The organism is Micromonospora sp. LOL_024 (assembly GCF_048060415.1).
Lineage (GTDB): Bacteria > Actinomycetota > Actinomycetes > Mycobacteriales > Micromonosporaceae > Micromonospora.
Window position 1 is genome coordinate 1 of record NZ_JBHMIS010000002.1, and the last position, 57,013, is coordinate 57,013.

General features: G+C 71.0%; 54 protein-coding genes. 24 read left to right on the plus strand and 30 right to left on the minus strand.

What is annotated here, in order from left to right; translation table 11 throughout:
* Positions 1 to 433 precede the first annotated feature (433 nt).
* The 3 genes from ACFHWY_RS03835 to ACFHWY_RS03845 all read right to left on the minus strand — a co-directional run bounded on the left by ACFHWY_RS03835 (position 434) and on the right by ACFHWY_RS03845 (position 3,706).
* Complete coding sequence (locus ACFHWY_RS03835) at positions 434 to 745, minus strand: hypothetical protein (protein WP_416578688.1); 312 nt, start codon at positions 743 to 745, stop codon at positions 434 to 436.
* Positions 746 to 1,841: 1,096 nt separating this feature from the next.
* Entirely contained in the window at positions 1,842 to 2,327 is a 486-nt protein-coding gene (locus ACFHWY_RS03840; RefSeq protein ID WP_416579007.1) for a polymorphic toxin-type HINT domain-containing protein, read from the minus strand.
* A gap of 230 nt (positions 2,328 to 2,557) precedes the next feature.
* Positions 2,558 to 3,706, minus strand: coding sequence for an RHS repeat-associated core domain-containing protein (locus tag ACFHWY_RS03845; RefSeq protein ID WP_416578689.1), 1,149 nt, complete (start codon positions 3,704 to 3,706; stop codon positions 2,558 to 2,560).
* A gap of 85 nt (positions 3,707 to 3,791) precedes the next feature.
* Here ACFHWY_RS03845 and ACFHWY_RS03850 point away from each other — a divergent pair, with 85 nt between their 5' ends.
* On the plus strand, positions 3,792 to 4,244 hold the full coding sequence (locus tag ACFHWY_RS03850) for a GNAT family N-acetyltransferase (RefSeq protein WP_416578690.1): 453 nt from the start codon (positions 3,792 to 3,794) through the stop codon (positions 4,242 to 4,244).
* 53 nt (positions 4,245 to 4,297) lie between these two features.
* Here ACFHWY_RS03850 and ligD read toward each other — a convergent pair whose 3' ends face one another.
* The gene (gene ligD, locus ACFHWY_RS03855; protein ID WP_416578691.1) at positions 4,298 to 5,323 is read right to left on the minus strand and encodes a non-homologous end-joining DNA ligase; all 1,026 of its coding nucleotides are present in this window, start codon (positions 5,321 to 5,323) and stop codon (positions 4,298 to 4,300) included.
* A gap of 47 nt (positions 5,324 to 5,370) precedes the next feature.
* Between ligD and msrB the strand changes: the two genes are divergently transcribed.
* Positions 5,371 to 5,781, plus strand: coding sequence for a peptide-methionine (R)-S-oxide reductase MsrB (gene msrB, locus ACFHWY_RS03860; RefSeq protein WP_416578692.1), 411 nt, complete (start codon positions 5,371 to 5,373; stop codon positions 5,779 to 5,781).
* Between the two features lie 236 nt (positions 5,782 to 6,017).
* On the opposite strand, the gene ACFHWY_RS03865 is transcribed toward msrB, so the two are convergent.
* On the minus strand, positions 6,018 to 6,767 hold the full coding sequence (locus tag ACFHWY_RS03865) for a lytic polysaccharide monooxygenase (RefSeq protein WP_416578693.1): 750 nt from the start codon (positions 6,765 to 6,767) through the stop codon (positions 6,018 to 6,020).
* A gap of 197 nt (positions 6,768 to 6,964) precedes the next feature.
* Between ACFHWY_RS03865 and ACFHWY_RS03870 the strand changes: the two genes are divergently transcribed.
* The 4 genes from ACFHWY_RS03870 (at position 6,965) to ACFHWY_RS03885 (ending at position 10,403) form a co-directional block, all read left to right on the plus strand.
* Positions 6,965 to 7,225: a Prokaryotic metallothionein gene (locus ACFHWY_RS03870; RefSeq protein ID WP_416578694.1), complete on the plus strand. Its 261-nt coding sequence runs from the start codon at positions 6,965 to 6,967 to the stop codon at positions 7,223 to 7,225.
* Positions 7,226 to 7,270: 45 nt separating this feature from the next.
* On the plus strand, positions 7,271 to 7,711 hold the full coding sequence (locus ACFHWY_RS03875; protein ID WP_416578695.1) for a GNAT family N-acetyltransferase: 441 nt from the start codon (positions 7,271 to 7,273) through the stop codon (positions 7,709 to 7,711).
* Between the two features lie 204 nt (positions 7,712 to 7,915).
* Positions 7,916 to 9,016 carry a lytic polysaccharide monooxygenase auxiliary activity family 9 protein gene (locus ACFHWY_RS03880; protein ID WP_416578696.1) on the plus strand — a complete coding sequence of 367 codons (1,101 nt, stop codon included), beginning with the start codon at positions 7,916 to 7,918 and terminating at the stop codon, positions 9,014 to 9,016.
* Positions 9,017 to 9,308: 292 nt separating this feature from the next.
* Positions 9,309 to 10,403, plus strand: coding sequence for a lytic polysaccharide monooxygenase auxiliary activity family 9 protein (locus ACFHWY_RS03885; protein ID WP_416578697.1), 1,095 nt, complete (start codon positions 9,309 to 9,311; stop codon positions 10,401 to 10,403).
* A 125-nt stretch (positions 10,404 to 10,528) separates the two neighbouring features.
* Here the strand turns inward: ACFHWY_RS03885 and hemQ are convergent, their stop codons facing one another.
* The 3 genes from hemQ to hemE are packed head-to-tail and all read right to left on the minus strand — an operon-like array spanning position 10,529 to position 13,736.
* Entirely contained in the window at positions 10,529 to 11,230 is a 702-nt protein-coding gene (gene hemQ / locus ACFHWY_RS03890) for a hydrogen peroxide-dependent heme synthase (RefSeq protein ID WP_416578698.1), read from the minus strand.
* Positions 11,227 to 12,633, minus strand: a complete 1,407-nt coding sequence (gene hemG / locus ACFHWY_RS03895) for a protoporphyrinogen oxidase (RefSeq protein WP_416578699.1) — start codon at positions 12,631 to 12,633, stop codon at positions 11,227 to 11,229. Before hemG ends, hemQ begins: the two co-directional genes overlap by 4 nt.
* Before the next feature lie 5 nt (positions 12,634 to 12,638).
* Positions 12,639 to 13,736, minus strand: a complete 1,098-nt coding sequence (gene hemE, locus ACFHWY_RS03900; RefSeq protein WP_416578700.1) for a uroporphyrinogen decarboxylase — start codon at positions 13,734 to 13,736, stop codon at positions 12,639 to 12,641.
* A 214-nt stretch (positions 13,737 to 13,950) separates the two neighbouring features.
* Here hemE and ACFHWY_RS03905 point away from each other — a divergent pair, with 214 nt between their 5' ends.
* The 5 genes from ACFHWY_RS03905 (at position 13,951) to ACFHWY_RS03925 (ending at position 20,256) form a co-directional block, all read left to right on the plus strand.
* Positions 13,951 to 14,523, plus strand: coding sequence for a DUF3000 domain-containing protein (locus tag ACFHWY_RS03905; protein ID WP_416578701.1), 573 nt, complete (start codon positions 13,951 to 13,953; stop codon positions 14,521 to 14,523).
* Positions 14,524 to 14,627: 104 nt separating this feature from the next.
* Entirely contained in the window at positions 14,628 to 15,950 is a 1,323-nt protein-coding gene (locus tag ACFHWY_RS03910; RefSeq protein ID WP_416578702.1) for a ribonuclease D, read from the plus strand.
* A gap of 180 nt (positions 15,951 to 16,130) precedes the next feature.
* Entirely contained in the window at positions 16,131 to 17,342 is a 1,212-nt protein-coding gene (locus tag ACFHWY_RS03915) for a thiolase family protein (RefSeq protein ID WP_416578703.1), read from the plus strand.
* Complete coding sequence (locus ACFHWY_RS03920) at positions 17,339 to 19,405, plus strand: 3-hydroxyacyl-CoA dehydrogenase NAD-binding domain-containing protein (RefSeq protein ID WP_416578704.1); 2,067 nt, start codon at positions 17,339 to 17,341, stop codon at positions 19,403 to 19,405. The genes ACFHWY_RS03915 and ACFHWY_RS03920 overlap by 4 nt, the downstream gene beginning before the upstream one ends.
* 86 nt (positions 19,406 to 19,491) lie before the next feature.
* Positions 19,492 to 20,256, plus strand: a complete 765-nt coding sequence (locus ACFHWY_RS03925; RefSeq protein WP_416578705.1) for a hypothetical protein — start codon at positions 19,492 to 19,494, stop codon at positions 20,254 to 20,256.
* A 58-nt stretch (positions 20,257 to 20,314) separates the two neighbouring features.
* Here the strand turns inward: ACFHWY_RS03925 and ACFHWY_RS03930 are convergent, their stop codons facing one another.
* The 4 genes from ACFHWY_RS03930 to ACFHWY_RS03945 all read right to left on the minus strand — a co-directional run bounded on the left by ACFHWY_RS03930 (position 20,315) and on the right by ACFHWY_RS03945 (position 24,331).
* Positions 20,315 to 20,776 (minus strand): VOC family protein, encoded by a 462-nt coding sequence (locus ACFHWY_RS03930; RefSeq protein ID WP_416578706.1) that lies wholly within the window; start codon positions 20,774 to 20,776, stop codon positions 20,315 to 20,317.
* 304 nt (positions 20,777 to 21,080) lie between these two features.
* Positions 21,081 to 22,250, minus strand: a complete 1,170-nt coding sequence (locus tag ACFHWY_RS03935; protein WP_416579008.1) for a sensor histidine kinase — start codon at positions 22,248 to 22,250, stop codon at positions 21,081 to 21,083.
* 41 nt (positions 22,251 to 22,291) lie between these two features.
* Entirely contained in the window at positions 22,292 to 22,960 is a 669-nt protein-coding gene (locus ACFHWY_RS03940; RefSeq protein ID WP_416578707.1) for a response regulator transcription factor, read from the minus strand.
* Positions 22,961 to 23,038: 78 nt separating this feature from the next.
* Complete coding sequence (locus ACFHWY_RS03945) at positions 23,039 to 24,331, minus strand: PQQ-binding-like beta-propeller repeat protein (RefSeq protein WP_416578708.1); 1,293 nt, start codon at positions 24,329 to 24,331, stop codon at positions 23,039 to 23,041.
* Positions 24,332 to 24,424: 93 nt separating this feature from the next.
* On the opposite strand from ACFHWY_RS03945, the gene ACFHWY_RS03950 reads away from it, so the two are divergent.
* Complete coding sequence (locus ACFHWY_RS03950) at positions 24,425 to 26,263, plus strand: hypothetical protein (protein WP_416579009.1); 1,839 nt, start codon at positions 24,425 to 24,427, stop codon at positions 26,261 to 26,263.
* Positions 26,264 to 26,292: 29 nt separating this feature from the next.
* Here the strand turns inward: ACFHWY_RS03950 and ACFHWY_RS03955 are convergent, their stop codons facing one another.
* Positions 26,293 to 28,125, minus strand: coding sequence for a hypothetical protein (locus tag ACFHWY_RS03955; protein ID WP_416578709.1), 1,833 nt, complete (start codon positions 28,123 to 28,125; stop codon positions 26,293 to 26,295).
* Positions 28,125 to 30,071 carry a hypothetical protein gene (locus ACFHWY_RS03960; RefSeq protein WP_416578710.1) on the minus strand — a complete coding sequence of 649 codons (1,947 nt, stop codon included), beginning with the start codon at positions 30,069 to 30,071 and terminating at the stop codon, positions 28,125 to 28,127. Before ACFHWY_RS03960 ends, ACFHWY_RS03955 begins: the two co-directional genes overlap by 1 nt.
* Before the next feature lie 169 nt (positions 30,072 to 30,240).
* On the opposite strand from ACFHWY_RS03960, the gene ACFHWY_RS03965 reads away from it, so the two are divergent.
* Entirely contained in the window at positions 30,241 to 31,440 is a 1,200-nt protein-coding gene (locus ACFHWY_RS03965) for a hypothetical protein (RefSeq protein WP_416578711.1), read from the plus strand.
* A gap of 124 nt (positions 31,441 to 31,564) precedes the next feature.
* Here the strand turns inward: ACFHWY_RS03965 and dxs are convergent, their stop codons facing one another.
* The 3 genes from dxs to ACFHWY_RS03980 form a co-directional block, all read right to left on the minus strand.
* The gene (gene dxs, locus ACFHWY_RS03970; RefSeq protein ID WP_416578712.1) at positions 31,565 to 33,514 is read right to left on the minus strand and encodes a 1-deoxy-D-xylulose-5-phosphate synthase; all 1,950 of its coding nucleotides are present in this window, start codon (positions 33,512 to 33,514) and stop codon (positions 31,565 to 31,567) included.
* 70 nt (positions 33,515 to 33,584) lie between these two features.
* Positions 33,585 to 34,844, minus strand: coding sequence for a class I SAM-dependent RNA methyltransferase (locus ACFHWY_RS03975; protein ID WP_416578713.1), 1,260 nt, complete (start codon positions 34,842 to 34,844; stop codon positions 33,585 to 33,587).
* The gene (locus tag ACFHWY_RS03980; protein ID WP_416578714.1) at positions 34,841 to 36,916 is read right to left on the minus strand and encodes an APC family permease; all 2,076 of its coding nucleotides are present in this window, start codon (positions 36,914 to 36,916) and stop codon (positions 34,841 to 34,843) included. The genes ACFHWY_RS03975 and ACFHWY_RS03980 overlap by 4 nt, the downstream gene beginning before the upstream one ends.
* Positions 36,917 to 37,068: 152 nt before the next feature.
* On the opposite strand from ACFHWY_RS03980, the gene ACFHWY_RS03985 reads away from it, so the two are divergent.
* Complete coding sequence (locus ACFHWY_RS03985) at positions 37,069 to 37,731, plus strand: potassium channel family protein (RefSeq protein WP_416578715.1); 663 nt, start codon at positions 37,069 to 37,071, stop codon at positions 37,729 to 37,731.
* The gene (locus tag ACFHWY_RS03990) at positions 37,728 to 38,423 is read left to right on the plus strand and encodes a potassium channel family protein (protein ID WP_416578716.1); all 696 of its coding nucleotides are present in this window, start codon (positions 37,728 to 37,730) and stop codon (positions 38,421 to 38,423) included. The genes ACFHWY_RS03985 and ACFHWY_RS03990 overlap by 4 nt, the downstream gene beginning before the upstream one ends.
* Positions 38,424 to 38,536: 113 nt before the next feature.
* On the opposite strand, the gene ACFHWY_RS03995 is transcribed toward ACFHWY_RS03990, so the two are convergent.
* The 4 genes from ACFHWY_RS03995 to dut all read right to left on the minus strand — a co-directional run bounded on the left by ACFHWY_RS03995 (position 38,537) and on the right by dut (position 40,993).
* A complete protein-coding gene (locus ACFHWY_RS03995; protein ID WP_416578717.1) occupies positions 38,537 to 39,259 on the minus strand; it encodes a DUF3159 domain-containing protein in 723 nt (240 codons plus the stop codon).
* Between the two features lie 34 nt (positions 39,260 to 39,293).
* Positions 39,294 to 39,674 carry an OB-fold nucleic acid binding domain-containing protein gene (locus ACFHWY_RS04000; protein ID WP_092373916.1) on the minus strand — a complete coding sequence of 127 codons (381 nt, stop codon included), beginning with the start codon at positions 39,672 to 39,674 and terminating at the stop codon, positions 39,294 to 39,296.
* Positions 39,675 to 39,800: 126 nt separating this feature from the next.
* Complete coding sequence (locus ACFHWY_RS04005; protein ID WP_416578718.1) at positions 39,801 to 40,466, minus strand: DUF3710 domain-containing protein; 666 nt, start codon at positions 40,464 to 40,466, stop codon at positions 39,801 to 39,803.
* A complete protein-coding gene (gene dut, locus ACFHWY_RS04010) occupies positions 40,463 to 40,993 on the minus strand; it encodes a dUTP diphosphatase (protein ID WP_416578719.1) in 531 nt (176 codons plus the stop codon). The genes ACFHWY_RS04005 and dut overlap by 4 nt, the downstream gene beginning before the upstream one ends.
* 143 nt (positions 40,994 to 41,136) lie before the next feature.
* Between dut and ACFHWY_RS04015 the strand changes: the two genes are divergently transcribed.
* Positions 41,137 to 41,571 carry a DUF3093 domain-containing protein gene (locus ACFHWY_RS04015; RefSeq protein ID WP_416579010.1) on the plus strand — a complete coding sequence of 145 codons (435 nt, stop codon included), beginning with the start codon at positions 41,137 to 41,139 and terminating at the stop codon, positions 41,569 to 41,571.
* 52 nt (positions 41,572 to 41,623) lie between these two features.
* Here the strand turns inward: ACFHWY_RS04015 and ACFHWY_RS04020 are convergent, their stop codons facing one another.
* The gene (locus ACFHWY_RS04020) at positions 41,624 to 42,400 is read right to left on the minus strand and encodes a hypothetical protein (RefSeq protein WP_416578720.1); all 777 of its coding nucleotides are present in this window, start codon (positions 42,398 to 42,400) and stop codon (positions 41,624 to 41,626) included.
* 119 nt (positions 42,401 to 42,519) lie between these two features.
* Complete coding sequence (locus ACFHWY_RS04025; protein ID WP_007075406.1) at positions 42,520 to 42,816, minus strand: DUF4193 domain-containing protein; 297 nt, start codon at positions 42,814 to 42,816, stop codon at positions 42,520 to 42,522.
* 426 nt (positions 42,817 to 43,242) lie between these two features.
* On the opposite strand from ACFHWY_RS04025, the gene ACFHWY_RS04030 reads away from it, so the two are divergent.
* Positions 43,243 to 43,758 (plus strand): LytR C-terminal domain-containing protein, encoded by a 516-nt coding sequence (locus ACFHWY_RS04030; RefSeq protein ID WP_416579011.1) that lies wholly within the window; start codon positions 43,243 to 43,245, stop codon positions 43,756 to 43,758.
* Positions 43,759 to 43,775: 17 nt separating this feature from the next.
* On the opposite strand, the gene ACFHWY_RS04035 is transcribed toward ACFHWY_RS04030, so the two are convergent.
* Positions 43,776 to 44,594: an inositol monophosphatase family protein gene (locus ACFHWY_RS04035; RefSeq protein ID WP_416579012.1), complete on the minus strand. Its 819-nt coding sequence runs from the start codon at positions 44,592 to 44,594 to the stop codon at positions 43,776 to 43,778.
* 286 nt (positions 44,595 to 44,880) lie between these two features.
* On the opposite strand from ACFHWY_RS04035, the gene ACFHWY_RS04040 reads away from it, so the two are divergent.
* Positions 44,881 to 46,476 (plus strand): RNA polymerase sigma factor, encoded by a 1,596-nt coding sequence (locus ACFHWY_RS04040; RefSeq protein ID WP_416578721.1) that lies wholly within the window; start codon positions 44,881 to 44,883, stop codon positions 46,474 to 46,476.
* A gap of 244 nt (positions 46,477 to 46,720) precedes the next feature.
* Positions 46,721 to 46,954 (plus strand): hypothetical protein, encoded by a 234-nt coding sequence (locus ACFHWY_RS04045; RefSeq protein ID WP_416578722.1) that lies wholly within the window; start codon positions 46,721 to 46,723, stop codon positions 46,952 to 46,954.
* A gap of 275 nt (positions 46,955 to 47,229) precedes the next feature.
* Here ACFHWY_RS04045 and ACFHWY_RS04050 read toward each other — a convergent pair whose 3' ends face one another.
* The 3 genes from ACFHWY_RS04050 to ACFHWY_RS04060 all read right to left on the minus strand — a co-directional run bounded on the left by ACFHWY_RS04050 (position 47,230) and on the right by ACFHWY_RS04060 (position 50,082).
* Entirely contained in the window at positions 47,230 to 48,963 is a 1,734-nt protein-coding gene (locus ACFHWY_RS04050; RefSeq protein ID WP_416578723.1) for a DEAD/DEAH box helicase, read from the minus strand.
* Between the two features lie 210 nt (positions 48,964 to 49,173).
* Positions 49,174 to 49,824 (minus strand): trimeric intracellular cation channel family protein, encoded by a 651-nt coding sequence (locus tag ACFHWY_RS04055; protein WP_416578724.1) that lies wholly within the window; start codon positions 49,822 to 49,824, stop codon positions 49,174 to 49,176.
* A gap of 39 nt (positions 49,825 to 49,863) precedes the next feature.
* Positions 49,864 to 50,082: a DUF3039 domain-containing protein gene (locus ACFHWY_RS04060; RefSeq protein ID WP_416578725.1), complete on the minus strand. Its 219-nt coding sequence runs from the start codon at positions 50,080 to 50,082 to the stop codon at positions 49,864 to 49,866.
* An 88-nt stretch (positions 50,083 to 50,170) separates the two neighbouring features.
* Here ACFHWY_RS04060 and ACFHWY_RS04065 point away from each other — a divergent pair, with 88 nt between their 5' ends.
* Together ACFHWY_RS04065 and ACFHWY_RS04070 are read left to right on the plus strand one after the other, a co-directional pair.
* Positions 50,171 to 51,106: a pseudouridine-5'-phosphate glycosidase gene (locus ACFHWY_RS04065; RefSeq protein ID WP_416578726.1), complete on the plus strand. Its 936-nt coding sequence runs from the start codon at positions 50,171 to 50,173 to the stop codon at positions 51,104 to 51,106.
* Positions 51,103 to 52,002 (plus strand): carbohydrate kinase family protein, encoded by a 900-nt coding sequence (locus ACFHWY_RS04070; protein WP_416578727.1) that lies wholly within the window; start codon positions 51,103 to 51,105, stop codon positions 52,000 to 52,002. The genes ACFHWY_RS04065 and ACFHWY_RS04070 overlap by 4 nt, the downstream gene beginning before the upstream one ends.
* A gap of 102 nt (positions 52,003 to 52,104) precedes the next feature.
* Here the strand turns inward: ACFHWY_RS04070 and ACFHWY_RS04075 are convergent, their stop codons facing one another.
* On the minus strand, positions 52,105 to 52,467 hold the full coding sequence (locus tag ACFHWY_RS04075) for a DUF3099 domain-containing protein (RefSeq protein WP_416578728.1): 363 nt from the start codon (positions 52,465 to 52,467) through the stop codon (positions 52,105 to 52,107).
* 271 nt (positions 52,468 to 52,738) lie between these two features.
* Between ACFHWY_RS04075 and ACFHWY_RS04080 the strand changes: the two genes are divergently transcribed.
* Positions 52,739 to 52,861, plus strand: coding sequence for a hypothetical protein (locus ACFHWY_RS04080; protein ID WP_416578729.1), 123 nt, complete (start codon positions 52,739 to 52,741; stop codon positions 52,859 to 52,861).
* A 54-nt stretch (positions 52,862 to 52,915) separates the two neighbouring features.
* Here the strand turns inward: ACFHWY_RS04080 and ACFHWY_RS04085 are convergent, their stop codons facing one another.
* Together ACFHWY_RS04085 and ACFHWY_RS04090 are read right to left on the minus strand one after the other, a co-directional pair.
* Positions 52,916 to 53,497: an HhH-GPD-type base excision DNA repair protein gene (locus ACFHWY_RS04085; RefSeq protein WP_416578730.1), complete on the minus strand. Its 582-nt coding sequence runs from the start codon at positions 53,495 to 53,497 to the stop codon at positions 52,916 to 52,918.
* A 136-nt stretch (positions 53,498 to 53,633) separates the two neighbouring features.
* Positions 53,634 to 54,854 (minus strand): S8 family peptidase, encoded by a 1,221-nt coding sequence (locus ACFHWY_RS04090; protein ID WP_416578731.1) that lies wholly within the window; start codon positions 54,852 to 54,854, stop codon positions 53,634 to 53,636.
* Between the two features lie 179 nt (positions 54,855 to 55,033).
* Here ACFHWY_RS04090 and ACFHWY_RS04095 point away from each other — a divergent pair, with 179 nt between their 5' ends.
* The gene (locus ACFHWY_RS04095) at positions 55,034 to 56,518 is read left to right on the plus strand and encodes a methyltransferase (RefSeq protein ID WP_416578732.1); all 1,485 of its coding nucleotides are present in this window, start codon (positions 55,034 to 55,036) and stop codon (positions 56,516 to 56,518) included.
* A complete protein-coding gene (gene dtd, locus ACFHWY_RS04100) occupies positions 56,518 to 56,940 on the plus strand; it encodes a D-aminoacyl-tRNA deacylase (RefSeq protein WP_416578733.1) in 423 nt (140 codons plus the stop codon). The genes ACFHWY_RS04095 and dtd overlap by 1 nt, the downstream gene beginning before the upstream one ends.
* Positions 56,941 to 57,013 lie beyond the last annotated feature (73 nt).

A 57,013-nucleotide genomic window follows, 5' to 3' on the forward strand; every position in this document is an offset into this window, starting at 1 on the left:
CAAGCCACGCTCAGCAGCACTGCGCAACGAGTAGCAGCGCCCCGGCCAGGATCATTGGTCCGGTCGGGGCGCCGCTGGTGGGGACCCAAGGGACTGGGCCAAGATCCGACTGGCTCAAAACTGCTCTACAGGATCAAGAAGCGGCCCGGCCGAAGCCGGGCCGCGCGCACGCGCTATAGACCTACGGCCCCGCGCGCACGCCACCACCGCCGAGTAAAGATCGATTTGGTGACCGGTTCCGGAGACGGCACTGCCGACCGTGCTGCATGTCGGGCAGCCCTCAGAATCCAGCACCTCGGCCAGAGTATCGACATTCACGCATGCCAGGTGGTCGTTGACGGCAACCGTGACGGCAACCCGGGCCGACACCTGCCACCGCCAACGCACACCGACGCATGCATCAGCGCAGACGGCGCGTCACCGTCACCCTGCGTCAATCACCTTCTATCTCTACAAACAAGTGCACTTCCTGAGCGCATCGTTCCGCCATAGCAGCCAGACGATCCAACACGCCTGCTAGCGAAGCAAATTGCGACTCACTTCTTACGCGATCGATCTCAGCGAGAAGGATTCTCGCCTGGAGGCGGTTGAAAACCGTAATCCCATACTGATCAATGCATGACAGATAGGGGTAACGGTCATCTAGATCCGTTAACGCCTGAGCTAACCTTCCTGATTCGTCTGCCATTACATCGAGAATGTCGTCAACACCGTCGCCTCGCAGGCGAATTATCAAGGTCGCCACGACTCTCACATCAATCCTGGATACGCACTGACCAGATGACCATTGCGGTTTGTAACGAGTGTGAAGAAGTCCGTAGGTAGACCGCTGGAGCGATCAACCCCGACCGGGCTTCCGTAGTTTACTTGATACACCCAGTCCCCCTTTGCATTTTGGGTAGGGGTAGAACTACTCGCGCGCGAAATTAGATCATCGGTCTTAACCTGGTCAAAGAATTGACTTCGTCCACCAAGCCGCTCACCGAACGCCCGATGTGCCTCATTGAGTTTGCGTTCCCCCTTAGCGGTCGCCTGGATCGCGGGAGGACATGGACCCGTGTTGTGGACGAGGACCGGGGTTTTGCCGGCGAGCACATAGTACGTGTGGGATTTTCACCCCGTCACGCAGTGTGACTTAGGTTCTCATGGCGTTTCACCTGGCCTTTTGCGTGTGGCACCAACTTGCCGCATCGAAGCTTATCGGTGTTGACGGCGACGGTGACGGCAACCTGGGGAGACGTCCGCGCTCACCGGCAGCCGATGCATCGATGAGCGACGCTATCCGAGATAAGGGGTGTCGCGGTGCTCGGCTCCGCGGGGGGGCGGGGGGGGATCGACGCCGCACCGCTACGCGGCATGCCACCGGTCCCGCTTCCGTCGCCATGCCGGCCGGGCGGCACGACATCGATACATCGACAATGATGGTGAACCTTTGACGGCAACCGCGACGGCAACCCGAGCAGCCAACCAAGGCCGCGGACGGACGGCCGTTACGCTCTGCTATCCACAACTAATCCGCAGCCCTCCGCGCAGCCCGGTCACCTTCAGGAGTATTCGCCAACCAGCAGCCTGCGCCAAGCGGCTCCCATCCCACTTCATCGCACTGCCGAATCACCTGATTCGTCAACTGCTCATTACTTCCCTTCCATGACCCAAAACCGTCCTCAGTAATATCTCCGGGGGTCATTAATCCGCCGCCGACTAAGGCGCAGACTAGACCCACGGCCGCATCGCGAAATGTGACGCCCTCGCTTGAGGCGGAGTCTCGCGCCTCGCCGATGACCCGGTCAATGGGCACCCAATCATCCAAACCCTCGGCCAATATCTCCTGAATGACCGATTCACGGCTCCTCGACATGCACTTTCAGACCCTTCGAGTTTGGCGGGAAGATATCGATCGTGGCACCGCCTGATCGAGAGGCTCCACGCCATTGGATTACGGTCCCGTCGGCCTGTCGGTAAACCTCAGAAATCTTCGGCCCGCGAGCCGGAAGCTGCTCGGCACCATTAGTCATCCGACCGAATAGGTCGCGTAGTTCATCTTCGCTACCGACAGTTCTGACATGTGATTGCTTGCCGGTCGGCAGGTTATCAAAACTGCCCCTCCAGCAGCCGTCGGTGTTGTGGACCAGCACCGGGGTTTTGCCGGCGATCACATAGTACGTGTGGATGTCGCCGACGGTCAGGTTGTAGACCGTGGCGACGGCATCGTAGACAGCGAGGGCAATGACAGCGACACGAGCACCATCCGGAGTCAGCAGCTCATCGCCAGGGCTCAGGTGCTTCGCACCTGAGCCCTTGGCGCTGGTTGCCGAGCCAGAAGGGATGCTTGTCCGTTGCGGTGACTACGCCGTCAGCTGCACCATACCCATCCGAGTCGATGTTGACCTCGACAAGCTGCTTTTTCCCGTCGCCTTTGATCAAAGCCGTGACTGGACGGGCACCTCCTCGCCGGTTTCCGGGTCCGTCGCCCAGACAACATCGTAAACTTCAATCTTCTCGATAGCCTTGTAGCTACCGTCGGCCATCAAGACCGCGGTCCCCGGCAGGGTAACTGTTAGGTACTCGGCAGGTGCCGGGATGATCGGGCATGTTCTTGACCGCACCGGCACCACGAGCGGCGGTCTTGGCCTGTCGGACGCCGGGGACCATGCCGGCCACGCCCACCGCACAGTCCAGACCGGCACCGCCCGCACACGTCTTGATCGTGTCGATCGCGCCGGCCACCACGGCCACCGCCCCCGGCGGCAGCCGCGACCACCTGCGCCGGCGGCGGTAGCACAGCAGCCACCATCGCCACCGTGCCAGCCACCGCGGAAATCATGCCGGCGTTGTCGACGACTGCTTTGACCACCGACGTGGCGACACCGGCCACCGCGTTGCCGGCCTGACTGGCCGCGTTCTTGACCTTGCCCCAGAAGAGCCCGTCAGGGTCGGCGAAGGTGATCGGGTTGTTGTTCGCGTACGCGAACGGATGCATGCGTTGCGGGTCGTACTCGTCGGTCTGCGGGTCGACGGAGATGAACGCACCCAGCGCCGCGTCGTGGAACCGGGCACCCAGCAGCGACAGGCCCGTCGGGTCCTCGATGCCGCCGACGAAGCCACGCTGCCCCGAGGGCCAGGTGCCGCCGCTGCCGCCGGTGCGCTTGTTGCCGAACGGATCCGAGTAGCGGACCGTGTCGACCCGGGTCACCGAGTTGACGGCCCAGTGCGCCGAGTCGTGCTGATGCGACGCCAGCCAGACCAGGTCCTTCGCCCCGGTGGCGGTGGACGCGGTGCGCGAGGCGACGACATCGCCGGCGTGTTCGTAGTAGCGGGTCGCCGTCTTGTCCTGACCGGAGACGGTCAGCTCGTGCCCGGCCACGAAGACCGTAGCGTCGCCGTTCGGGTCGATCCGGGCGATCCGGTTGCCGTCGACGTCGTAGTGCATCCGGGTGACGCCGTCGGGCCCACTGATCTCGGCGAGTTTGCCCTGGACGTTCCAGTCCAGCGTCTCGGTGACCCCACCGACCCGGCGGTAGGTGAGGTTGCCGGTGGCTTCCCAGTCGTAGTGGTCGACCCGCTCGCCGGTGGTGACCGTCCACACCGCGTGCGGCTGACCACCGGCCGAGGCGTACCCGTAGGTGGAGGTTACGCCGGTGCGCCGGTCGGTCACCGACTCGCGGGAGCCGGACCGGTCATGGGCGTACGCCTTCCAGTAGGGCAAATCCCGCCCACGTCGCCCGACTGCGGGCAGGCGACGCGGGTGATCTGCCGCGCATCGGTTCGCGCCGCTGTGGGACGCTCACGGGATGAGTGAGGTGATCTTCCGCGAGGCGGTCCAGGCGGACCTGCCGGCCGTGCTCGACCTGCTCGCCGACGACGTGCTGGGGCGTACCCGCGACGTCGGGGAGGTCGACGCCACGTACGAGAGGGCATTCGCCGACATCACCTCCGATCCGCGCAACCACCTCGTCGTCACCGAGTTCGGCGGCGAACTGGTGGGATGCATGCAGCTCACCTACATTCCGGGGCTCGCCCGGCACGGCAGCGAGCGGCTGCTGGTCGAGTCGATCCGGGTCCGCTCCGACCAGCGTGGTCGGGGCCTGGGGCGGCAGATGATGGCATGGGCGATCGATCAGGCCCGGCAGCACGGCTGCGGCCTGGTGCAGCTCACCACCGACAAGCGCCGTTCCGACGCGCAGCGTTTCTATCTCGGCCTCGGCTTCGTCGCCAGCCACGAGGGCATGAAGCTCAGCCTCTGACGCCGTCACCCGCCGGCGGGCCGCAGCACTTGATCGTGCCAGGGGTGGGGCGGTCAGCGAGGGCGGTCGCGGTCCTTGGACGGCTGGACCCGTTTCGGCTCGCCCGGCATCTTCGGATGGTCCGGCGGGTAGGGCAGGTCACCCTCGCCTGCGGCGGCGTCCCGCTCGGCCCACTCCAGCAGCGGGGTCAGGTCCCAACCGGTGTCGTCGATGCCGGCGTGCGGGTCGCCCCGCTGCGCGAGCCGCTGCGGCACGGTACGCAGGTCGAAGTCGTCCGGGTCGACGTCGGGCAGCTCGTCCCAGGTGACCGGGGTGGAGACGGTGGCCCGCGCGGTGGCCCGCAGCGAGTACGCGCAGGCGATTGTGCGGTCCCGGGCCGTCTGGTTGTAGTCGACGAAGACCCGCTCGCCGCGTTCCTCCTTCCACCAGGCGGTGGTGACCAACTCGGGGCGGCGGCGCGCCAGCTCCCGGGCCAGCGCGATGGTGGCCCGGCGGACCTCCACGAAGGTCCAGCGCGGCTGGATCCGCAGGTAGACGTGCACGCCCCGGCCTCCGGAGGTCTTCGGCCAGCCGGTCACTCCCAGCTCGTCGAGGATCGCGCGCAGCTCGGCGGCGGCGTGCGCGGCGTGCGCGAAGTCGGTGCCGGGCTGCGGGTCCAGGTCGACGCGGAGCTCGTCGGGATGGTCGACGTGGGCGGCGCGCACCGGCCACGGGTGGAACACCACCGTGCCCATCTGCACGGCCCAGGCGACGTGGGCCAGGTCCGCCGGGCATAGCTCCGCGGCCCTGCGCCCGCTGGGGAAGCGGATTTCCGCGGTACGCACCCAGGGCGGCACGCCCCGGGTGGGCACCCGCTTCTGGAAGAACATCTCCCCCTCGATGCCGTCGGGGAAGCGTTGCAGGGTCGTCGGCCGCTCCCGCAGGGCGCGCATGATGCCGTCGCCGACGCTGACGTAGTAGTGGAAGACGTCGGCCTTGGTGAAGCCGCGCTTCGGGAAGATCACGCGATCCGGGCTGGACAGCCGTACGGTCTGCCCGGCCACCTCGATCTCCTCGGCCGCCGCTCTCGTTCCACCCATTGCGCGACCCTATGCGATGGGTCCGACCTTCGACGTACCGTTGAGGCGTGAGTCTTCCCGACAGTGAACTGCCCCGCACCGAGGACGAGTGGCGGGTTCGCCTGAGCCCCGACGAGTTCCGGGTGCTGCGCGAGCACGGCACCGAGCCCGCCTGGACCGGCGAGTACGTCGAGACCAAGACGCCCGGCATGTACCGGTGTCGGGCCTGCGGCGCCGAGTTGTACCCCAGCGACACCAAGTTCGACTCGCACTGCGGCTGGCCGAGCTTTGACGACGCCATCCCCGGCGCGATCCGGGAGATTCAGGACAACTCCCTCGGCATGGCGCGCACGGAGATCCGCTGCGCCCGCTGCGACAGTCACCTCGGGCACGTCTTCCGCGGCGAGCACTTCACCCCGAAGGACACCCGCCACTGCGTGAACTCGCTCTCCGTCCGCCTGGACCCCAGCACCGCCTGACTTCGTCGATCTAGGGCTAGTCGTCGCGACTTGATCTCCGGCGGCGACGATAAGCCCTAGATCGACGAGGGGCGGGCCGCCATCAGGGCGACCTGGGCGGTGCGGGACTGCTCGACGCGGCGAGCCAGGTCGCGTACCCGTTCGTCGGTGCCGGCAGCCGGCGGCGGCGAGCAGCACGGCGAGCAGGGCCGGCCGGAGGTGCGGTGCGGGCCGGGCCCGACCGCACCTCCGGCTGGTCAGACCTGGCTCCACAGCGCCGGTACGTGCGGCGGCTCCCAACCGGCGATGGCGGTGTGCGCCTGCCGGCAGCGGTAGGCGCGTCCACCGTAGGTGACCTGGTCGCCCACTGCGTACGCTCGGTCTGCCGTCCACGTGCCGCCGGCCGGCGGGCTGGTGGTCGAGGTGGCCGTGGGGGTGGGTGACGGTGCCGGCGGGTTGGTGGTCGGGCTCGGGCTGGGCGTGGGGTTGCCGCCACCACCGCCGATCTGGAGGTCGACGCAGGAGTAGAACGCGTTGGCGGTGTCCGAGATGTTCCACACGGCCAGCAGCTTCTGCCGGCCGGAGTAGTTGAACAGGTTCACGGTGTGCGAGACGGTCGGGCCGGGCTGACGCCCGCCGCCGCTGAACACCGCGACCCGGGTGTCGCCGATGAAGTACTCCCAGTTGCGGGTGGCGTGCATGGCCGTGTTGACCCAGGTGAACGTGACGGTGCTGCCGACCGAGGTGGCCGGCCAGCCGCGGTTGTCGTCGTTGAGGACGGCGAAGTGCGAGATGTTGGCGTGGCAGTTACGCAGCCCCTTGGGGCCCTCGACGCTCTGCGGCTCCCACCTGATCTGCCCGCAGTCAGGGACGCGGTTCTGGGCGCAGAGCGCCTGGCGGCTGGGCGGCGACGAGACGTAGCCATGGGCCTGGGCCGGGGTGGCGACGGCCAGGGTGGAGACCATGGCACCCGCCGCGACGAGCGGAAGGGTGATTCTTCGGCGCATGACGGCAACTCCTTAGCGGCGTGTTACCTGGTGAGGTGCCACCAACATACTTTAAACCTTATTAACAGTAAAGACTCTGATCGATAGAGGTGCGGGCTGCCCGGGCCGGAGGATCGGCCACCCTGGCCGGTTTCCGCCACATCAGCCCTCAGCGCACGGCAAAATAAGACGAATCATCACCATTGGAGGTGCTTTTCGTGGCGACGTGCGAGGTATGCGGCAACGACTACTGGATGGCGTTCGAGGTGCGTACGGTCAGCGGTGACGTGCACACCTTCGACTCCATCGAGTGCGCCGCGCACAGGTTGGCGCCCATCTGCGAGCACTGCCAGGTCAGGATCATCGGGCACGGCGTGGAGGTGTCCGGGCGCTTCTTCTGCTGCGGCCACTGCGCCCGTGCGGTGGAGACCGAGCAGGGCGCCCAGATCCGCGACGCAGTCGGCGCGCGCCCCGCCTGACGACCCCATCCGGCCCGCTCCCCCCGCGCGCCATAATCTGACGGGATGCCGAGCACCGCACTGCGGGTCGCCAGCTTCGCCGACCTCGACGCCCGAACCTTCCACGACCTGGTACGCCTACGCGTCGACGTGTTCGTGGTCGAGCAGGAGTGCGCGTACCCGGAGATCGACGGGCGGGACGTCGAACCCGGCACCCGACACCTCTGGCTGGCCCACGACGGCGCGCCGGTCGCGTACCTGCGGATCCTGGCCGAGCCCGACGGGTCGGCCAGGATCGGGCGGGTGGTGGTGGCACCCGCGGCCCGCGGCGCCGGGCACGCGGGGCGACTCATGGTGGCGGCCCTGACCGAGGTCGGCGACCGGCCGTGCGTGCTGGACGCCCAGTCACACCTGGTCGGCTTCTACGCCCCGCACGGCTTCACGGTCTGCGGCCCGGAGTACGTCGAGGACGGCATCCCGCACACGCCGATGCGCCGGGCGCGGTGACCGACCGCGAAACCAGTGCTGGAAGCGCTTCGACGACTGTGTGCACCCGGTGCCGGAAATCGCTTTCCTCATTGACTCCTGACGATTGAACGTGCCATCCTTCCGGTCGAGTCAGCACACGAGGGCCACGCTGACAGCGCGGGAGAGGGCAACTCCCGAGCGTCCGGGCGATGTCGAGATCCGACGACTCCCCCTGGGGGCTCCATGTCCAATTCACTCAGGTCATCGCGGGCGCTCTGGCTGCTGGCCGTCGCGGCCGTCGCCAGCCTGCTGCTCAGCACGGCATTTGTGCGATCCGCCTCCGCGCACGGCTCGGTGGCCAATCCCGTCTCCCGCAACTACGGCTGTTGGCAGCGCTGGGGTGGTGACTTCCAGAACCCACGGATGGCCACCGAGGACCCGATGTGCTGGCAGGCGTGGCAGACCGACACCAACGCCATGTGGAATTGGAACGGCCTCTACCGCGAGGGCGTGGCCGGCAACCATCAGGGCGCCATCCCGAACGGCCAGCTCTGCTCCGGCGGACGCACGGAGAACGGGCGCTACCGGGCGATGGACATGCCGGGTGCCTGGCGGACCACCTCGGTCGGCAACAACTTCCGGCTGAAGTTCTACGACCAGGCCAGCCACGGTGCCGATTACATCCGCGTGTACGCGACCCGGCAGGGCTACGACGCACTGACCACTCCGCTGGCCTGGTCGCACCTGGAACTGGTCGGCCAGATCGGCAACACGCCGGCGTCGCAGTGGCAGCAGGAGCCCGGCGGGGTCTCCATCGAGATCCCGGTCAGCGCGCCCGGCCGCACCGGCCGGCACGTCATCTACACCATCTGGCAGGCCAGCCACTCCGACCAGTCGTACTACATCTGCAGCGACGTGCAGTTCGGTGGCGGGTCCACGCCGCCCCCGACCACGCCGCCGCCCACCACCCCGCCGCCCACCACGCCCCCGCCGCCCACCACTGCACCGCCCACCACCAACCCGCCCACCACCAACCCGCCGCCGGCGGGTGCCTGCTCCGCGACGTACCGGGTCACCTCGACCTGGTCCGGCGGATTCCAGGGCGAGGTGCAGGTGACCGCCGGCAACGCGTCCATCCGCGGCTGGCGGGTGACCTGGACATACGCCAACGGCCAACAGGTCAGCCAGGCGTGGAACGCCACCGTCAGCTCCAGCGGCTCCACGGTGACCGCCACCAATGTCAGCTACAACGGCAACCTCGGCGCCGGAGCCAGCACAAGCTTCGGCTTCCTCGGCTCCGGCAGCAGCACGAACACACCAACGGTGACCTGCACGGCCACCTGACCCCCGGCCAGGGCCGCGCCCCACTGCCTCCGGCGCGGCCCCGACCGGCTCAGCCGGCAACCGGCACGTCAGGCATCGGCAGCCGTTAGCCCGGCCGGGTGGCCAGCACCTGTCTGGTGGTGGTGCCGGAGCCCCGCTCCGGAGAGCGCTTCACGCGTTGACGTACGCCGATGCGCCGTGGCACGCTTTCCTCGGAGCCAACACCACAGGGGCAACGCAGATCGGCCACGGGAGAGGCAACTCCCGAGCGTCCGGGCACAGTCCCGAACCGACAATTCCCTTGGGGAGCTCCATGTCGAACGTACTCAGATCACCACGCGCCGCCTGGCTGCTGGCCGTCGCGGCCGTCGCCCTGTTGCTGCTCACCACCGCGCTGACAAGCCCTGTCTCCGCGCACGGCGCCACAGTCAACCCGGGTTCCCGCGCCTACGGCTGCTGGGAACGCTGGGGTGGTGACCACATGAACCCGCGGATGGCCACCGAGGACCCGATGTGCTGGCAGGCCTGGCAGGCCAACCCGAACGCCATGTGGAACTGGAACGGCCAACTCCGCGAGGGTGTGGGCGGCAACCACCAGGCGGCCGTACCGAACGGCCAGCTCTGCTCGGGCGGGCGTGCCGAGGGCGGTCGCTACAACGCCCTCGACACCGTGGGTGCCTGGCGGACCACCCCGGTCCCCAACAGCTTCCAGTTGAAGTTCTTCGACCAGGCCAGCCACGGTGCCGACTACCTCCGGGTGTACGCGACCCGGCAGGGTGTGGACACGCTCACCAAGCCACTGGCCTGGTCCGACCTGGAACTGGTCGGCCAGATCGGCTACACACCGGCGTCGCAGTGGCAACGGGAGGTCGACGGGGTGTCGATTCAGATTCCGGTGAACGCGCCCGGCCGCACCGGCCGGCACATCATCTTCACCGTCTGGCAGGCCAGCCACTTCGACCAGTCGTACTACCACTGCAGCGACGTGCAGTTCGGTGGCGGCACCACCCCACCGACCACCACGCCGCCCACGACCACGCCACCCACCACCACGCCACCCACCACCACCCCGCCGACCACTACCCCGCCCACCACCAACCCGCCGCCGGCGGGTGCCTGCTCCGCGACGTACCGGGTCACCTCGACCTGGTCCGGCGGATTCCAGGGCGAGGTGCAGGTGACCGCCGGCAACGCGTCCATCCGCGGCTGGCGGGTGACCTGGACATACGCCAACGGCCAACAGGTCAGCCAGGCGTGGAACGCCACCGTCAGCTCCAGCGGCTCCACGGTGACCGCCACCAATGTCAGCTACAACGGCAACCTCGGCGCCGGAGCCAGCACAAGCTTCGGCTTCCTCGGCTCCGGCAGCAGCACGAACACACCAACGGTGACCTGCACGGCCACCTGACCCCCGGCCAGGGCCGCGCCCCACTCCCTCCGGCGCGGCCCCGACCGGCCCGGTGCGCTTTGGCTTTTTGTTAACAGGGGCCCCCTGTACTACCCCAGGCGTTGACAGGGGCCCCTCCTTACACCTCAGGCGAGGGCGGAAACGATGTCGGCTACCGAGCGGCGGCGGCCGGTGTAGAACGGGACCTCCTCGCGCACGTGCAGCCGGGCACGGGAGGCACGCAGGTCACGCATCAGGTCGACGATCCGGTGCAGCTCGTCGGCCTCGAAGGCGAGCATCCACTCGTAGTCGCCGAGCGCGAACGAGGCGACGGTGTTGGCGCGTACGTCCGGGTAGCCGCGGGCCATCTTGCCGTGCTCGGCGAGGAGTTCGCGTCGTTCGGCATCCGGCAGCAGGTACCAGTCGTACGAGCGGACGAACGGGTAGACGCAGAGGTAGGCGCGGGCCTGCTCGCCGGCGAGGAACGCCGGGATGTGGCTCTTGTTGAACTCGGCCGGCCGGTGCAGCGCCATCTGCGACCAGACCGGGGTCATCGCCCGACCCAGCGTGGTCCGCCGGAACCGCAGGTACGCGTCCTGCAGGTCGTCGCTGGACGACGAGTGCCACCAGATCATCAGGTCGGCGTCGGCACGCAGGCCCGACACGTCGTACGTGCCGCGCACCACGACGCCCTTGCCGGCCAGCTCCTCGATCAGGGACTCGATCTCGCCCGTGACGTTGTCCCGCAGGGACGGCAGCGGCGCGCTGACCCGGAACACCGACCACATGGTGTAGCGGATCGTGTCGTTGAGTTCCTTCAGTCGGGTGGCGTTGCTCTGCTCGGTCATCTCCCCGGTCCTTCCAGTGCTGTGATGATCTCCTCGGCCGCGGTTTCGCCGGAGCGGACGCAGACCGGGACACCGACCCCGTCGTAGCCGGCGCCGGCCAGCCGCAGCGTCGGGTGTGCCGCCCGCAGCGCCGCCCGCACGGCGGCCACCCGGCCGAGGTGGCCGGGGGTGTACTGCGGCAGCGCCCCACCCCACCGCTGCACGTGCCCGTCGACGGCCGCGGGCAGCGGCCCGTCGAGCACCGCGGACAGCTCGCGGTGCACGGTGGCGGCGAGGTCCTCGTCGGGGCGCTGGAGCTGGTCCTCCTCGCCGTACCGGCCGACCGAGGCACGTACCAGGACCAAACCGTCACGCCGGCGCAGGTGACCCCACTTGGTGGTGAAGAAGGTGGCCGCCTTGGTCAGTAGGCCCTCGGTGCTGGGCACCAGGAAACCGGAGAGCTGCGGCAACGTCGGCTCGGGCAGGGCCAGGGTGACCAGCGCGACGCTGGCGTAGTCCAGCCCGCCGATCTCCTTCGCCGCCGACGGGGCGATCTCGCTGAGCAGCCGGGCCGCCGGCCGGGCCGGCACGGCCAGCACCACCGCGTCGACGTCGACGTACTCGGGCTCACGGGTCGGCCCGACCGTCAGCCGCCAGCCGGCGACGGTCGGGGTCAGCTCGCGTACCGTCGCCTGCCGACGGACGGTCGCTCCACTGGCCGCCACGGCCGCGTCGACCAGGGCACTCAGTCCGCCGTCGAGGGTGCCGAAGACCGGCTCGCCGGGGGCGCGGGGTGCGGCCGCCTGCGCCGCGCGGACCGCGCCGAGCAGCGTGTGCTCCACCCGGGCGGCCCGGGCCAGGGCCGGCATGGTGGTGACCAGCGACAGGTCGTCGGCCCGGCCCGCGTACACGCCGCCGAGTATCGGATCGACCAGCCGGTCGACCACCTCGTCGCCGAACCTCGCTCGGACCAGGGCGCCCACGGAGACGTCCTGGTCAACGTCGAGCAGTGGCCCACCGCCGCCGCGGTCGGCCTCCGGAGTAGGCCGGGCCACCGCCGCCACTTTCTGCAGATTGCCGGGTACGCCCACCAGCGTGCCGCCGGGGATGGGGCGCAGCCCGCCGCCGACCGCCAGCGCCGCCTGCCCGACGCTCGGGTGCACGATCCGCCCAGCCAGACCGAGCCGGCGGGCCAAGGCCACGGCGGCGGACTCCCCGCCGGCCGGGTCACGCATCAGGAACGACTCGGCGCCGAACTCGACCGGCCCGCCGGCCAGCTCGCCGGTGCGCAGCTTACCGCCCAACGAGCCGGACTGCTCGTACACAGTGATCTCGGTGCCGGCCGAGGTGCGGTCGCGCAGCCGGACCGCGGCGGCGAGGCCGGCGATGCCGCCTCCGACCACCGCCACCCGCCGCGTCGCCACTGCGGTCAGCCCTGGTCGGCCGGTCGAGCGGACAGTTCGTGCACCAGCTCGACCACCCGGGTCAGCACATGCGGGTCAGTCTCCGGCAGCACGCCGTGGCCCAGGTTGAACACGTGCCCCGGGGCGGCCCGGCCCTGCGCCACGATGCGGCGGACCTCGGTCTCCACCACCGGCCAGGGGGCGAACAGCAGGCACGGGTCGAGGTTGCCCTGCACGGCGCGGTCCGGCCCGATCCGGCCGGTCGCCACGTCCAGCGGGGTACGCCAGTCGACGCCGACCACGTCGGCGCCGGCCTCGCCCATCGCGCCGAGCAGCTCGCCGGTGCCGACCCCGAAGTGGATCCGGGGCACGCCCGCGTCGGCGAGCCCGGAGAGCACGGCCGTCGAGTGGGGCAGCACGAACCGGCGGTAGTCGGCCTCGGAGAGCGCACCGGCCCACGAGTCGAAGAGTTGCACCGCCGACACGCCGGCTTCGATCTGCACCCGCAGGAACGCCAGGGTCACCTCGGCCAGCCGGCCGGCCAGGGCGTGCCACAGCTCCGGCTCGCCGTACATCAGTGCCTTGGTCTTCGCGTGGGTACGCGACGGGCCGCCCTCAACCAGGTAGCTGGCCAGCGTGAACGGTGCGCCGGCGAAACCGATCAGCGGAGTGGCACCGAGCTGGCTGACCAGCATCCGGACCGCCTCGTCGACGTAGTCGACGTCGTCGCGGCCGATCGGCCGGATCCGCTCCACGTCGGCAGCGGTTCGCACCGGTTCGGCCACCACCGGTCCGGTTCCGGGCACGATGTCCAGCTCCACACCGGCTGCGGCGACCGGCACCACGATGTCGCTGAACAGGATCGCCGCGTCCACCCCGTGCCGGCGTACCGGCTGGAGGGTGATCTCGGTGACCAGGTCGGGCCGGCGGCAGGACTCCAACATCGCCACGTTGGCCCGGATCTCCCGGTACTCCGGCAGCGAACGGCCGGCCTGTCGCATGAACCAGACCGGGGTGTGCGGTACGGGCCGGCGGCGACACGCCCGCACGAAGGGCGAGTCGGTGGGCCCACCCGGGCGGGGTTCGTCGTCTCGGGCGGCGGTGCCCGTGGTGTCGGTGGTCATCGCGGCCATCGTGCCACGCGCCCGGCGGTCTCCCGTGCCCACCGCCACCTTTGTGACGTGACGTGAAAGGAGGGGGCCCTTGTTGACGCATTTCCTCCTGACACCGGCAGCCCCGGTGCGCGGGGTGGCCGGGTGACCGTCGACGTGGGGGTGGCTCGGTGATCGTCGGCGCGCCGTCCCAGCCGGCAACCGGACGGCGGAATAGGCTGCGGACATGGCCGCCCCGATCGCGCTTCCGGACACCTTCGCCCGCGCGGTCGTCGGGCTCCGGTCGGCGGCGTCGCGACCGGAGATCCTGTTGGAGGAGGTGGGCGCGCCGCAACGGCTGGCGCCGTTCTCCTTCGCGCTCTCCGCCGCGGTGCTGCGTGACGGCGACGAGGTGGCGACCGGACGGTTGATCCTCCTGCACGATCCGGCCGGGCACGAGGGGTGGCAGGGCACGCTGCGGCTGGTCACCTACGTGACCGCCGAGTTGGAGGTCGACCTAGCCGCCGACCCGCTGCTGCCCGCGGTGGGCTGGACCTGGCTGACCGACGCTCTCGACGCCCAGGCCGCAGGGTATCGCGCCATCGGCGGGACCATCACGCAGACCATGTCGACCCGCTTCGGCGACCTGGCCGGCCCGCCCGCGGCGGGCGACGTCGAGATCCGCGCCTCGTGGACACCGACCGGCGTCGACCTCAACCCTCATCTGCACGCCTGGTGCACCCTGCTCGCCTCCACCGCTGGTCTGCCACCGCCGGGCGTCACCGCCCTGTCGGAGCGCCGCCCCGCCACCACCGACTGAGTCTCGACGGCCGGGCCGACGGACCGGGCCGACCTGACGGACCGGACGACACGCGGCGGGGCGGGTGCGCGGCGCACGATCGTTTCGCGCACTAGGGTTGTCAGGTGACCGACGAACCACCCCTGCACCGTCGGGCCGCCGCAAGCCGTACGGGAAACGACACTGAGCACCCGCCGTCGGCCCGGGCGGAGCCGTCGGACCCGGGGACCGAGCCCACCAGCGGCGCCTCCGTGCCGTTGACCGCGCCCCGTGAGGGCACCCCCGAGCCGGTTGCCGCCCCGGAACAGCTCGCCGAGGTGGTGGCCCGGTTGGCGGCTGGTACCGGACCGGTGGCCCTGGACGCCGAGCGCGCCTCCGGCTACCGCTACAGCCAGCGGGCGTATCTCGTACAGTTGCGGCGCGCCGGCGCCGGCACCGCCTTGATCGATCCGCTACCGCTACCCGACCTGACCTCCCTCGATGCCGCGATCGCCGAGGTGGAGTGGGTGCTGCACGCGGCCAGCCAGGACCTGCCCTGCCTGGCCGAGCTAGGGCTGCGCCCACGCCGGCTCTTCGACACCGAACTGGCCGCCCGGCTGGCCGGCTTCGAGCGGGTGGGGCTGGCCGCGCTCACCGAGCAGCTGCTCGGATTCAGCCTGGAGAAACACCACTCGGCGGCGGACTGGTCGAGCCGGCCGCTCCCCGAGTCCTGGCTGACCTACGCCGCGCTGGACGTGGAGTTGCTCACGGACCTACGGGACGTACTCGCCGCCGAGTTGACCCGGCAGGGCAAGTCCGAGTGGGCTGCGGAGGAGTTCGCCGCGCTGGTGCGAACCGGTGCCCGGCCGCCCCGGGTGCGGGCCGAGCCGTGGCGGCGCACCTCCGGCATCCACCGGGTGCGTGGGGCACGGGCCCAGGCTCGGGTCCGTTCCCTGTGGTACGCCCGGGACGAGATCGCGGCCCGCCGGGACGCGGCGCCGGGACGGGTGCTGCCGGACTCGGCCATCGTCGCGGCGGCTGAACTCGATCCGAAGGACGAACGGGCGCTACTCACCCTGCCCGGTTTCGGTGGTCGTTCGGTGCGGCGGCTGGCCCGCGCCTGGCTGACCGCGCTGGACGATGCGCGACAGTTGCCGGACGACGGGTTGCCGGTGGCACCGACCGTGGAGGGTCCGCCGCCGCCGCACCGGTGGGCCGAGCGGGATCCGGCTGCCGCCGCCCGCCTCGCCCGCTGCCGGGAGGTGGTGTTGCGGGTGGCCGGCGAGCGCAACCTGCCGCCGGAGAACCTGATCTCTCCCGATACGGTCCGCCGGATCGCCTGGCAGCCTCCGGAGGAGATCACCGAGGCCACCGTGGCCGGGGTCCTGCGCGACCTCAACGCCCGCGAGTGGCAGCTCGCCCTCCTCCTCCCCGATCTGGCCACCGCCCTCCTTCCCACCGCCCCCTGACCCTGCCCATCCCCTCCCCGTTCGATCAGGAGTTGGGGTGGGTGTGGGGTGGGCCACAGCGGGGGTTGCGGCGCGAGTTATTACTGACGAGTAGCATCGAGGATACGCCAGCGCCGGCGACCTTCGTTCGGCCCTCTGGCGCCGGCTGCGGCCGGATTGTGGTCGATAAGGAGGCTCACAGTGCCCCGTGAAGTCCGGGATGTCGTGTTTGTCGACGGCGTCCGCACCCCGTTCGGCAAGGCGGGCGGCATGTACGCCCACACCCGCGCCGACGACCTGGTGATCCGCTGCATCCGCGAGCTGCTGCGCCGCAACCCGCAGCTACCACCGGACCGGGTCGAAGAGGTCGCCATCGCCGCCACCACCCAGATCGGTGACCAGGGCCTGACCATCGGCCGCACCGCCGCCCTGCTGGCGGGCCTGCCCAAGACCGTCCCGGGCTTCTCGATCGACCGGATGTGCGCCGGGGCGATGACCGCCGTGACCACCGTCGCCAGCGGCATCGCGATGGGTGCCTACGACGTCGCGATCGCCGGTGGGGTCGAGCACATGGGCCGGCACCCGATGGGCGAGGGCGTCGACCCGAACCCGCGCATCGTCGCGGAGAAGCTGGTCGACCCGTCCGCACTGGTCATGGGCTCCACCGCCGAGAACCTGCACGACCGGGTCCCGCACATCAGCAAGCAGCGCACCGACGCGTTCGCGCTGGCCTCGCAGCAGAAGACCGCGCGGGCGTACGCCACCAACAAGCTTCAGAGCGACCTGGTGTCGGTGGCGATCCGTGACCCGGAGACCGGCTGGGGCCTGGCCGCAGTGGACGAGGCACCCCGGGACACCTCGCTCGAGAAGCTCGCCACGCTCAAAACCCCGTTCCGCCCGCACGGCAAGGTCACCGCGGGCAACGCGGCCGGGCTCAACGACGGCGCCACCGCCAGCCTGCTCGCCGACGAGGCCACCGCCCGCGAGCTGGGCCTGCCGGTGGCGATGCGACTGGTGTCGTACGGCTACGTCGGCGTCGAGCCCGAGGTCATGGGTGTCGGCCCGATCCCGTCGACCGAGAAGGCACTGCGCATCGCCGGCCTGAGCATCGACGACATCGGCCTGTTCGAGCTGAACGAGGCGTTCGCCGTGCAGGTGCTCGCCTTCCTCGACCACTTCGGCATCGCCGACGACGACCCCCGGGTCAACCCGTGGGGCGGCGCGATCGCGATCGGTCACCCACTCGCCTCCTCCGGCGTACGGCTGATGACCCAACTCGCCCGGCAGTTCGCCGAGCACCCGGAGGTCCGCTACGGCGTCACCGCGATGTGCATCGGCATCGGCATGGGCGGCACCGTGATCTGGGAGAACCCGCACTGGACGGAGTCCGCGCAGGAGGGTGGAGACAAGTGAGCCTCACCGCACCGAACGAGGTCGTCACCAGGGCGCTGCTGCGCCAGGTGGACGTGCCGGGGCTGGACCGCCCGGCCGCACTGATCACTCTGGACAACGGGTACGACCACACCAAGCCGAACACCTTCGGCCCGGGCGGCCTGACCAGCCTGGACGAGGCGATCGACGTCGCCCTCGCGGCCGATCCCGCGTTCATCGCGGTCACCGGCAAGCCGTACATCTTCTGCGTCGGCGCGGACATCACCGGCCTGCCGCAGCTGGCCGACCGTGAGCAGGCACTGGAGATCGGCCGACTCGGCCATCGGGTCTTCGCCCGCCTCAAGGACAGCCAGGTCCCGACCTTCGCCTTCGTCAACGGCGCGGCGATGGGCGGCGGCCTGGAACTGGCCCTGCACTGCCACTACCGGACGCTGTCGGCGGGTGCGGCGGCCCTAGCCCTACCCGAGGTCTCTCTCGGCCTGATCCCGGGCTGGGGCGGTACCCAGCTGCTGCCCAACCTGATCGGCATTCCGGCGGCCACCCAGGTGATCATTCAGAACCCGCTGATGCAGAACAAGATGCTCAAGCCGAAGCAGGCCGCCGAACTGGGCATGGCGGACGTGTTGCTGGAGCCGGCGGACTTCCTGGAACGGTCCCTGGAGTGGGCCGCCGAGGTCGTCCGGGGCAAGGTCACGGTGGCCCGGCCCGAGGTCGACAAGGACATGTGGGCGGGCGTGCTGTACTTCGCCCGCCAGACGCTGGACCAGCGGCTGCACGGCGCGGTCCCGGCCGCGTACCGGGCGCTGGACCTGCTGGAGACGGCGAAGGACGCCGACTTCGCCACCGGCACCGCCGCCGAGGACGAGGCCCTGGCCGATCTGGTCTTCTCCGAGGAGTTGCGCAGCGGCCTGTACGCCTTCGACCTGGTGCAGCGGCGGGCCAAGCGACCGGCCGGCGCGCCGGACAAGGGCCTGGCCCGGCCGGTGACCAAGGTGGGTATCGTCGGCGCCGGCCTGATGGCCGGCCAGTTGGCGTTGCTGTTCGCCCGCCGCCTGCAGGTGCCGGTGGTGATGTCCGACCTGGACCAGGCCCGGGTCGACAAGGGCGTCGGTTACGTGCACGCCCAGATCGAGAAGTCGGTCAGCAGGGGCCGGATGGACAAGGGCACCGCCGCGAAGCTCTACGGCCTGGTGTCCGGCTCGGTGGACAACTCCGTCTTCGCGGACGCTGACTTCGTCATCGAGGCGGTCTTCGAGGACCTGGTTGTCAAGAAGCAGGTCTGGACCGAGTTGGAGAAGATCGTCAGGCCGGAGACGGTACTCGCGACGAACACCTCGTCGCTGTCCATCACCGACATGGCGGCGGAGTTGGCGCACCCGGAACGGGTGGTCGGTTTCCACTTCTTCAACCCGGTCGCGGTACTGCCGCTGCTGGAGATCGTCCGTGGCGAGCGGACCGACGACGCCACCCTGGCCACCGCCTTCACGGTCAGCAAGCAGCTGAAGAAGTCGAGTGTGCTGGTGAAGGACGCCCCGGCGTTCGTGGTCAACCGGCTGCTCACCCGCTTCCTCGGTACGGTCTTCGCCGCCGTCGACGCCGGTACCCCGCTGGAGGTGGCCAACCGCGCCCTGGACCCGCTGGGTCTGCCGATGCGCCCCCTCGCGCTGCTTCAGCTGGTCGGCCCGGCCGTCGCCCACCATGTCGGCGGCATCCTGCACGCCGCCTTCCCAGACCGGTTCGGCGTCAGCGAGAACCTCAAGCGGATCGCCGACTCGGGCCAGCCGATCGTGGTCGACGACGAGATCAACGCCGAGGTGGCGAAGCTGCTGGTCGTCGGTGACCAACCGCTCACCGAGGAGCATGTACGCCGCAGTGCGCTGGACGCGCTGGCGCAGGAGATCCGGCAGATGCTCGACGAGGGTGTCGTCGCGCAGGCGCAGGACATCGACCTGTGCATGATTCTCGGCGCCGGCTGGCCGTTCCACCTGGGCGGCGTCACGCCGTACCTGGACCGGACCGGCACCAGCGAACGGGTCACCGGTCAGCGATTCCTGCCACCCGGAGCGGCCAGCCTCGCCGGCTGAGCGGGTACCGTCCGCGGTGGCCGCCCCGGTGGGTGGCCACCGCGATCGAATTGCGCCGGACGGCGGAATTGAGGCACCTGGCTACGATGACCGGTCGCACCCGAGACCAGGAGCTGACCAACATGTCGTATCCCCCGGACGAGCACCAAACCCCGCCGGTCGCCGGGCCGTACCCGCCCGCGCCTGGCACCTACCCCCCGCCTGGCGTCGACCAGCCGGCCCCTGGTCCGTGGCCTGCCGGACCGGGCCCTGCCGCGCCGCCGCCGCCGAAGAAGTCCGGGGTCGCGAAGATCGTCCTGATCGTCCTCGCGGTGCTCCTGGTGCTCTGCGCCGGCGGTGCGACGGCCATCTGGTTCGCGTTCAAGGACGAGGTGACCGAGACCGTGGACGCGAGCCGGACCCGGCTGGTCGCCCCGGACACCCTGGCCGGCCGACCGAAGAGGAGCGACCCGCAGTTGCAGCAGGCGGCCGACGAGATGGTCCGCGAGATCCAGGCCACGGTGCAGAACGAGACCAGCGCGGTGGGAGCGTTCTACGGTGACCCCGCCCAGGAGGATCTCGTCATGATCGTGGGCGCGTCCGGTTTGATGTCCGACCCGAAGCAGGAGCTGGACGAGGCGGTCGCGGGCCTGTCCGCCCAGTTGGCGCTCACCGACATGAGCCCGGTCGAGCCGGGTCCGCTCGGCGGCGAGGCACGGTGCGGCGACGGCCGGCAGGAGAGCCTGCCGCTCGGGATCTGCGTCTGGGCGGATCGGGGCAGCGTCGGCACGGTGGTGATGTTCTTCTCGTCCCGCGCCGACGTCGCGGCCGAGTTCGTCACCATGCGTGGCCAGATCCAGCAACGCGAGTAGGCCGGTATCCGGGCTGAGCCGGGCCCCGGTCGCGTCGGCGGCCGGGGCCCGACGCGCATCAGGCCGGGGTTTCCCCCACCGTCACGACCGGTCGGGAGCCGGGCTGGCCCTGCTCCGCCGCCGACCGCGCCGCCGCCTTCTCGGCGGCGCTGCGCAGCACGCAGAACTCGTTGCCCTCCGGGTCGGCGAGCACCACCCAACCGGCACCGGTCGGTCTGATGTGGTCGGTGACGTGCCGGGCACCGATGCCCAGCAGCCGCCGGACCTCCTCGTCCCGGGTCCGGTCGGTGGGCTCCAGGTCGAGGTGCAGGCGGTTCTTCACCGTCTTGCCCTCCGGTACCGCCAGGAACAGCACCTCCGGGCCGCCCGCAGGCAACAGCATCGCCTCCGGGTCACCCGGGAAGTCGTCCGGCTGGAGGGGACACTCGAAGACCTCGGCCCAGAAACCGGCCAGGGCGTACGTGTCGTGACAGTCGAATCCCGCTGGAGCGCTCCGCGAGGGTGAGCGGTCAGCCGGCAAGGCGGGGCGCGGACGGCATCATTGAGGTCATCGACGCACCCCCTCCTTGATCGGGCTGATCCCCCGACCCTCGCACCGCCGCGTCCCGGAGGGCAACCCCGTTTTGAGGTTCCCGGGCGCGCGCCGCCACTCAGTCGAAGGCGAAGGCACATCCCGCACGGACGTGATGTCACACAAACATATTTGTTTCTCGGTGACATCACGCTCCCGACCACAAGCCCTCCTTCGCCCGGCACGTACGCGCCGGGCGTCGTCGGCACCTGACCACCGGTGCCGCCCTGCCCGCACGAACCCGGGCAAGACGTCAGCGTGCGACCTCCACGGTCGGCGCGGCGTCCGCCGCCGGCAGGTCGACGGTCACCTCCAGGCCACCGCCGGGCTGCGCCACGGCGGTCACCAGGCCGCCGTGGGCGTCGCAGACCGCCCGCACGATGGACAGGCCGAGGCCCGAGCCGCGGGCCCCGGTCCGTTCCCGGCCGCCGCGCCGGAACGGCTCGAACAGCCCCGGTACGTCGGCCTGGTCCACCTCGAAGCCGGTGTTGCCGACCACCAGCCAGGATCGCTGCCCGTCCGAGCCGGTCCGTACCCAGAGCCGGCCGTGCAGGTGGTTGTAGCGGACCGCGTTCTCGATCAGGTTGCCGGCGAGCCGGTCCAGCAGCCCCGGATCGCCGACCACCGGCGCCTGCTCCAGCGAGGTCTGCACGGCCAGCTTGATCCGCTCCACCTCGCGGCGTACCGCGGAAAGCGCGTTGACGGCCCCGGCCGCCAAGTCGCACTCGCTACGCCGGCCCAGGCGGCGACCCGTCTGCGCCTCGCTGCGCGCCAGCACCAGCAGCGCGTCGACCAGACCGTTGGCCCGCTCCGAGGCGTCGCGGACGACGGTCGCCATCCGCCGGTACTCGGCCGTGTCCGCGTCATCGTCGCTCAGCGTCACGTCGATCTCCGTGCGCATCACCGCCAGGGGCGTACGTAGCTCGTGTGAGGCGTTGGCGACGAACCGTTTCTGCGCCTCGAAGGCGGCGGCGATCCGGTCCAGCATCGCGTCGAAGGTGTCGGCCAGCTCGGCCACCTCGTCGTCGGCTCCGGAGTAGCAGATGCGTTGGTGCAGCGTGGTTTCGCCGAGCCGGCGGGCAGTCGCGGTGACCTGATGCAGCGGGCGCAGCGCCCGGCCGGCGACCGCATACGCCCCGACGACGCCGACCACGCCGATCGCCAGCAGCGCGGCCAGTCCCTTGGCCAGCAGCTCACCGGAGGCCGAGTCGACCAGCTGCCGCTGCCAGGCGGCGGCCTCCAGGGTGCTCCCGTCGGCCAGCGCCACGGTGGTGCCGGGCAGCAGCTCGTCGGTCGGACGTAGCGCGTCACGGACCAGCAGCCAGGCCAGCAGCACCAGGATCGCGCCCGCACCGACCAGCAGCACTCCGTTGAGCAGCGTCAACCGCAGCCGAAGCGTAGGCCGCAGCCGGGGCCGCCACACCGTGGGACGCAACCGCAGGGCCGGCAGCCACAGTGGGCGGGTCACCCCGCCACCTCGGCCGTGCGGTAGCCGGCGCCGACCACCGTCTCGATCAGCGGCGGGTCGCCGAGCTTGCGGCGCAGGGTCATCACGGTGACCCGGACGATGGTGGTGAACGGGTCGGTGTTGGCGTCCCAGACCCGCTCCAGCAGCTCCTCGCTGGACACCACTGCGCCCCGCGCCTTGAGCAGCTCGCAGAGCACCCCGAACTCCTTGTTCGTCAGCTCCACCGGCAACCCGCCACGAGTGGCCGTCCGACGCGCCGGGTCGACCACCAGGTCGGCCGCCTCCAGCACCGGCGGCGCCGCCGGCGTGGCCCGCCGACCGAGCGCCTGCACCCGCGCGACCAGTTCATCGAAGGCGAACGGCTTCGGCAGGTAGTCGTCCGCGCCGAGCTGCAACCCCTCGACCCGATCGGCGACCGTACCGCTGGCGGTCAGCATCAACACCCGGGTCAGCGTGCCGGAGGTGGCCAGCTCCGCGCAGATCTGGTCGCCGTGCATCCCGGGCAGGTCGCGGTCGAGCACCACCACGTCGTAGCGGGTGACGAAGGCCATCTCGTGTCCGCTGTCGCCGTCGTACGCGATGTCCACCGCCATGCCGCGCTTACGCAGGCCACGCGCGATCGCGTCAGCGAGGTTGCGCTCGTCCTCGACCACCAGTACCCGCATGTCCCGCCCCTTCACGCCCGGCGACCGACGACGATCCGGCGGCCACCGACAACCTAGCGTCGCCAGCCAAGCCGCGGATCAAGCCGGCAGCTGCCACACCCCGAAGTCGCCGTTGTGCAGTCGGCAGGCGACGAGGGCGTACCGGCTCCGGCAGTCGCCGGCGGCACCGGCCAGCACGTCGACCGGCCGGGCCCGATCCCGCGTCGGATCGAGTCGGGCCAGCACCAGCCCCACGTCGGGTACCTGACGCACCGCGAACAGCCGCGGCGCGTACTCGTACCGGGCGACCAGCTCCCACGCACCGTGGTCGGCCACCACCGCCCCGGTCGTCACGTCGAGCGTGGCCATCTCACGGGTGTCGTCGGCGAGCACCAGTGCGGTGCGGTCCCCGGTCAGCAGGACGTCGACGGCGTCCTCCTCGTGCCACCGCACCGCACCGGTGGCCGCGTCGAGGGCCGTCAACCCACCGCCGGCCAGCCCCGTGCAGAGCAGCGGGCCGCAGGACGTGACGTAGGTGGCCGTCGGCACCGTCGTCCGCCAGCGTCGGATCAGTCCCTCGACGGTGTACGCGGTGACGGTGTTCGAGTTGCGGATCACCACCACCAGGTCACCGATCACCGCCGCCTGCTGGTAGCCGGCCGGGTTGTCCTCGGGCGCCGGAAGGCGGTGCCGAATCGCCCCGGTCTCCGGGTCGATCACCACGACCTGGCCGTCCAGCGCGGACAGCACGATGGTGTCCAGCAGACCGTCCCGCTGGCGGTAGTCGACGCTGGCCACCGACAACGGAATCGACCACAGCTCGCGGGCGGTCGCCAACTCGACCGCCCGCAGCCTGTCGGTCGCGAGGTTGCCGAACGTCCGCAGCAACGCCCGACCGGGCTCGTCGAGGATCGCGACGCCCGGCGCCCGCCAGCGCTCCTGCCCGGTGCGGGCGTCGATGTGCAGGGTTTCGCTGGTCCCGGTGGCCTCGCTGGCCATGGAGACCAGCACCCCACCGTCGGCGACGGACTCGACCCGGTAGACCCGGTTCCCGATCGGCACGGGCACCCGCCACCGCGGCGTGAGGCGCTGCGGTGTGCCGGTGGCCCGCTCCGGTCGCGGGTAGGCGAGCAGCTCCTGGCTGCCGTCGGTGACGTGGGGCAACGGCGTGACGGTGAAGACCTGATCCTGGGTGAGGAACAGGTCGCTACCCAGGGCGGCGGGCACGGTCGCGTGGATCCGCCTCGCCGGCGGCGCGGCGCCGGCCAGCGTCAGCAGCGCGCCCAGCGCCACGACCGCGGCCCACAGCCGACGGCTGCCGGGGCGGGGTCGTCGACGGGCCGCTGGCGGGTCGGTCGGCTCGGTCAGCTCACCGAGGTCGATAAACGTCACGCTCGTCCTCCCTGCCGTGACCTGACGCGCGGGCATCACGGCCGTCGGGTGCCCCGGCATCCGCCTGTACGATGGCCCGTCGTGGCTGTGCCGGTGGTAGATCCCTCGCTGAACCCCGTCTCCGAGACCATCGAGGCGGAGCCGACAACACCACGGCCCCGACGTGGGCCGGTGCGTACCGACCTGCTGGCCATCGGAGCCTACGTGCTGCTCGGTGTCCTCGTCTGCATGAACTACTGGGCGGACGTGAACAACCGCGTCTCGTCCCACCTGCCCACCGACCACAGCTGGTTCGAGTGGCTTTTCGCACACGGCGCGTACTCCGTGCGTCACTTCGAGAATCCCCTGTTCACCGCCCAGCAGAACGCCCCCGACGGGGTGAACATGATGGCCAACACCTCGCTGCTCGGGGTGACCCTGCCGCTGGCTCCGCTCACCATGTTGCTCGGCCCCCAGGTGGTGTACGCGCTCTACCTGGGTGCCGCGCTGGCGGCGACCGCCGGCACCTCGTACTGGGTGCTGTCGCGGCACCTGGTGCGCTCGCGGGCCGCGGCCTTCGTCGGCGGCGCGTTCCTCGGGTTCGCGCCCGGCATCGTGCACCACGCCAACGGCCAACCCAACTTCGCCTCCAACTTTCTGCTGCCGCTGATCGTGCTGCGGGTGTTCCGGTTGACCGAGCCGGGCCGCTGGCGACGCAACGGACTGGTGCTGGGTCTACTCGTGGCGTACCAGATCTTCATCAACGAGGAGATGCTGCTGCTGACGGCGCTGGCCTGCCTGGTCGTCGTGGTCGCGTACGCGGCGATGAGACCGCGCGCGGCGTGGGACCGGGCCGCCACGTTCGCCGGCGGCCTGGGCACCGGTACTGCGGTGGCGCTGCTGCTCGCCGCCTATCCGATCTGGTTCCAGTTCAACGGCCCGCAGTCCTACCGTGGCCTACAGGGCGGGGTGTTCCACAGTTGGGGCGAGGACCTCGTCGCCTTCGTCACCTTCCCGCGCGACACGATCGCCGGTGACGAGGCGGTGGAGGCGACGATCGGGTTGACCGAGCAGAACACCTGGTTCGGCTGGCCGCTGGTGGTGCTGTCGGTGGTGGCCCTGGCGCTGCTGGTTCGCCGGTCACTGGTGGCCCGGATCCTCGCCGTGCTGGTGGTGGTCTTCTCGGTGGCCTCGCTCGGTCCGGAGATCCGGTTCGACGGCGAGTTGACCGGCGTCGCCGGCCCGTGGTCGTACATCTCGGAGGATCTGCCACTGGTCGAGATGATGATGCCGACCCGGTTGACCCTGGTGACCACCGCGGCGCTGGGCGTGCTGCTCGCACTGGCCTGGAACACGGTGGCCGGCACCCACCGCCCGCCGGTACCTGCGCCCCGCGTGCCCGGGGGCACGACCGGCGCCGGCCGACCGCCACGGTGGCGGCGGATGACGGGGTACGCCGCGATCTCGCTCGCTGTGCTGCCGCTGTTCCCTCGCCCGCTGCCCGCCGAGCCGGTGGACCCGCCGCCTGCCTTCATCACCTCCGGCGCCTGGCGGCCGTACGTGCCGCAGGGTCGAACGCTGGTGCCGGTGCCCATCCCCAGCAACGTGCACGGACTGTCCACGCTGCGGTGGAGCGTGTTGACCCGGCACGAGTTCCCGATCCCGGCCGGCTACTTCATCGGCCCCAACCTCGACGGCGAGGGCGTCTTCGGTGCGCCGAACCGTCCTACCAGCACACTCGTATACCAGAGCATGGACACCGGCGAGGTGCCCGAGTTGACTGACGAGAACCGCCGGCAGGCGGTGGAGGACCTGCGCTTCTGGCGGGCGTCGGTGGTGGTGCTCGGCGCACACCCCCGTGAGCCCGTGCTGCGGGAGCTGCTGACCGGGCTGCTCGGCGACCCGCAGCGCGTCGACGACGTCTGGCTCTGGGACGTACGCGACCGGGTGTAGGGTCGCCGTCCACCGGCTGTGCGGACGGCTCAGCCGACCAGCGCACGGACGTCCCAGACGAACGCCCCGTCGATCTCCTGCGCCGGGCCGAGCAACGCCTCGACGGTACGCCGCACCGGCTCGCCGTGGTGCAGTCCACCCTGGACCACCACGGCGGCCCGCCAGTGCCGCAGGTCGGCGACCGCCTGCCACCGGTCGGTGTCGCTGATCGGCGGCACCTCGCCGGTGTCCGCCACCCGCCGGAGCAGCACCGACGTCGGCAGGTCCGGAGCACCCCAGCGGGCCGTCGCGTCATCCGACGCCCGGGGACCGATGAAGAAGCCGCCCGGCGCGGCGAAGGCCAGCCCGGTCCGGGCCGACCAGAGCATCGACGGGCTGCGCCCCGCGTTCGTGACCGGCGGGACCGCCACCACCGTCCGCCCCGGCGGCACGTACCCCCGCCAGGTGCCGTCGGCGACGAAGGCCGGCACCGGCCAGGCCGGCACGGTGCGGATCGGTGTCGGCGTCAGCGGCAGCAGCGCGGCAAGCACCGCCCCGGTCCAGAGCAGCCGTACCGGCACCGCCTCCCGGGCGGCCGGCACCGGCGTCCCGGTGTCGACGCTCGCCTTCGGACCGCCCGCCGCCAAGTCGCCGGCCAGCCGGATCCGGTCGACGGAGAGGGCGACCAGGATGCCCAGCACCGGTATGCAGATCAGCGCGAACCGGGCGGGCACCACGTGGTCGAGCAACGGCAGGTCTGCGATCAGCCGGTACGGACCGGGCAGATCGGTGAACGCGCCGTCGAGGCGTACCCGCGCCCCCAGGGACAGCAGGGCGAACACCACCCCGCAGCCGGCCAGCGCCCGCACCAGGGGCCGACGCCAGAACCAGACTGTGATGATCACGGCCAGCACCAGCAGTCCCGGCCCGAAGAAGGAGTTCTCCTCGGTCGGGTTCGGTGCCAGCAGGGTGGGCACGTGGTGGTCGCCGAAGACGGTCTGCCGGGCGGAGGCGGTGTAGGACGCGGCGTCCAGCTGGTAGCTGTTCGCGTAGAACGGCATCCCCCGGTAGTGGCCGGGGCCGAAGAACTGGAACCACAGCGGGTACGCCAGCAGCAGCACCGACACCGCGGCGCCGACCCCGATCCGGCCGGCAGTGGCCGGTGCCAGCCGGCGGGCGGCGGCCCGGTCGGCCAGCGCGTACCCGAGGACGAAGACCACGGCGGCCAGCGCCACGAAGAGCAGCACCTCCTCGCCGAGGAAGACCTGGTACGTCACTGCCAGCCCGAGCAGCACGCCGTGCCGCCACACCCCGCCGCTACGCTGCGGGCGGAACACCAACACCAGGATCACCGGTACCAGGAACTGGGCGCCCATGTGCAGGTGCGCTCCCGCCTGGGCGACCATGCCGGGAGCGAAGCCGCAGACCAGCCCGCCGGTCGCGGCGGCCACCCGGGAGCCGACCAGGCGACGGCGCAGCAGTACGTACCAGGCGGTGGCGGTACCGGCGAGGCAGCTCACCACCGCCACCCCGAAGGCCGCCTGCGAGCCGCACAGCAGTGTGACCGGGGTCAGCGGGACACCCAACCCGAGCACCGACGTGTTGCCCATCAGGTTCACCCCACCGGGCGCGTTCAGCGCGCCACTCCACAGCGGGTTCTCCAGGCCGACCACGGCACGAGCCGCGTGAGCCAGCATCCACTCGAAGAGGATCTGATCACCGGCCTGGTGGAAGAGACGGTCCGGACGCCCCCACTGCCGGCTGGTCAGCCAGACCGCCAACGCAAGGTAGCCGAACACCACCACCGCGTCGTGGGTACGTGCGCAAAGCCGTCGACGGCGAGCGGCCGCGTCCGGACCGCGCCCGGTCGTGCCGATTGACATCAGGTCCGGGGGTCGGTCAGCGACCGTACGTCCCACACCCAGACGTCCAGTTCGAGACGGGCCGGGCCGACCAGTTGCTCGACGGTCTGCCGTAGCGGCTCGGAGTGCGGTTGCCGCACCGGCAGCACCAGTACCGCCGCGCGCCAGTACCGCAGGTCGTCCAGGGAGCGGCGGCGCTGACGGTCGTTCAGCTCCGGCGTCCGCCCGGTCGTGGCGACGTCCTCCAGCAGCCGACCGATGCCGCTGGGTCGGCCGCCGAAGCGCCCCGGGTCGCCGGTGTTGCCGTTGCGTGGGGCGAGGAAGTAGCCGCCCGGGATCTTGAAGTCCAGGTTGGTGGAGGCGGCCCACCGCATGCCGTGGGTGTTGCCCATGCTCGGTACCGGGATCGGCACGAGTGTCTGGTCCGGCCCCACGTAGGCGCGCCAGCGGCCGGCGGTGATGAACTCGGGCACCGGGGGACGCGACGTCATCGGCAACGGCATGGGCGTGAGCGGCAGCAGCGCCAGCACCAGGCCGGCGGCGGTCAGCGTGCGGACGGTTCGCCGGTCCAGCGACAGCGTGCGGGTCCGCTCGACGGCCAGGGCCAACAGGATCGCCACGACCACGCTGGTGATCATGCCGAACCGGGTCGGCACCACCGCGTCGAGCAGCGGCAGCCGGACCAACCACTCCCACGGTCCGGCGATCAGCTCCCGGTCCCACCAGGAGATCCGCTCGCCGAGGGACAGCACGGTGTAGAAGGCGGCGGTCGCGGCGAGCGCCCGGACCAGCACCTCCCGCCGGAGCCATGCCACGATACCGACCGCGATCAGCGCCAGGCTCCAACCAAAGAAGGCGTTCTCCTCGGAATAGTTCGGGGCGAGGTTCACGTTGGCCCGCTGGTTACCGCCGATCGTCGGCGACCCGGGCGCGAGGTACGCGGCGATGTCGTTGCCGTAGTCGCGGACCGCGTCGCTGAGCCCGTGGTAGGCCATCGGCCCGGTGAACTGGATGTACAGCGGGTACGCCAGCAGCGCCCCGGCGATCACCGTGCAGGTCGCCAGCGCCTTGGCCAGCGGACGCCATGCGGCCGACCAGAGCGCCGGCCGCTGGACGGCCACCGCGATCAGGAAGATCCCGCAGCCCATCGCCGTGAAGAGCAGAATCTCCTCGTTGATGAACGCCTGCGCGGTGACCAGCAGGGCCAGCAGCGCGCCGTCCCGGTACGGCCGGGTCGCTCGGGTGATCACGATGACCCGCCACACGATGAACGGCAGCAGGAACTGACTGATGATGTTCGGGTGCCAGCTGGCGTGCGACAGCATCGCCGGCGAGAAGCCGCAGAACCAGCCGCCAACGATGGCGGCGAGCGGGTTGCTCACCACGTACCGGGACAACACGAAGTACCAGGCCGCGGCGGTGCCGGCGAGGCCGAGCGTCACCAGCAGCACGAAGGTGACGGCGGGCCCGAACAGCAGGGTCACCGGCACCATCGGGATACCCAGCGCGAGGATGGCCGTGTTGGCCATCAGGTTGACCCCGTCCGGGTAGTTGAACTGCTCGGTGAAGAACGGAAACTCTCCGTGCAGCACCACCCGCACCGAGTGGGCGAGGAAGAACTGCACCTGGGCCGGGTCGCTGCTGTAGAGCGAGGCGACCCGGCCGGCCGGGTCCATCCAGATCTGACTGGTCACCCAGATCGCGGTGAGCAGGAACCCGCCGAAGACGGCGAGATCCTGCCGGCGCCGCGTCCATTGGAATCGACGTCGACCCGCCGGAGCCGGCTCGGCCGCGTCGGCCGCCGGCAGGTCGGTGTCCGTCGCCGGGGCCGGGCCGGCGTCGGGCTGACGCTCGGCCCCTTTCGTGGGGCGGACGGTACCCTCACCCAGCGTCACGACTTCAGACGAGGATTCGGCGACGTCGGCGGATTGCGGCGGCACAGCGGCGCGGGTCTCAGCAGGCGTCACAGTCGGCGGAGTCTACCCGAGTACGGGTATGGTTCTAGAGTCAACTCATCATCCCTTGTGGCTGGTGTGCGGCCGGCACGACGCAGCGTAAGGCGGCGCGAGTCACCGCCCGGACGTCTCGTACTATTGCCCTCCAACACGACGACCGACGCGATTGGGGGCGTAACAGGTGGCTCCAGTCCGCTTGCGCGGCTTGACCGCCACCGTCCTGTCTGCCGTACTGGCCACCGTCACCGCCTGCGGGCCGGTCGCCGAACGCCAGCCACGGGACCTGCGGGTCGGCTTCGACAGCATGGACGGCTCGCTGACCGTCTGGCCGCCACGTGGTTCGCTGGCCGAGGACACCGGGGCCACGGCCGCCGTGACCGAAGCGGTCCGGGACTGGCGTTCCCCGGTGGACGGCCGGGTGCACGTACCCTCGTCGGGCATTCTCTTCTCCGGTGAGGTCGACGGCGTCCCGCTGGCCCTGGTCGCCGCCTCGGTACCCGGCGAGTCCGCCTCGTGGCTGCTCCAACTCACCCGCGACGGCGAGCGGTACGTGGTCGACCACTCCATCGAGTACACCGATCCGGGCTACCTGGTCTACTCCGACGTGCTGCCGGTGCAGACCTCGGCGGGGCGCCGGTACCTCACCTCCGAGCGGGTCCGGCGGCTGGTCGGTCCGGACGACCGCCCGGTGGCCAACAGCGACGGCCTGACCGAACGGGTCGACGTGCCGCAGTGCCGGGCGGTGACGGTGAGCGCCACCCTGCGGTCCACCGAGTCGCTGCCCCGCGGTCGCGCGACCGACCGGCTGCTCGACCTCGGCACCGGCACCGCCGGTCCCCGCTACCCGCTGGTCCGCGACGAGAGCGGCTCCGGCCGACGTGCGCTGGCAGACCTCGACACCTGCCTGCTGGCCGGCGAGGACGGCCCGTTCGGCAGCATCTTCCGTCGCGTCGGCGACCGGGACGTCCCGCAGTCGGTGCCGGCATCCTGGCCGCAGGCGAAGGTGGCCGTGCGAACGTTGGGCGAACTAACGCTCGCCGACGGCGAGCCGGCCGAGTTGGAGCAGCTCACCTGGGAGACCGCCGACGGCACGATGAGCGCCGTCGTCCACCGCCCGGCCGGTGCGGGACCGGTGGCGTTCTCCCCCGCCGACCGGACGAACCCGTTGCAGGTCTACGAACTGCCGGTGCCGGGTCAGTCGCTGGTCGTGTTGAGCTGGCGCTCCGCCAAGGACACCACATTGTCGGTGCCGCCGAACACGACTCGCCTGGTCGACCGTCCGGGCCTGGTGGTGGCTCCCCTACCCGAGCGCAGCGAGACCTTCAGCCTCGCCGCCGACGAGAAGACCCACTACCGCTCAGCCGGCTCCCCGCACCGCTGACTCCCCCGCCCGCTCCCTCTCGCGCGATCATGCAGTTGGTGGCCCTTCCAGGAAGGGTGTTCCCGTCGCGAAGGACGACCACAACTGCATGATCGGCGCTGCGCCCACCCTGTGGGCGGAAGGGTCAGTTGTGGGTGTGGGTGTTGGGGGTCAGGTGGGGCGGCTCGACGGGGTCGGCGTCGAGGCGGGAGATCCAGCCGGTGACATCGCGGGCGACGTCCTGGGCGGTCAGCCCGAGGTCGGCCAGGATCTGGCTGCGGGAGCCGTGCGGGTGCCAGTCTGCCGGCACGCCCAGGTCGCGCAGCGGCACCTGGATGTCGGCGTCGCGCATCGCCTGGGCGAGAGCGTCACCGACGCCGCCGACCCGGACGCCGTCCTCGACGGTGACCACCATGCGGTGCCCGGCGGCCAGATCCACCAGCTCGACGGGGACCGGGCGGACCCAACGCGGATCGACCACGGTGACCCCGTATCCCTGCTCGGCCAGCCTGGCGGCGACCTCCACGCCGAGCTTGCCGAAGGCACCGACAGCGACCAGCAGCACGTCGGTACGCGCCGAGGACACCAGCACGTCGACCGGCCCGACCCGGCGCACGGCGGGCAGGTCCGCGATGACCGCACCGGTCGGGAAGCGGACCACTGTGGGGCCGTCGTCAACGGCGATCGCCTCGCGCAGCTCCTCCCGCAGCGTCACGGCGTCCCGGGGGGCCGCGATCCGCAGACCCGGCACCACCCCGAAGACCGACATGTCCCAGATGCCGTAGTGGCTCGGCCCGTCGGGGCCGGTGATGCCGGCCCGGTCCAGCACGAAGGTGACCGGCAGCCGGTGCATCGCCACGTCCAGCAGGACCTGGTCGAAGGCCCGGTTGAGGAAGGTGGCGTAGACCGCCACCACCGGGTGCAGCCCGCCGAGCGCCAGCCCGGCGGCCGAGGTGGCGGCGTGCTGCTCGGCGATGCCCACGTCGTAGGTGCGCTCCGGATACTTGCGGGCCAGCTTCGCGATGCCGGTCGGCTCGGCCATGGCGGCGGTGATGCCGACCACGTCGGGCCGCTCGTCGGCGATCGCGACCAGTTCGTCGGCGAAGACGTGGGTCCACTTCACCGAGGGCGCGGCGGTGGACCTGCCGGTGGCGATGTCGAACGCGCCAGGACCGTGGAAACAGTCCGCCTCGTCCTCTTCGGCGGGACGGTAGCCGTAGCCCTTGCGGGTAACCGCGTGCACGATCACCGGGCCGCCGAAGTTCTTCGCCGCCCGCAGCGCCACCTCGACGGCGGCGACGTCGTGCCCGTCGACCGGGCCGACGTACTTGATGCCCAGGTCCTCGAACATCGCCTGCGGGGCGACGGCGTCCTTGATGCCCTTCTTGACCGCGTGCAGCACCTCGTACATCGGCTTGCCGACCAGCGGGGTCGAGCCGAGGGCGTCCTTCACCGCGTCGAGAACCTTCTCGTACCCCGGGTTCAGCCGCAGCGTCGAAAGGTGGTCGGCGAGGCCGCCGATGGTTGGAGCGTACGAGCGGCCGTTGTCGTTGACCACGATCACGAGTGGATTGCTGGTGGCGGCGATGTTGTTCAGCGCCTCCCAGCACATGCCGCCGGTGAGCGCGCCGTCACCGACCAGGGCGACCACGCTGCGCGACTCGCCACGCAGCGCGTACGCCTTGGCCAGCCCGTCGGCATACGACAGGGCGGTCGAGGCGTGCGAGTTCTCGATGATGTCGTGTTCGCTCTCGGCCTGGCTGGGGTAGCCGGAAAGCCCACCGCGCTGTTTCAGCTGGTCGAAGCCCTGCTGGCGACCGGTGATGATCTTGTGGACGTACGCCTGGTGTCCAGTGTCGAAGAGCAGCCGGTCACGGGGAGAGTCGAAGACCCGGTGCAGCGCGAGGGTGAGCTCCACCACACCCAGGTTCGGGCCGATGTGCCCGCCTGTCCGCGACACCTTGGCGATCAGGAAGTCGCGGATCTCGGCGGCGAGGATGTCCAGTTCGGTGGCGGACATCCGCTTGACGTCCTGGGGACCGTGCACCGCGGCCAGCAGCCGGCCGTGTTTGGCCGTGTCCTCTTCAACACTCATGAGGGCAGAGTCTATCGGCCCTCACCCAGCCCGCACCCCGGTCACCGCCGTCTCGCCGCTGAGCACCAGATCAGCCCGGCAGCAGCAGACCGACGAGCTCCACGTGTTGGGTCATCGGAAAGAGGTCGTAGCCGCGTAGCTCCGCCAGACGCCAACCCAGGCCGGCGAAGACCCGCACGTCCCGGGCGAACGCGGCCGGGTCGCAGGCCACGTACGCCACGGCGCGTGGCCCGGCAGCCACCACGTCGCGCACCACCCGGGCGCCGGCACCCGCGCGGGGCGGATCGAGCACCACCACGTCGACCGGTCCGGTGATCCGTCGACGGGTCAGCGCGGTCTCCACCCGGGCCGCCACCACCTCGACGACGGGCAGATCCCGCAGGTTCTCCCGGGCGGCGGCGACACCGTCGGCGGCCACCTCGACCAGGGTGACCCGACCGCCGGCACCGACCCGGCCGGCCAGCGCGGCGGCGAACAGGCCCGCCCCGCCGTAGAGGTCCCAGGCGGTCTCCCCCGGCCGCGGGTCGGTCAACTGCAACACCGCCTCGACCAGGATGTCCGCCGCCGCGGGATGGACCTGCCAGAAGGACGAGGTGGGTAGCTTCCACTCGCGGCCCACGGCTCGTTCCCGGACCCGATCCGGTCCGCTCACCAGTTCGGTGCGCCCGGCCGCCACGGCGGTCACCGCCACGTCCCCGCCGGTGGAGGCGACAGCTTCCACCGCCTCGGCGTCCGGCCAGGTGACCCCGGTGGAGGTGAGCACCGGCAGGTCCCGGACGGCCGGGTGGGCGATCAGGCAGCGGTCGACCGGCACCACCTCGTGCGAACGGTGCTTGAGCAGCCCGGCCCGGCCCGCCGCGTCCACCGCGTAGCGGACCCGGGAGCGCCATCCGAGCGGGCCGCCCGGCAGCGCCTCGACCCGGATGCCGAGCGCGTCGCACGCGGTCTCGTCGAGGCCACCGAGTCGAACGAGCTGTTCGCGGACGACCTTGGCCTTCCAGTCGAGCTGGGCCGGCGGGGCGACGTGTTGCAGGTCGCAGCCGCCGCAGCGACCCGGCCGGGCATACGGGCAGGGCGGGGCGACCCGGTCCGCAGCGGCCTCCAGCACGCCGATAGCGTCGGCCCGCACGAACCCCCGGTGCACTTCGGTGACCTCCACCAGCACCCGCTCGCCGGGCAGGGCGTGCCGGACGAATACCACCTGGCCGTCCACCCGGGCCACGCAGTGCCCGCCGGGCGCGACCGCCGCCACGGTCAGCTCGACCCGTTGGGCCTCCTCCAGCCCGCCGCGCACCGCCGCGTCGCCAGTCACCGCTGATCCCTCGCTCACCGCTGCTCCTCGTTCGATGCTGGGCTCTCGCCGGTCGGGGCGGAGTGCGACGGTGCGACGGTCGGTGGCGGGATGCTGCGCGGCGCCGCCCGGGGACCACGGACCGGCCCCCGCGTGAGGGTGGCGTCCATCCGGTCGAGATCCTTGCCGGCCGTCGAGGCGAGCTGCCACGGCACACTGGTCACCATCACCCCCGGCTCGAACAGCAGCCGGCCCTTGAGCCGTAGCGCGCTCTGGTTGTGCAGCAGGTTCTCCCACCAGCGTCCGACGACGTACTCGGGAATGAAGACGGTGACCACGTCGCGCGGCGAATCCCGGCGGACGCTGGCCACGTAGTTCAGGATCGGGCGGGTGATCTCCCGGTACGGCGAGTCGATCACGGTGAGCGGGATCGGCACGTCCCGGCGTTCCCAGTCGGCCTGCAACTGCCGGGTGTCGCGATCGTCGACGTTCACGGTCACCGCGGTAAGCGTGTCCGGCCGGGTGGCCTGGGCGTACGCCACCGCCCGCAGGGTCGGCTGGTGCAGCTTGCTGACCAGCACGATCGCGTGGTTACGGGCCGGCAGCACCGGCCGGCCGTCGTCCGGTTCCAGCTCGACCGCGACCCGGTCGTAGTGCCGGCGGATGGCCAGCATCAGCACGTAGATCAGGACCATCGCGACGAGGGCGATCCAGGCGCCGAGCAGGAACTTGGTGATCAACACGATGACCAGCACCGCGGCCGTCATCGCCATGCCGAAGGTGTTGATGGCACGGGACCGGACCATCCGGCGACGGACCATCGGGTCCCGCTCGGTACGCAGCAGCCGGTTCCAGTGCCGGATCATGCCCGCCTGGGAGAGGGTGAACGAGACGAAGACGCCCACGATGTAGAGCTGGATGAGCTTGGTCACCTCGGCCTGGAAGCCGACGATCAGCAGGATCGCGAAGGCGGCCAGGAAGATGATGCCGTTGGAGAAGGCGAGGCGGTCGCCCCGGGTGTGCAGTTGCCGGGGCAGGTAGCGGTCCTGGGCGAGGATCGAGCCCAGGACCGGGAAGCCGGTGAACGCCGTGTTGGCGGCCACGAAGAGGATCGTGGCGGTCACCCCGACGACCAGAAACAGCAGCACCGAGCCGGACCCGAAGATCGTTTCGCCGAGCTGGGCGGTGACCGTCTTCTGGACGTACCCGTCCGGCCCGGCGACGATTTGCAGACCCGGACTCTCGACGAACTGCAACCCGGTGAGCCGGGCCAACCACACGATGCCGACCAGCATGGTCACCGAGACCACGCCGAGCATCAGCAGGGTGGTGGCGGCGTTGCGGCTCTTGGGCGCCCGGAACGCGGGCACTCCGTTGGAGATGGCCTCCACGCCGGTCAGCGCGGCGCAGCCGGAGGAGAAGCTGCGCAGCAGCAGGAACGCCATCGCCCAGCCGGTCGTGTCGTGCCACTCGGCGGCGATCACCAGGTCGGCGCTGGGGGCGCGCAGGTCCTCGCCGAGCACGACGACCCGGACCAGCCCGGTGAGGATCATGCCGATAATCACGATCATGAAGCCGTAGGTGGGAATGGCGAACGCGCTGCCCGCCTCCTTGAGCCCGCGCAGGTTCACCGCGGTCAGCAGCACCACGGCGATCACCGCGACGAGCACCTTGTGCGTCGCGACGAACGGGATCACCGAGCCGAGGTTGGCCACCCCGGAGGAGACGGAGACGGCGACCGTCAGCACGTAGTCGACCAGCAGCGCGCTCGCCACCCCAACGCCGGCGCGCGGGCCGAGGTTCACCGTGGCCACCTCGTAGTCCCCACCACCGGAGGGGTAGGCGTGCACGTTCTGCCGATAGCTGGCCACCACCGTCAGCATCACCACGACGACACCGAGCGCCACCCACGGCGAGAAGGCGAAGGCCGAGGCGCCCGCGATGGAGAGCATCAGCAGGATCTCGTCGGGGGCGTACGCCACGCTCGACAGCGCGTCCGAGGCGAAGACGGGCAGGGCGATGCGCTTCGGCAGGAGGGTGTGCTTCAGCCGGTCGGACCGGAACGGTCGACCGACGAGCAGCCGCTTCAGCAGGGAGGTGGATCTGGCCACAACGGCCAAGCGTACGGCCACCTCCGGTACTCCCACGGGGTGGCCGGCTGCGGGCGGATCCAGCGCCGGAGTACCGTCGGTCCCCGTCCGCGGTCCCGACGTGGCAGGCTCGCAGGCGACGAGGCGCAGCGGTACGCACCGTGGGAGGCAGCGTGCATGTCGTGATCATGGGATGTGGCCGGGTCGGCTCGACCCTGGCCGACAACCTGGAGGCCCGGGGGCACTCGGTTGCCGTCATCGACCAGGATGCCGACTCCTTCCGCCGGCTCCGGCCCGACTTCGCCGGTACGACGGTCACCGGGGCCGGTTTCGACGGCGACGTGCTGCGTCAGGCCGGCATCGAGCGCGCGGACGCCTTCGCCGCCGTCTCCAGCGGGGACAACTCCAACATTATTTCGGCTCGACTGGCCCGTGAGACGTTCGGCGTGTCCCGCGTGGCGGCCCGCATCTACGACCAGCGCCGTGCGCAGGTCTACGAGCGACTGGGCATCCCCACCGTGGCCACCGTCCGGTGGACCGCCGACCGGATGCTGCGGCACCTGCTGCCCGAGGGCAACGTGGAGATCTTCCGCGACTCGACCAGCACCGTGTCGATCGTCGAGGTGCCGGTGCACAAGGACTGGATCGGCCGGCCGGTGCGGACCCTGGAGGAGGCGACCGGTGCCCGGGTGGCCTATCTGATCCGCTTCGGCATCGGCACGCTGCCGGCCACCGGCAGCGTGGTACAGGAGGGCGACCAGGTGTTCATGCTGGTCACCGACGACCTGGTGAACAGGGTCACTGCGGTGGCGGCGACGCCGGAAGGAGGGCAGTGATCGTGCGGGTCGCCATTGCCGGTGCCGGCAACGTGGGTCGCTCCATCGCCCAGGAGTTGATCGAGAACGGCCACCAGGTGCTCCTCATCGAGCGACAGCCGAGGATGCTGCGGCCGGACCGGGTGCCGGATGCGGAGTGGGTCCTCGCCGACGCCTGCGAGCTGGCCAGCCTGGAGGAGGCCGAGCTGGCCGACTGCGACGTGGTGGTCGCCGCCACCGGCGACGACAAGGTCAACCTCGTGGTCTCGCTACTGGCCAAGACCGAGTTCGCGGTGGCGCGGGTGGTCGCCCGGGTCAACCGGGCCGAGAACGAGTGGCTGTTCACCGAACAGTGGGGCGTGGACGTGGCGGTCAGCAAGCCACGGGTGATGGCCGCACTGGTGGAGGAGGCGGTGACGGTCGGCGACCTGGTGCGCCTGATGACCTTCCGGCAGGGCGAGGCCAACCTGGTCGAGATCACCCTTCCGCCGACCGCGCCGTACGTGGGGCGGGCACTGCGCGAGGTGCCACTACCCCGGGACACCGCGCTGGTCGCGATCCTGCGCGGCAAGCGGGTGCTGTTACCCAGTCCGGACGACCCGATCGAGGCCGGCGACGAGTTGGTCTTCGTCTGCACCGCCGAGGCGGAGGACGCCGTACGGGCGGTGGTGCTCGGCCCGGACAGCGTCGAGCGCACCCGCGAGTCGCGCTAGCCCGAACTCATCCGCTGCCTCGTGGTGCGGATCTGCGATGTCTCCCAGAACGGCGTGACCTACGACTGGATCGAACGACTCATCGCCAACGCGCGGCAGCACGCCGTGGTGGTTCAGCCGGTCAACGATCCCGCCGCACGCTGGCGGGTCACCCGTCGCACCGTCCAGACCGTGATCAGCAACAGCAACACGTACGGCGGGTAGCCCAGGGCCAGCCGGGCTATTCCGAGTGCGGTCTCCATGTCCGCGGCAGCCGCCTCGTCGCCGAGCTCGTCGAACCGGCGGGCCGCCAGGTAGATCGCGGCCTGCACGCCCACCTTGGCCAGCCACACCACGCCCCACAGCACGGTCAGTCTCGTGAAGACCTGGACCAGCTTGGGGTCGTCGCGCCACTCGGCGCTGCCCTTGCCGACCAGCACGGACCAGATCCAGCCGACCAGAGGTTGCCGGACCGCCGCGGAGATCAGCAGGGCCAGCCCGTAGCCGATGCCGTAGAGGATCCCGGGTAGGTAGAAGTCCCGCGCGTCACCGGTACGCCAGGCGATGGCGGCGCCGACGCCGATGCCGAACAGGCCGTTGACCGCGTGCCGCACCGGCCGACGCTGGGCCAGCCGTAACCCGCCGATCAGCACCGCCACCGCCACCGACGCGATCACCGCGGGCCGCAGCTCGCCGAGGATGTTGGCGATCACGAAGACCACCACCGGAATGCTGGACTCGGCCAGCCCACGCCAGCCGCCGAGCTGGTCGGCCATCTGTTCGGCGACGGTGGGCAGCCGCTCCTCGTCCGCCGGCCCGGTCTCGGGCTGGGTGGCCGGCTGCTGTCCGGTGGTCATCGCCCGCCGTCCAGAGAATGCCAGATCCGCAGGTTCACTTCGACGGCTCCAACTCGTAGTACGGGTTGTAGATCACCTTGCGGTCGTCGCGCACCGCGATCCGCCCTCTGGCGGTCAGGTGCCGGCCGGGCTCGATGCCCACGATATGCCGCCGGCCCAGCCAGACCAGCGTCACGACGTCACTGCCGTCGTAGAGGTCCGCTTCCAGCGCCGGCAGGTTGATCCGCGGCGTGTAGACGACGGTACGCAGCCGACCGCTGACCGAGACCAGCTGCCCCCGGGCGCACTGCAGCACCGGCTTCGCCCCGCACCGGGCGCTCTCCCGCTGCAGCTGCTGCGCCTCGATCTCGGCCTCGCTCGCGGTGAGCCGGCGCAGCATCCGCCGCAGCGAACCCCGACCCTCGTCGGTGGTCATGACCTCCGCGTCACCTTTCCATGCCGTCCGGCTGTTGCCGACACCGTCGCCTCCGGTCACACCGGGACAACATCCGCCCAGCGTACGCCGGACGGGTCCGTCCCGGCGCACCGGAAGACGCTGGTCTCAGCGCGCGCCGGGTGTCGACGCGATGCCGGCCTGGCCTGCCTGCTCAGCCTGGCCGGCCTCCTCGCCCACCTCGCGCGGCAGTCGCAGTGGCAGCGGTTCACGCACCGGCTTGGCCTCCGCACCCCGGTCGACGACCAGCCCGTCCAGGCACACGGCCAGCGGGCCGGCGGCGGCGGGATCGGTGGCCGCCGCACCCTGGTACACCGCGCGGACCATCCACCGCGGTCCGTCGACCCCGACGAAGCGCAGGTCGGTCAGGCCGTCCTCGGTGCGAACCCGAGCGTGAAGTTCCGGGCCGTACTCGCCGACGACTTCCTCTACGGCGGCGCCGTCGGTGGACAGCGACTTGCGAATCTCCTCGCGTACCTCGTCCCAGATACCCTCGGACCGCGGGGCGGCGAAGACGCCGAGTTGCAGGGCGCTCTGCCCGTGCACCAGCACCACCTGCTGAATGACGCCCTGCTGGTCGGCCTGTACCCGCACCTCGACGTCGGGCACCGCCGGGATCTGCAGACTGCCCAGATCGAGCCGCTGCACGCCGTCGGGCGCCTCGGTCACGTCGTACGGCCCGCGCGCCGGTGTCGGCTCGACGGTCTCGGGCGCCTCGACGGCCCGTTCCTCACGGCCGTGCCGTCCCGCGGCCCGCTTTCGGGAGAAGATCACTGCGCCCACCCTCCGCTGTTCACACTCACGGTGCCATCTCGTCCTTCCGCGCCGTCCGTGTCCGCCGGCGGCACCAGTCCGGCGTGTCCGCCGGTGGAGCCGTGCCCGCCGGTCCCACGTCCGGACGCGGGCAGCTCGGCCACCGGCTGGAAGGCCGCCCGTTCCACCCGCTGCACGATGAGCTGCGCGATCCGGTCGCCCCTGGCGATCTTCACCGGCACGGCCCGATCGTGGTTGATCAGGTTGACCAGGATCTCACCCCGGTAGCCGGCGTCGACCGTACCGGGCGCGTTGAGCACCGTCACGCCGAGTCTGGCCGCGAGCCCCGATCGGGGATGGACCAGGCCCACGTACCCGTCGGGCAGAGCGATCGCCACGCCGGTCGGCACCAGCGCCCGGCCGCCGGGCGGCAGTTCCACGTCGCTGGCCGCCACCAGGTCGGCACCGGCGTCACCGGGATGGGCGTACGCCGGCACCGGCAGCTCGGGGTCGAGCAGTCGGACCGGCACGGGCACCAGGTCGGTCACGTTTTCCTCTTTCTTCCGTATCCGCTGTGGGTGACCCTGTCATCCTGCCCGGTACTCGGGGCGCGGCGCGCCGTACCCTGTCACGGGTGAGCCAGCCACCGTCTCCCTCGTCGACCGCAGCGACCTCGGGGTATGCCGAGCGGATGTGGCTGCCCTGGTGGTTGTGGCTAGCGGGCCTCGCCGCCGCCTCCCTGCTCGCAGTGGAGGTGTGGATGGGCGGCGGCGGCGTGCGGGCCTGGTTGCCGTTCGCGGTGCTGCTGCCGGCCACCGTCGCCGGCCTGGCCTGGCTGGGCCGGATCCGGGTCGCGGTGGTCGGAGGGGAGCTGCGCGTCGACGACGCCCGGCTGCCCGTACGGTTCATCGCCGACGCCATCGCGCTCGATGTTGACGGGAGGCGTGAGGTACTCGGAGTCGGGGCGGATCCACTGGCGTTCGTGGTCCAGCGGCCGTGGATCGGCGGCGCCGTCCAGGTGGTCCTCGACGACCCGGCCGATCCCACCCCGTTCTGGGTGGTCAGCTCCAGGCACCCGGTCGAGCTGGCCGGCGCGCTGCTGTCCGCCCGGGACGCGGCAGGCTGAGCCCGGTCCACCCCACGCGCCCGCCCTCGTCCGCTGGGCTCCTGCGCGGCGGTCAGGCAGGTCCGGGTAGGGCTGGCGGGCCGCCGGGCAGGCTGGGCCGCTGCCGGCGTAGGTCGGTGCGGAGCTGGTCCGCCAGTGTCCGGGTGGCCCGACGGTTCAGGTAGCTCGCCACCGCGGCGCCGGTGAGGAAGGGACCCAGCGTGGTCAGGTTGCGGCCGAAGCGCTTGAGCAGCGTGTCCCGCAGTTCGTGGCGGGCGGCCGTACCGAGCACCGCGCCCACCCCCACACCGGGCATCATCGGGTTGACGCCACGCTGGTTCGCCCAGGCCTGCACCAGGGAGACCGTCCGCTGGCTGCCCGCGGCGGGCAGCGCAGCGCCGTAGACCTCGTGCAGCTCACCGGTCAGCTTCAGCTCGATCGCCACCACGGCCACGGTCTCGGCGGCGAGCAGCACCGGCGCGGACAGCAGGCTCGGGGTGACCGTCCACTGCACCGCCGAGGCGCCGCCGCCGGCCGCGCCGATGCCCGCCGTGGCTCGGGACGCGTTGCGAACCAGCCGGTCAGCCAACTCCTCGCCGTCGAGTCCGGGGAAGTGTCGGCGCAGGGTGGCCAGGTCACGGATCGGCACGTGTGGGGCGATCTCGGCGACCGTGTCCACCATCCAGCGCACCGCCGCCTTCGGCTTGAACAGGTCGCCGATCCCCCGGGTGCGAGCCTGTCCGACCAACCGGGTGAGCAGTTGCCGCCGTTTCGCCGGCTCGATGTCGTCGGCGGTCAGCGCAAGGACCGTCTCGCCAAGTTCGTCCGCCCGCTCCCCGCGTTCGCTCATGCCAGCACTCCGCTGCGCTCGCTCATGGCTAACGAGTCAACCAGGTCGCACGTCGTGGCGCTCGTCGAGCCGGGCAGCGGCGGCCCCATACGGGAGCCGCCGCCGTCGCCTTCTGTCGGTCAGACGCACTCGCGGCAGATCAGCTCGCCGTTGCGCTCAACTGCCAGCTGGCTACGGTGGTGCACCAGGAAGCAGCGGGCGCAGCGGAACTCGTCCTGCTGCATCGGTAGCACCTTGACCGTCAGCTCTTCGTCGGCGAGGTCGGCGCCGGGCAGCTCGAAGCTCTCAGCCACTTCGGCCTCGTCGACGTCCACGGCGCCCGACTGAGAGTCGACGCGCCGGGCCTTGAGCTCTTCCAGGCTGTCCTCGCCGAGGTCGACCTCGTCGCGGCGCGGGGCGTCGTAGTCGGTGGCCATCGGTTTCACTCTCCCATTTCGATGTTGTCGCTTCCGGTTGTAACGCCGGACGACGCTGTTTCGGTTCCGCTGGCCGGCCACCGCTTGTGTCGGCCAACTGACCCGACGACCGCTCGGGCCAGTCCGCCAGAGAATCTCCCCTGGCGAGGCGCGGAACCCTACCCCCCCTTTGGGCGAGGCATGTATACCGCCCTCGTGGCTGAGATGTACGCCCCCGCACGTGAAGTTGTTCCCAATGTGACTCAGGCGACACGAAGATAGGGGTAGTACTACCCGGTTCCCGGATGCCGCGCCGGCATGTCGGACTGTTTCCACGCGACGGCCGGACACCCGTTAACCTCAGCGGCGTAACTGACGGCCGGCGGCACGGCCGCCGGCCGCCGCCACCCATCATCGCCCGGGAGTGCCCTGATGAGTTTTGCGCGAGTGCGAGCACTCGTTGTCGTCGGCATGCTGGCAGTGGTCGCCCTGGTCTTCGTGGTCGTCGCCCTGGTCAAGGACACCCAGAGCAACGCCGGCTCTGGTGAGGGTTGCCCCGCGGACTGGCCGCGCGCCGACGTCACCCTGCGGGAGTCAAAGGATGTCAGAATCAACGTGCTGAACGGCACCGACCGACCGGGGTTGGCCGGCAGCGTGGCCGACGACTTCCGCAACCGGAACTTCCAGGTGCAGAAGGAAGCCAACCAGAAGAAGCAGATCGACGAAGTAGCGGTGCTGCGCTACGGCCCCAAAGGGGTCAGCTCGGCCCACCTGCTGCGCGCGTACTTCCTGGACAACGCCGAGTATGAGTACGACGTCAAGCGCGAGGACGACGTCGTCGACGTGGTGCTGGGCGGCAGCTTCCAGCAACTGGCCACCACCACCGAGGTCAACCAGTCGCTCGGCGACCTCGGTGCCCCGGTCGCCCCGCCGGGTTCCTGCCCGCTGCCGATCGACGACTGACCGCCCGAGGTGGGCGGTCAGGGGCCGCCGGAGGCGTCCAGCGCGGCCAGGCGGTCGTGCAGCGGGGCGAACAGCGCGGCCGGCGCAGCGATGACCATGTCCGGTCCGGCCACCAGCCCGTCGAGCCCACCGACCCGCAGGCCTGCCTCGCTGGCCACCAGACCGCCGGCGGCCTGGTCCCAGGCGGCCAGGCCCTTCTCGTAGTAGGCGTCGGCCCGCCCCTCAGCGACCAGGCACAGGTCCACGGCGGCGGCACCGAGCCGCCGGATGTCCCGCACGTGCGGGATCAGTTCGGCCAACACCCGGGCCTGGTGGGCGCGACGGGCCGAGTCGTAGCCGAATCCGGTGACCACCAGCGCCTGGCCGAGGTCGGTCTCGGTGGAGCACCGTAGGCGCCGGCCATCGCGCCAGGCACCACCGTCGGCGGTGGCGGTCCACTCCTCGCCGGTGTGGATGTTGCGCACCACGCCCGCCACCACCTCGCCGCCCACCTCCGCGGCGATCGACACACCGCAGTGCGCCAGCCCGTACAGGTAGTTGACGGTGCCGTCGATCGGATCCACGATCCACCGCACCTGGGCGGGGGCGCCACCCCGCTCCGCCGCGCCGTACTCCTCGCCCAGGACAGCGTCGTCCGGCCGCAGCCGGCGCAGCTCATCGATGATCTGACGCTCCACGGCCCGGTCGGCCGCGGTCACCACGTCGGTGACCGTGCTCTTGGTCGCCGCGACCGAAACACCCTCGGCCCGCATCCGGTGCGCGGTGGCTGCCGCGCCCCGCGCCACGTCGATCGAGAGCTCCAGCAGTTCCCGCGGCGGTGGCGCCGAGTGGTCCATCATCGGTCCCCTTCCCACACGGCCGGGTATCCGGGTTCCGCGCAGGTATCATCCTTACAAAGTCCAAAAGCGCACCGAATCGGCGGTCCCGACCACCGATCAGCCGTGCGGCGCAGGATGATCGCCGCCGACGGCGTTACAATTCACCCCTGCCCACGCGCCACGGGCCGCCACACGACGGACGGGCCGGGACACGGGGGTTCCTCAAACACATCGCCCGGCGCGGTGCCCCACGCTGCGCCGGACGACCCGGCCGTGCCCGCTCTTCGCCTCCGGAAGGTCATTCGTGACAGAACCCCGCCAGACCGGCGCCGACGTTCGCTCGCTCACCGACACCTTGATCGCCCACGCGCAGAGCGCCGGCGGCCAGCTCACGTCGGCCCAGCTCGCGCGTACCGTCGAGTCCGCCGAGGTGACGCCGGCCCAGGCCAAGAAGATCCTGCGGGCGCTCTCCGAGGCCGGGGTGACCGTCGTGGTCGACGGCTCGGCCAGCACGCGCCGGCGGGTGGCCGCCGCGCGCTCCGTGACTCCGGCGTCCCGGGCCACTACCGCCAAGACCACCAAGAAGGCCGCCGCGCCGGCCCCGAAGCAGGCCCCTTCGGCCGACGAGGCGCCGGCTCCGGCCCCGCGCAAGGCAACCTCGCGCAAGGCCACCGGGACCACTGCGGAGACGGCCGCCAAGGCCGTCGCCCCGGCCAAGAGGTCCACCCGCGCCACCAAGGCCACGGTGGCCGCCGCGACCGGCGCGGGCAAGCCCGCCAAGCCGGGTGAGGCCGCCGAGGGTGAGGTGAACCCCGAGGAGCTCGCCGCCGAGATCGAGGACGTGGTGGTCGAGGAGCCGGCCGAGCTGGCCCGGGCGGCTGCGGCCGACGCGGCGAGCTCCGCCACGGACAACGACTTCGAGTGGGACGACGAGGAGTCCGAGGCGCTCAAGCAGGCGCGCCGGGACGCCGAGCTGACCGCCTCCGCGGACTCGGTTCGGGCATACCTCAAGCAGATCGGCAAAGTTCCCCTGCTCAACGCCGAGCAGGAGGTGGAGCTGGCCAAGCGGATCGAGGCGGGGCTCTACGCCGCCGAGCGGCTGCGGGCGGCCGACGAGGGCGAGGAGAAGCTCGTCCGGGACATGCAGCGCGACCTGCTGTGGATTTCCCGAGACGGTGAACGCGCCAAGAACCATCTACTGGAGGCCAACCTCCGCCTGGTCGTCTCCCTCGCCAAGCGGTACACCGGCCGCGGCATGGCCTTCCTCGACCTCATCCAGGAAGGCAACCTCGGCCTCATCCGCGCCGTCGAGAAATTCGACTACACCAAGGGCTACAAGTTCTCCACCTACGCCACCTGGTGGATCCGCCAGGCCATCACCCGCGCCATGGCCGACCAGGCCCGCACCATCCGCATCCCGGTACACATGGTCGAAGTGATCAACAAGCTGGGCCGGATCCAGCGCGAGCTGCTCCAGGACCTGGGCCGCGAGCCCACGCCGGAGGAGCTGGCCAAGGAGATGGACATCACACCGGAAAAGGTGCTGGAGATCCAGCAGTACGCCCGGGAGCCCATCTCGCTCGACCAGACCATCGGCGACGAGGGCGACAGCCAGCTCGGCGACTTCATCGAGGACTCGGAGGCGGTTGTCGCGGTCGACGCGGTTTCCTTCTCCCTGCTCCAGGACCAGCTCCAGCAGGTTCTCCAGACGTTGTCCGAGCGTGAGGCGGGTGTGGTGCGCCTGCGCTTCGGGTTGACCGACGGGCAGCCACGTACACTGGACGAGATCGGCCAGGTCTACGGCGTGACGCGCGAACGGATCCGGCAGATCGAGTCCAAGACGATGTCCAAGCTGCGGCACCCGTCCCGGTCCCAGGTGCTCCGGGACTACCTCGACTGATCCGCATCCGTCAACTGAACGTGCCGTTTTGACCACCTGGCGTACAACGTCGGTTGGTGATCAGGTGGTTGCACGAATGTGATCGTTGACGTGGCACCCTGGTTGCACGGCACACTGTCCCTGCCATGTGTGACCTCGGTCCCCCGCGGGCACACAGGGAAGGCGAGGACCGACAAGGGTGTTGCAGGATAGGTGACCACGACCGAAGAGAGTGTTCATCGGTGACGACCAGAGGAGGAAGGCGATGACCCCGACCCTCACGCCGCCGCCCGAGACGGTGAGCCCCCCGGCCGCCGATGAACGGTGCGACCGCTGCAATGCCGCCGGCAAGCTCCGGATCACCCTGTCGGGTGGCAGCGAGCTGGTGTTCTGTGGACACCATGCCAACAAGTACGCGGAGGATCTCGTGAAGATCACCGTGCGGTACGCGGCCGACCCGGAGTTCGCCTGGCGCGGCGCTGACCTGATGGCCAGCTGAGAAGTCAGCAACATGGCCAGCTGAGGGACAGCAACTCGACACAGCCGACCGGAGACATCCCCAGGATGTCTCCGGTCGGCTTTTGCCTGCCCGGGTACACCGGGATGGCCGGGAGCCGGTCGGCCGCCTCAGCGGGCCGCTCAGCCGGCGACAGGCGGCACGAGGGAATTTCCACCGGCGCCGGCGGAACCTGCCCGGGCGGGTTGTGCGCGCCCGTCCGGCCCCGGTGGGGCCGATGGGCCGGAAGTGACATCGGTGGCCGACGGGGCGCCGGGTCAGAGTGTCTGCGCGGTGGCGATGCGTTCCTCGAGCTGCTCGATGGTGGCCTGCGCGCTCGGCGGGCCGCCGCAGAGCCGACGCAGTTCGGCGTGGATCTTGCCGTGCGGCTGGCCGGTACGGTGGTGCCGGGCCGCCACCAGGGCGTTGAGCTGGCGCCGCAGCGCGACCCGACGCTGCGCGGCGCTCATCGGCGCTGGTGGGGCGGCGGCCGGCGCCGTCACCGGTGCCCCCGCCCGTTCGGCGACCCGACGTCGCTGGGCGGCGAGTTGATCAGCCTGACGCTTGGACAGCAGCGCGGCCACCTGTTCCGAGGTGAGCAGCCCGGGCAGGCCCAGGTACTCCTCCTCCTCGGGCGTGCCGGCCTGCGCAGCCGTGCCGAAGGAGGCGCCGTCGAAGATCACCTGGTCCAGCTCCGCGGTGGCGGACAGCGCGGTGAAACGCTTCTCCAACTCGCCACTGGCCTGGTCGTCGCGCTGGGCGCGCTCCAGCAGGTCGTCGTCGAAGCCCTCGCGGTCGGACGGCTTGCCCAGCACGTGATCCCGCTCGACCTCCATCTCGCTGGCCAGCCCGAGCAGGTGCGGCACGCTGGGCAGAAAGACCGAGGCGGTCTCCCCCGACCGACGGGCCCGGACGAACCGCCCGATCGCCTGGGCGAAGTACAGCGGGGTGCTGGCGCTGGTGGCGTAGACGCCGACGGCCAGCCGGGGGATGTCGACGCCTTCGGACACCATCCGCACCGCGACCATCCAGCGCTGCTGGGAGGCCCCGAACGTCGCGATTCGGGCGGAGGCGCCCACGTCGTCGGAGAGCACGACCGCCGCCTTCTCCCCGGTCACCTGCTCGATCAGCCTGGCGTACGAGCGGGCCGCCTGCTGGTCGCTGGCGATGACCAGCCCAGCCGCGTCAGGCATGCCCGCGACGCGCAGCACCGTCAGCCGGGCGTCGGCGGCCCGCAGCACCTGTGGCATCCAATCGCCGGCCGGATCCAGCGCGGTACGCCAGGCCTGGGCGACGAGATCCTGCGTCATCGGCTCACCCAACCGGGCCGCCAGTTCCTCGCCGGCGTTGGTACGCCATCGGGTCTCACCGGAGTACGCCAGGAACAGCACCGGCCGCACCACCCCGTCGCGCAGCGCGTCAGTGTAGCCGTACACCGAGTCGGCCCGGGAGCGCAGCAGGCCGTCGCTGCCCCGCTCGTAGTCGACGAACGGGATCGGATTGTCGTCGGAGCGGAACGGCGTGCCGGTCAGCATCAGTCGGCGTACCGCGGGCTCGAAGGCGGCCTTCACCCCGTCGCCCCAGGTGCGCGAGTCGCCGGCGTGGTGGATCTCGTCGAGGATCACCAGGGTGCGCCGGGTCATGGTGCGCCGCCGGTGTACCTGCGGGGCCATCCCGACCTGCGCGTACGTGATCACGGCACCGTGGAAGTCGGCCGTGGAGTGCACGTCGGCGTTGCGGAACGCGGAGTCGAGCTGGATGCCGACCAGGGCCGCCGACTCGGCCCACTGGGTCTTCAGGTGCTCGGTCGGCGCGACCACGGTGACCGCCTCGACGCTGCCGTCGGCGAGCAACTCGGCGGCGATCCGCAGAGCGAAGGTGGTCTTCCCGGCGCCGGGCGTGGCGACCGCGGTGAAGTCGTCGCTGCGGCGACGCAGGTACTCCACCAGAGCCTTGCGCTGCCAGGCGCGCAGGGGTGGAAAAGTCTCGAGCGCCGGCGTCCGGGCTGCCACGTTTTCGCTCCTCTCCGACCACACGTTGTCCCGGCCGCGGGCCGGCGGACCCGGGCCGAGGGGCACGGGTAGCCGCCCCACGAAAACGCCTCCGCGCAACGAGCCGCGAAGGCCGACTCAGCATAACCAGGACCGGCCATCGCGCCCACGCGACGCCACACCGGTCACCGAACACCGCTCACCACCGGACCGCCGTGACCCGCGGAGGACTCACTGTGACATCCCGGTGGCGCCGGAACCCGGCGCACGCAGCACGGCCACCGGCGCAGCCCACCGTCGACGCAGGGCAACCAGGCGGATTCCGAAGACCAGCAGCACCGCGGCGGTCAGCGGTACCGGGCCGGTGTGCCCGAAGCCGTTGAGGACCACCACCACGATCGAACCGATCAGCGCCGCGACGGCGTAGATCTCCCGCCGCAACACCACCGGGATCTCGGCGGTCAGCAGGTCCCGGCCGAGCCCGCCACCGATCGCGGTGATCATGCCTATCAGGCAGGCGCCGACCGCCGGCACCTGGGCGTCGAGGGCCTTGAGGGTGCCGGTGACGGTGAACAGGCCCAGTCCGGCCGCGTCCAGCACCAGGACGGTGCTACGCAGCCGGGTCAGCTGCGGGTGCAGCCAGAAGACCGCTGCTGCGGTCAGGGCGGCGGTGGTCGCGTAGCGCCAGTCGGCGAACGCCAGTGGCGGCACCTCGTCGATGACCAGGTCGCGGACGATCCCGCCGCCGAGTGCGGCGACGAAACCGACGAACACCACCCCGAACAGGTCGAGCCGCTTGGCCACCGCCGCGGAGGCACCCGAGGCGGCGAAGACCGCGACACCGGCCAGGTCGGCAAGGAGCAGGGCGGTGGAGGTGGTCACCGCCGCAGGCTACGTGGACGGCCGAGCCGGCCGTTCCCGTCACTCGCGGTACGAGTCGAAGATCTCCTTGCACTTGGGGCAGACCGGCGATCCTGGTCTGGGGGTTTTCGTCACCGGGAAGGTCTCTCCGCAGAGCGCCACCACGAAGGTACCCATGACCGCGCTCTCGGCGATCTTTTCCTTCCGCACGTAGTGGAACATCTCCGGACCGGTGTCGGCGTCCTTCAGCTGCGGGCTCTCAAGGATCTGTGTACTCACGTCTGCACCTCCGACGGACAAGTTTGGCAGGTCACGCTGATCCGGTCCACCTGAGGTGGCCCGGGTGGCGAGCGTACGGTGAGCGATTGTGACCGACTTCCACCTTCGCTACGGAACCGAGGTGACCCGGGCGTTGCGCGAGCATCGTCCCGTGGTCGCTCTGGAGAGCACCATTGTTTCGCACGGTCTGCCCCGACCGGACAACCTCCGGGTGGCCCGCCAGATCGAACAGACCGTCCGGGACGCCGGCGCGGTCCCGGCCACCATCGGCATGGTCGCCGGTGAACTCGTGGTGGGCCTCGACGAGGCCGAGTTGACCCGGCTGGCCACCGCCCAGGGTGTGACCAAACTCTCCGTCCGCGATCTCGCGGTGGCCGCGGCGTCCAGCGCGGACGGCGCCACCACGGTGGCCGCGACCAGCGCGGTGGCCGCCGCCGCCGGCATCGGCGTGTTCGCCACCGGAGGGCTGGGCGGGGTGCACCGGGAGGCCGCGCAGACCTTCGACGAGTCGGCTGACCTGGTCACCCTGGCCCGGACTCCGATCGCGGTGGTCTGTGCCGGGGTCAAGTCGATCCTCGATGTGGGCGCCACCCTGGAACGGTTGGAAACCCTCGGGGTGGCGGTGGTCGGATACCGCACCCGCCGGTTCCCGGGCTTCTTCGTCACCGACGGCGGCTTCGATCTGGACTGGTCGCTCGACTCACCGGAGCAGATCGCCGCCGCGCTGGCCGCTAGGGAGCAGCACGGAGTGCACCACGGCGGGCTGATCGTCGCCAACCCGCTGCCCACCGACGAGCAGCTCGACCCGGGCCTGCACGACCGCACGCTCGTCGAGGGGCTGGCGCTGCTGGACCGCGACGGTGTGACCGGCAAGGACGTCACGCCGTACCTGCTGGCCCACTTCCACCGCGCCACCGACGGCGCCAGCCTCGCGGTCAACGTCCGGATCATCCTGCGCAACGCGGACCTCGCCGCCCGGATCGCGGTCGCCGCCGTCGACCGTTCCGGCGAAGCCGCAAGGTGAGCGGTACCGGCCGCGTACTGGTCGTAGGCGATGTGATCACCGACGTGGTGGCGGTCCTCGCCGGCCCGCTGGCCGGCGGGTCGGACACCCCGGCCGCCATCGGGTTCACCGGGGGCGGGCAGGCCGCCAACACCGCGTCCTGGCTCGCCGCGCAGGGCGTGCCGGTGACCCTGATCGGTGCGGTCGGCGACGACGACGCCGGACGGGACCGGGTCGCGGAGCTGACCGCCGCCGGGGTCGACTGCGTGGTGGAGACGGTCACCGGCTGCGCCACCGGCACGGTGATCGTGCTCGCGGCCGGCGGCGAACGCACCATGGTCACCGAACGCGGGGCGAACGTCCGGCTGCGCCCGGGACAGGTCGACGCGGCGCTGGCCGCCACGCCGGACGCGGTGCACCTGCACCTGTCCGGGTACACCCTGCTGGACGCCGACTCCCGGCCGGCCGGCCGGCGCGCGCTGGCCGCCGCCCGCGAGCGTGGCCTCACCACCAGCGTCGACGCGGCCTCGGCCGCACCCCTGCGATCGGTCGGGCCGGCGGCGTTCCTGGCCTGGGTACGCGAGGTCGACCTGCTGCTGGTCAACACCGACGAGGCCACGGTGCTGGCCGGCGGGCTGGACCCGCTGGCCCAGGGCAGGGCGCTGGTCGCCTCGGCCCGCCGGGTCGTGGTCAAGCGCGGCGGTGCCGGCGCGACCTGGGTCGACCGGGACACCACCGTGGTCTCCTCGCCGGCCCGCCGGGTGGCGGTGCTCGACGTGACCGGCGCCGGCGACGCCTTCGTGGCCGGGCTGCTGGCGGCCTGGCTGGCGGGAGCGTCGCCGGAGGCCGCCCTGGATCGGGCCACCGACCTCGGCGCGGCGGCGGTCTCCCAGATCGGTGCGCGCCCGGCCCGCTGAACGGCCGGTACCGGCCCCACGAGGCAGGGACCGGACTGGATCGGACCGGGGCTGCGACCGGCCGAGCCGACCGGCCCACCAGCCTACGACCGCCCGGGCGGGTCAGGGCTCGGCGTCGATGACCCGGTGGGGCCGTTCTTCGGCGCTCAGGCTCATCGGAGGCGGCTCGGCTCCGGTCGCCGGGCGCGACGAGAAGCGGTTGGCCAGCCGGTGCTGCTCCTTCGGCGGCCGGTCGTTGGCCAGCAGTACCGCGATCCACGGGATGAGCACCATGCCCAGCGCGACCATGGGCAGCCATAGCCAGAGCAGCGGCGCCTGCGCGCCGACCAGGATCGCGCCGACGATCACACAGGCCACCCGGACGCCCATCATCACGACGTACCGCCGCTGCCGGCTGGTCAGTTGGTCACCCTGACTGCGGGAGGCGTCGGTGATGAGGATGGGTCGGTATGCCTGACGCTTCATCGAGTACTACCTCCTCGGGGGTCATCCCCATCCTGTCACTTGGACCTGACGACCGGCCATGTTCGTCGTCAGCACCACATGTGTTATGTACGTGGTACGCCCACCGGCGTGGGCAGCAGGTTCAGCTTCACCGACGAGCCGCCGGCCAACCTGATCGACGAGAGCCGACCGGTGGAACTGCCCACCCCCGACACCGGGAGCCCGCTCGGTCTGGCTGCCGCTGGACACCTACGAGCGGGTCCGGGCCGCCGCCGATGCCCGGAGCATCGGCGTGACCACACTGATGCGGCAGTGGATCGGAGCCGGCCTGGCCGACCTGGACGACTCGGCCACCGTCTCGCTGGCCGACGTCCGGCGGGCGATCGCCGCTCTCTCCCACCCCAGCGCCGCCTGACGGCAGCCGGGCTTCGCCGCTGTCGCCTCCTGCCGTCGCCGGAGGCGGCCCGGGTCAGTCGCCGCCGGCCCTCGCCTTCGCCGCCGCCTTCATCTGCTGTTTGTACTCCCGGACCAGACGCAGTGACTCGGCATCGCTGACATCGGCGACGGACCGGTACGTCTCCGGATCACCGTAGGCCCCGGCCGCCTCCTGCCAGCCAGGCGGTCGCACCCCGAACCGCTTGCCGAGCAGGGCGAGGAAGATCTGCGCCTTCTGCCGGCCGAACCCCGGCAGCGCGGTGATCCGCGCGAGCAGAGCACGGCCGTCAGCCGGATCAGCCCAGAGCCGGGCGGCATCGCCGTCGTAGCGTTCGACCAGCACCCGGCACACCTCCTGCACCCGGGCCGCCATGGCCTTGGGAAACCGGTGCAGGGCGGGCGGCTCAGCGAAGATCGCCACCAGGGCCTCCGGGGCGTGGTCGGCGATCTCCCGGGCGTCCAGGTCGTGCCCGAGCCGTCGGGCCAGCACGTACGGCGACGAGAACTCCTTTTCCATAGAAACCTGCTGGTCGAGAACCATCCCCACGAGCAGGGCCAGCGGGCTGCGGGTCAGCAGTCCGTTCGCCTCCGGGTCGATGGGCAGTACGAGCGTCATGGCTCCATCCTGCCCGTACCGGCCGGGACCACGTGTTCCGACGCCCACTCCCGTGCCGCGGTGATCGACCGGTCAGCGTGACGCGGCCCGGCGGATCGGGTCGAGCTGTCCGCCGGGCCGCTTCATCACATCAGGGTCAGTTGACCACGAACAGCAGGCGGTTCGGCGATCCCGAGCCGGGGCTGGTCACCACGCCGGTGGTGGCGTTGTTGACCAGGTAGCTCTTGACCTGTGCCGGCGAGTAGGAGGGGTTGGCTCCCAGGACGACGGCGGCGGCGCCGGCCACGTGCGGCGCGGCCATCGAGGTACCGCTGAGCGTGCTGGTCGCGGTGTTGCTGGTGTGGTACGCGGAGAGCACGCTCGAGCCGGGCGCGAAGATGTGCACGCAGGTGCCGTAGTTGGAGAAGGACGAACGGGCGTCGGTGCTGGTCGTCGAGCCGACGGTGATCGCGGTGGAGGTACGGGCCGGGGAGTAGTTGCAGGCGTTGGCGTTGGAGTTGCCGGCCGCGACCGCGTAGCTGACGCCGGAGGAGATGGAGTTGGCCACAGCGTTGTCGATGGAGGCGCTGGCCCCGCCGCCGAGGCTCATGTTCGCCACGGCCGGCTTGACCGCGTTGGCGGTCACCCAGTTGACGCCGTTGACCACGCTGGTGGTGGTGCCACCACCGGAGCAGTTGAGCACCTTCACCGCGACCAGCCGGACGGCCTTGGCAACGCCGTACGTCGAGCCGCCGACCGTACCGGCGACGTGGGTGCCGTGGCCGTTGCAGTCGGTGTTGTTGCTGTCCACGGTGTTGGTGCCCCAGGTGGCCCGGCCTCCGAACTGGCTGTGGGTGGTCCGGATGCCCGTGTCGATGATGTACGCCCGCACGTTCGAGGCGGTGTTCGGGTAGGTGAAGGTGCCGCTGAGCGGGCGGCTCCGCTGGTCGATGCGGTCCAGGCCCCAGGTCGGGTTGGTCTGGGTCGCCTGGATCGTGACCACCTGGTCCTGCTCCACGTACTCGACGGCCGCGTTGGCGGCGAGCCGGGAGGCCTGGCTCGCGGTCATCTTGGCTGCGAAGCCGGTCAGTGCCGCGCTGTACGTGTCGGAGACGCTACCGCCGTACCGCTTGACCAGGGCACTGGCCCGATTCGGTACCGTGCTGCGCGCCGTCGACGAACCAGCTGCACCGACCGCGTCGGTGCGCAGGACGACGAGGTAGCTTCCGCTGACCGCGTTCGACGCGCCGGCGCCGCGGATCTCGCCGGTGGGTGCGGCGACCGCCGCGGTGGCGCTGGCCGCGGATACGGCCGCCGCGGTGGCGACGACGGCGAGCGCCCGGATGAGCTGCCGTCGCGCGGTGGATCCTGAGGACATCTTCTGCCTCCCTTACCTGGACGGCCGACCCGGGCTTCTGGCCGGGCGGTCCGCACCATGGACTGAGTAGGAGAGATGCTAGCGTTCGATCGATGGATATGACAGAGACGTACATCTATTAATGGAAAGAGTCACGGGCCGGCCCGCCCAGATCGGGCTCCACCAGGCAGGATGGCGGTGTGGATGGACATGACATGCTGCTCTCCCCCGCCGGCGTTGACGCGCTACGGACCGCGCTGACCCGGGCCGCTTTCACCGCCAACGGCATCGCCGGGCGGCTCGGCCCGCAGGCCACCGGCGGGATGGCCCGCAACGACTTCCGGGCCGCGCTGCGCGCCACCGCCGACCGGGATCCGCTCGCCACGCTGATCCGGGTGTTCGTCTGCGAACAGACCGAGCCGGAGGCCGCCGTCGCCGCCGCGCTGGCACCACTGTCGATCGCCGAGGCGCTCGACGCCGGCCTGGTCGAACGGCACGACGGTGGGCTGCGAATGGGATTGGACCTGGAGCCGTACGGCGACGACTGGTGGGTGCTCGCGGACGTTCCCGCCAGTGCCCGACCCGGCCAGGCACTGCACGCCGAGCATGTGCTGGGCATCGGCGGGGCGACCCAGACCATGATCGGGGCGGCCGTCCGGCGGCCGGTGGAGAGCGCCCTCGATCTCGGCACCGGCTCGGGCGTGCAGGCGCTGCACCTGGGCACCCACGCCCGGCGGGTCACCGCCACGGACATCTCGGGGCGTGCGTTACGTTTCGCCGCCACCACCGCCGCCCTCAACGGCCAGGACTGGGAGCTGCTGCGCGGCGACATGGTGTCGCCGGTCGCCGGTCGCCGCTTCGACCTGGTGGTCAGCAACCCGCCCTTCGTGGTGGGGCCGGGAACCACCACGCACGTCTACCGCGACTCCGGCCGGGTCGGCGACGCGATCGGCGCCGAGCTGGCCGCCGCCGCTCCCGGCCTGCTCACCGAGGGCGGCACCATGCAGTACCTCGCCAACTGGGTACACGTTGCCGGTGAGGACTGGGGCGAGCGGGTGGCCGGCTGGTTCGCCGGCACCGGCCTGGACGCCTGGGTGATCCAGCGCGAGGTCGCGGACCCGATGGCGTACGTCAGCCTGTGGCTGACCGACGTCGGGGAGGCGGCTGACCCGCAGCGGATGGCCGACTGGCTGGACTGGTTCGACGCGCACAAGGTGGAGGCGATCGGGTTCGGCGTCGTCTCGTTGCGTCGAGGCGGCCACGACGACCCGGTGACCCGGGTGGAGGATCTACGCCAGCGCGCCCAGGCCCCGCTGGGTGACCGGATCGTCGGCTGGTTCGAGCGGCAGGACTGGCTGCGCGGGCGGGACACCGACGGGCTGCTGGCCGAGCGCTACCGCGCTGCCGCCGGGCTCCAGCTGCGGCAGGAGGCGACCATGGGACCCGACGGCTGGGGCGTGGACCGCCAGGTCCTCGCCATGCCCGAAGGGCTGCGCTGGACCGAGGAGATTGATCCGCTGGTACTCGCGCTGGTGGGCGGGGCCGACGGGCGATTGCCGCTGCGTGACCAGCTCGCGCTGCTCGCGGTCGCCCACGACGTGACTGTGGACGAGTTGGCCGAGGCAGCCGGGCCGATCGTGGCGCACCTGGTCGAGCGGGGCTTCATCGAGCCGTTCGCCGCCTGATGCGGGCGGTGGTGCAGACGGTCGGCCGGGCCAGCGTCACCGTCGGCGGCGAGGTCGTCGGCGAGGTCGGCGACGGGCTGCTGGTACTGCTGGGGGTGACCCACACCGACACCGTCGAGGTCGCCCACAAGATGGCCCGTAAGGTGCACGAGGTGCGCATCCTGGACGACGAGCGGTCGGCAGCCGACATCAATGCGCCGATCCTCGTCGTCAGTCAGTTCACCCTCTACGGCGACGCCCGCAAGGGTCGGCGCCCGACCTGGACCGCGGCGGCCCCGGCGGAGGTGGCCGAGCCGTTGGTCGAACAGGTGGTCCAGGCGCTACGCCGACGTGGCGCGCACGTCGAGACCGGGCGCTTCCGGGCACACATGCTGGTGGAGAGCGTCAACGTCGGCCCCCGCACCCTCCTTCTGGACATCTAGAGCCGACCCGCACGCAACCTGTTGTTGCGCGTGGCGAGGGTTGACCCTAGAGTCATACGCAACCATTAGTTGC

Bases quoted from the DNA above. Each gene is read 5' to 3' on its own strand.
- ACFHWY_RS04025 (WP_007075406.1), bottom strand. From the start codon at position 42,816: ATGGCCACCGACTACGACGCCCCGCGCCGCGACGAGGTCGACCTCGGC.
- hemQ (WP_416578698.1), bottom strand. From the start codon at position 11,230: ATGACCGAGCAGAGCAACGCCACCCGACTGAAGGAACTCAACGACACG.
- ACFHWY_RS04035 (WP_416579012.1), bottom strand. From the start codon at position 44,594: ATGGACCACTCGGCGCCACCGCCGCGGGAACTGCTGGAGCTCTCGATC.
- ACFHWY_RS04000 (WP_092373916.1), bottom strand. From the start codon at position 39,674: ATGACCACCGACGAGGGTCGGGGTTCGCTGCGGCGGATGCTGCGCCGG.
- dxs (WP_416578712.1), bottom strand. From the start codon at position 33,514: ATGAGTGTTGAAGAGGACACGGCCAAACACGGCCGGCTGCTGGCCGCG.
- ACFHWY_RS03865 (WP_416578693.1), bottom strand. From the start codon at position 6,767: ATGCGCCGAAGAATCACCCTTCCGCTCGTCGCGGCGGGTGCCATGGTC.
- ACFHWY_RS03940 (WP_416578707.1), bottom strand. From the start codon at position 22,960: ATGCGGGTACTGGTGGTCGAGGACGAGCGCAACCTCGCTGACGCGATC.
- dtd (WP_416578733.1), top strand. From the start codon at position 56,518: ATGCGGGCGGTGGTGCAGACGGTCGGCCGGGCCAGCGTCACCGTCGGC.
- ACFHWY_RS04015 (WP_416579010.1), top strand. From the start codon at position 41,137: ATGTGGCTGCCCTGGTGGTTGTGGCTAGCGGGCCTCGCCGCCGCCTCC.
- ACFHWY_RS04085 (WP_416578730.1), bottom strand. From the start codon at position 53,497: ATGACGCTCGTACTGCCCATCGACCCGGAGGCGAACGGACTGCTGACC.
- hemE (WP_416578700.1), bottom strand. From the start codon at position 13,736: ATGACCACCGACACCACGGGCACCGCCGCCCGAGACGACGAACCCCGC.
- ACFHWY_RS03925 (WP_416578705.1), top strand. From the start codon at position 19,492: ATGACCGGTCGCACCCGAGACCAGGAGCTGACCAACATGTCGTATCCC.
- ACFHWY_RS03875 (WP_416578695.1), top strand. From the start codon at position 7,271: ATGCCGAGCACCGCACTGCGGGTCGCCAGCTTCGCCGACCTCGACGCC.
- ACFHWY_RS03955 (WP_416578709.1), bottom strand. From the start codon at position 28,125: ATGTCAATCGGCACGACCGGGCGCGGTCCGGACGCGGCCGCTCGCCGT.
- ligD (WP_416578691.1), bottom strand. From the start codon at position 5,323: ATGGGTGGAACGAGAGCGGCGGCCGAGGAGATCGAGGTGGCCGGGCAG.
- ACFHWY_RS03880 (WP_416578696.1), top strand. From the start codon at position 7,916: ATGTCCAATTCACTCAGGTCATCGCGGGCGCTCTGGCTGCTGGCCGTC.
- ACFHWY_RS04020 (WP_416578720.1), bottom strand. From the start codon at position 42,400: ATGAGCGAACGCGGGGAGCGGGCGGACGAACTTGGCGAGACGGTCCTT.
- ACFHWY_RS03995 (WP_416578717.1), bottom strand. From the start codon at position 39,259: ATGACCACCGGACAGCAGCCGGCCACCCAGCCCGAGACCGGGCCGGCG.
- ACFHWY_RS03905 (WP_416578701.1), top strand. From the start codon at position 13,951: ATGGCCGCCCCGATCGCGCTTCCGGACACCTTCGCCCGCGCGGTCGTC.
- ACFHWY_RS04090 (WP_416578731.1), bottom strand. From the start codon at position 54,854: ATGTCCTCAGGATCCACCGCGCGACGGCAGCTCATCCGGGCGCTCGCC.
- ACFHWY_RS03850 (WP_416578690.1), top strand. From the start codon at position 3,792: ATGAGTGAGGTGATCTTCCGCGAGGCGGTCCAGGCGGACCTGCCGGCC.
- ACFHWY_RS04075 (WP_416578728.1), bottom strand. From the start codon at position 52,467: ATGAAGCGTCAGGCATACCGACCCATCCTCATCACCGACGCCTCCCGC.
- ACFHWY_RS03885 (WP_416578697.1), top strand. From the start codon at position 9,309: ATGTCGAACGTACTCAGATCACCACGCGCCGCCTGGCTGCTGGCCGTC.
- ACFHWY_RS04045 (WP_416578722.1), top strand. From the start codon at position 46,721: ATGACCCCGACCCTCACGCCGCCGCCCGAGACGGTGAGCCCCCCGGCC.